Genomic DNA, 53902 nt, shown 5'->3' on the forward strand with positions numbered 1-53902 from the left:
CCCCCGGCCCTACCGCCCACCCGGTCCCCTCGGTGTGCTCAGCCGACGACCTCGATGACGATCTTCCCGCGCGCATGGCCGTCCTCCACGGTGCGCAGCGCCTCCCCGGCCCTGGCCAACGGGAAGGTCCGGGTCACGAAGGGGTTCAACTTGCCGTCGACCACGAGTTGTGCGACCTCGTCGAGGATCGCGGAGTTGCGGGCCCGGGCGACGGGGGCGCCGCCGAGCCGGCCAACGATGTCCTTGCCGCCCGCGGTGATCAACTTCGTGCGGTCGGTGAGGAGTTCGGCCGCGGCTTCGAGGACGTCGCCGCCGATCAGGTCGTAGACGGCGTCCACACCGTCCGGGGCCGCGGCCCGCACGTCCGCCACGAAGTCCGGGCCCGAGGGCACGTGCACGGCCCCGAGCGACTCGACGAAGTCCTTCTTGCCCGCACTGGCCGTGCCGATGACCTTCACCCCGAAGGCGCGCGCGATCTGGACGGCGGCCACCCCCACGCCACCGCCCGCGCCCGTGATCAGCAGGGTCGCACCGGCCGGCAGGTCGAGCTGACGGATTCCGTCGTACGCCGTGGCCGCCGCGACCGGCAGGGCGGCCGCGTCCGTGAAGGAGATCTCCGCGGGCTTGTGCGCGGTGACCGCGACGGGCAGCAGGGAGTACTCGGCGTAGCCGCCGGCGACCGGGTTGCCGAAGACCGCGTCGCCGACCGCGAAGCCGGTGACGTCGTCGCCGACCTTCTCGACCACGCCGGCGGCCTCGTTGCCGAACACGGCGGGCAGTTCGCGCGCGGACTGGCCGGGGCGGGCGTAGCCGCTGCGCTGCTTCCAGTCGACGGGGTTCACACCCGCCGCCCGTACGGCGACCAGGAGTTGACCGGGACCGGGGCTCGGCCTGTCCTGGTCGACGAGGGCCTCGGTCTCCGGACCACCGAACCGCGTGAAGACGTACGCCTTGGGCATGTGCTGCCTCACTCTCCTCAACTGTCGCCATTCGGGGGCCAGCCGGGGCAGCCCGGCTCTAGCCTGCAAGGAAGATCGCCCGGCGGCTATTCCCCGTGCACGCGCCAGGTACCGTGGAACGCGTACGCGACGATCAAGGGCCGCCCTACCGACGGCGTACCGACGGCCTGGAGGCACCACCCGTATGCATGTCACGCGAGGCTTCACCGGACGTCCGCGCGTCCACAACGCCGGGCTGCCGCCCGGCCAGTACGACGCGGGTGACGACTGGCCGGTCCTGTCCGCCGAGGTCACGCCCGAACTGGCGGCCGCTGACTGGACGTTCACCGTCGACGGCCTGGTGGCCGAGCCGCGCACCTGGTCCTGGGACGAGGCGCACGCGCTGCCGGCGTCCGCGTACGAGGGCGACATCCATTGCGTGACGAGCTGGTCCAAGTTCGGAGTGCGCTTCGGGGGCGTGTCGGTGGACGCGTTCCTGGATCTCGTACGCCCCGCTCCGGAGGCGACGCACGCGGTCGCGTACGCGCACACCGGGTACACCACGAACCTGCCGCTGGCCGATCTGACCGGCGGGCGCGCGTGGATCGTCTGGGAGTACGGCGACGAGCCGCTGCCCGCGGAGCACGGTGGTCCGGCGCGGCTGCTCGTGCCGCACCTGTACTTCTGGAAGAGCGCCAAGTGGATCGCGGGCCTCAGGCTCCTCGACCATGACGAGCCGGGCTTCTGGGAGCAGAACGGCTACCACCACCGCGGCAACCCCTGGGAAGAGCAGCGCTACTCCGGTGACTGAGACTCCGCTGACCGACGGCCTTCACATGACCGGGACCTTCACGCCCCCGACCCGGTTCGCCGTGCCCGGCCGGATCGCGGTGGGCAACGACACGGCGACCACCTGGCAGCGCGCCACGCTCACCGAGATCCGCCGTGAGACTCCGCGCGCGGCCACCTTCCGGTTCGCAGTGCCGGGCTGGCGTGGCCATGTGCCCGGCCAGCATCTGATGCTGCGGCTCACGGCGGAGGACGGCTACACCGCCCAGCGGCACTATTCGATCGCGTCGCCGCCCGACGATGCCGGGCACATCGAGCTCACCCTCGACCATGTCGAGGGCGGCGAGGTGTCCGGCTGGTTCCACACGGTTGCCGAGCCCGGCGACGAGGTCGAGGTCCGCGGTCCGAACAGCGGTTTCTTCACCTGGACCGGGGACCGGCCCGCCCTGCTCGTCGGCGCGGGCTCCGGTGTCGTACCGCTGATGTCGATGGTCCGCCACCATCGCGCGCGCGGGCTGTCCGTACCGCTGCGTCTGCTCGTCTCGGCGCGCAGTCCCGAGGAGTTGATCTACGCGCGGGAGTACGGCACCGAGACCGTGCCCGTGTTCACGCGCAGTGCGCCTCCCGGCGTGCCCGTGGGCCGGCTGTCGGCCGCCCATGTGGCGGCGCTCCTCGCCGACCGGCCGGACGGCGGCTGGGAGGCCTATGTGTGCGGCTCCAACGGCTTCGCCGAGCATGCCTCGCGGCTCCTCGTCGACGCGGGTCAGCCGGTGGACCGTATCCGCATCGAGCGCTTCGGCTGACCGTGCTTCGTGCCGCCCTACCAGCCCTGGGTAAGGTTAGGCTAACCTTCGCGGCGTGAAAGCCGGTGAAGAGTCCTCCGCGGTCAGACGTCCCCGCGGGCATGAACTGTCGGCCACGGGTGTCACCGTGGCGTACGAAGACGTCGACGTCGTACACGACGCGTCGTTGACGCTACGGCCCGGCGAAGTGACCGTCCTGGTGGGCCCGAACGGCAGCGGGAAGTCGACGCTGCTGCGCACGATCGCGCGGCTGCAGCGGCCCAGGGCCGCCACGCTCACCATCGACGCCGACACCGACGGCATGGCCCTGACCTCCCGCGACTTCTCACGCCATGTCGCCCTGCTGACCCAAGGGCGCCCCACCCCCAGCGGGCTGACCGTGCGAGACGTCGTCGAGTTCGGCCGCTACCCGTACCGGGGGCGCTGGGGCAGGGCGGACCCGGACGGCACGGCCGCGGTGGACCGCGCGCTGGCCATGACGGGCGTCACGGAACTCGCCGAACGCGGCGCCGAGCACCTCTCCGGAGGGCAGCTCCAGCGCGTCTGGCTCGCCGGCTGCCTCGCTCAGGAGACCGGCGTGCTGCTCCTCGACGAGCCGACGACCTACCTCGACCTGCGGTACCAGGTCGAACTCCTCGACCTCGTCCGTGACTTGGCGGACGACCACGGGATCGCCGTCGGTGCCGTCCTGCACGACCTCGACCAGGCCGCGGCGATCGCCGACCGGATCGTGCTGCTCCGTGCCGGACGGATCACCGCCGACGGCCTCCCCGAGGCCGTACTGACGCCGGAGCGGCTGACCGACACCTACGGCATCCGCATCGAAGTCGACACCGACCCGCTCACAGGCCTGCTGCGCACCCGCGCGATCGGCCGGCATCACACGCGAAGCGAAAGGCTCAGTACCACCTCATGAGACGCCTCCTGATGACCGCGGCGGTCGCCACCGCCGCGGCGCTCACCCTGTCCGCCTGCGGGACGACCGAGCCCGCCGCCGACGCCGCCGACGCGAAGAAGACCTCCGAGCGCATCACCCTCACCGACGCCACGGGCGCGAAGGTCGAGCTCGACGGACCGGCCAAGAAGGTCGTCGCGACCGAATGGAACGAGGTGGAGAGTCTGATCTCGCTGGGCGTCGATCCCGTCGGCGTCGCCGACATCAAGGGCTACAACACCTGGGACACCGCCGTCCCGCTCAAGAACGAGCCCAAGGACATCGGCACGCGCGGCGAGCCGAGCATGGACACCATCGCCGCCCTGTCGCCGGACCTCATCGTCGCCAGCAGCGACCTGAAGCCCGCCGCCGTGAAGCAGCTGCGCAAGATAGCCCCGGTCATGGTGACGCAGTCGGCCGACACCGCCGACCCGATCGGTCGGATGACCGAGAACCTCGACCTGTTCGCGCAGGCAACCGGCACCACGCAGCAGGCCGAGAAGCTCAAGACACAGTTCGACACGAAGCTCGCCGAGGGCAAGAAGGCTCTCGCCGACGCCGGCATGGGCGGCGCGAAGTACGCCTTCGCCGACGGCTACCTCGTCTCCAACCAGGTCTCCATCCGGCCGTTCACCAGCGGCTCGCTCATCGGTGCGGTCAACGAGAAGATCGGCCTGAAGAACGCCTGGACGGTCAAGGGCGACGAGAACTACGGTCTCGGCGCCACCGACGTCGAGGGCCTCACCAAGCTCGGCGACGTGCAGTTCGCCTACATCGGCAACGACGGCGACAAGACGAGCACGCCGTTCAACGGAGTCCTGAAGAAGGACTCCGTGTGGACGTCCCTGCCGTTCGTGAAGAAGGGCAACGTCCACCGGCTGCCCGACGGCATCTGGATGTTCGGCGGTCCCGAGTCGATGGGCACGTACGTCGACGCCGTCGTCGACGCGCTGACGAAGTAACACCATGGCCGTCACCGCAACAACTCCCGCCACCCGTCCGTCGGCGGCCACGTCCCGGACCGGCGCGGTCGCGGTGACGGCGGCTCTGGTGCTCCTCGTCGCGGGCCTCGCGGTCGTCGACATCACGCAGGGCACCGCCGAGGTCGGCGCACCCGAGGTCTGGAAGGCGCTCACCGGCAGGGCCGACCCGGACGACGCGTCCGTCATCATCGCCTCGCGGCTGCCGAGGATGACGGCGGGGCTGCTCGTCGGCGCCGTGCTCGGCATGGCGGGCGCCGCCCTGCAGTCGGTCAGCCGCAACGTGCTCGCCTCGCCCGACACCCTCGCGGTGAACGCCGGCTCCTATCTGGCCCTCGGCCTTGTCGCCGTCACCGGCGTCTCGCTCCCGCTGTTCGCCTCCTCCGGCGTCGCGTTCGCCGGCGGCCTCGCGGCGGCGGCCGTCGTGCTCGGCCTTTCCGGCCTCGGTGCGGGCACCGTCCGGCTCGTTCTCGCCGGCAGTGCCCTCACCCTCGGCCTCCACGCCGTCACCGAGGGCCTGCTCCTGCTGTTCCCCCAGCAGACGGAGGGCCTCTACCAGTGGAACCAGGGCAGCATCTCCCAGAACGGGTTCGACGGCGTGCTGCAGATGGCCCCGATCGGCCTCGCCGGTCTCGTCGGGCTCCTGCTGCTCGCCCGCCGGGTCGACGCCCTGGCGCTCGGTGACGACGCCGCCCGCGGCCTCGGCGTGCCGGTCCGTGGCACCCGGGTAACGGGGGTCGTACTTGCGGCGCTGCTCTCCGCGGCGGCCGTCACACTCGCCGGGCCGATCGGCTTCGTCGGCCTGTGCGCGCCCGCCCTCGTCCGCCCCTTCGCCCGCAGGATCCGCGCGTTCTCACGGACGCGTACCAGCCTTCCGGTCGTGGGTCTTGCCGGTGCGGCGCTGGTACTCGGCTCGGACGTGCTGCTGCGCGCCGTCGTGCCCGCGGACGTCGCCGTCGCCGTTCCGACCGGCGTCGTCACCAGCCTCGTCGGCGCCGTCTTTCTGATCCTGATGGCCACGAGGGTCCGGGACACCGCAGGAGCAGCCGCGCAGGACCGGCTGCGCATCAGGAGCCGGGCCGTCTTCCTCACCACCACGGCCGTCCTGGTGGCCATGCTCGTCGGCGTGACGATCGCCGCCGTGCTGCTGGGCGACAGCAAGCTGTTGCTGGGTGATGTGGCGAACTGGGCACAGGGCCGGGCCGGCCTGACCATCACGTTCGTCCTGGACACCCGGGTGCCCCGGGTCCTCGCGGCGCTCCTCGCGGGTGCGGCCCTCGCGCTGGCCGGGACGCTCGTCCAGGCCGTGACCCGCAACCCACTCGCTGATCCCGGCATCCTGGGCGTTTCCGGCGGCGCCGCGCTCGGTGCCGTGCTCCTGGTGACGACGGTGCCCGCCGTCGGCTCGTGGGGCGTGGCCGGCGGCGCGTTCGCGGGCGCCGCGCTCAGTTCGGTCCTCGTGTTCGGGCTCGCCGCGCGAGGCGGGTTCCAGCAGAACCGGCTCGTCCTGGTCGGATTCGGCGTCGCCACCGGGACCGCCGCGCTGATCAGCCTGCTCATCATTCTCACCGACCCGTTCAACGCGACGATGGCCCTCACCTGGCTCTCCGGGTCCACCTACGGGCGCACCCTGCCGGACGTGGCACCGCTCGCGGCCGTGCTCACCGCGGCCTTGCTCGTCGCGGTCGTGCGGCGCACCGAGCTCGATCTCGTCTCGCTCGACGAGGACACCCCGAGGCTCCTGGGACTCGATCTGGCGCGGGGCCGCCTGGGCTTCCTCGTACTGAGCGTCCTGCTCAGCGCCACCGCCGTGGCAGCGGCGGGCACCATCGGTTTCGTCGGGCTCGTGGCACCCCATGCGGCCCGGGCCCTGGTGGGCCGGCAGCACGCCCGGGTCGTGCCGGTCGCCGTGCTCCTCGGTGCAGTGCTCGTCTGCACCGCCGACCTTGTCGGCCGTACCGTGATCGCGCCGGCTCAGCTCGGCGCCGGTCTGATGACCGCAGCGATCGGCACCCCGTACTTCCTCCATCTGCTCGTGCGCGGCCGCCAACGCCGATAGGACGCGGTTTCAGTCGTGCGGGACCACCGCGACCGGGCACGCGCAGTGGTGGATCACGAAGTGGGCCACACGGCCCAGGCGGGGTCCGGCCGTGTCGCGGCGGCCGATGACCAGCAGCCCGGCCCTGGTCGACGCCTTCAGCAGATGGTGTCCCGCGAAACCGTGCACCACCTGCTCCAGGACGGTCGTCTCCGGGAACTTGTGCCGCCACGGCTGCAGGATCACCGCCAGGGAGCGCCGGCCGACGTCCTCCTGCTCGGCCGTGTCGTCCCGCGTCCGGGCTCCGACGGTGTGGTCGCGCGACGGGGGCGGCGTCCAGGCGTGCACCACGTGCAGGGGTGCCGCGCGGACGGCTGCCGTGTCGAAGGCGTAACCGATGAGGCCGTCGGCGGGGTCCGCCAGGTCCAGGCCGAGGACCACCGGCAGGTACGGGGCTTCCGCCGGCGGTGTCTCCTCGTCGACGGGCACGCGTTCCTCTTCGGGGAGTTCGCCCGCGCGCACCAGAACCGCCGGGCGTGCGGCGCGGGAGGCGACGGCGAGCGCGACCGAGCCGACCAGGAAGCCGGCGAAGTCGCTGAAGCCGCGTGAGCCGAGGGCCAGGGCCTCCGACTCCGCCGCGGCGGCGAGCAGCGCCGGGATCGCGGGGGTCTCGGTGCGGCGGGCGATGATGTCCAGGGCCGGGTGGGCGTACGCGAGTTGGACGGCGACCCGGTCGAGCGTCGTACGGGAGAGCTCGCCGTCCGGGAGCTGTGCGAGCCCGGCGGGGTCGGCGCCCGCGTGCAGGAGGCGCAGCGCGAGGTGGCGGCGGTGAGCCTCGCGGGCCGCCCAGTCGGCGGCGTCCAGGCTGGCGCGGGAACCGTCGATGCCGACGGTGATGGCCCGGGTGTCCTTGCTCATGGCTCGTGCCCTTCCTCGTGCCCTTCCTCGTGCCTATTCGAGCTCATCGCTCCTGCCTCCGCAGATCCGCAGGCTCGGTGGTCAGCCGGCCCAGGCCCACTCGGCGACCTCCGGGAGGTCGGTGCCGTGCTCGCGGATCCAGGCGTGATGGCGGCTGCGGACGTCGGCCATGGCCTGCCGCACCGCCGCGGCGCGCACGGCGAGGCCGGGTACGCGGTCGATGACGTCCATGACGAGGCGGTAGCGGTCGAGGTCGTTGCGGACGACCATGTCGAAGGGCGTCGTGGTGGTGCCCGACTCCGTGTAGCCGCGCACATGGAGGTGGGGATGGCCCGCCCGGCGGTAGGCGAGGCGGTGGATCAGCCATGGGTAGCCGTGGTACGCGAAGATCACCGGTTTGTCGGTGGTGAACAGGGCGTCGTACTCGAAGTCGGCCATGCCGTGCGGGTGTTGGCCTTCGGGCAGCAGTCGCGTCATGTCGACGACGTTCACGACCCGGACGGCCAGCTCGGGCAGATGGGTGCGCAACAGCCCGGCCGCGGCGAGGACTTCCTGGGTAGGCACGTCGCCCGCGCAGGCGAGGACCACGTCCGGTTCACGCGAACCGTTCGCGGTGCCCGCCCACTCCCAGATTCCGGCGCCGCGGGCGCAGTGGGCACGGGCCTGGTCCAACGACAGCCAGTCGAAGCAGGGTTGCTTCCCGGCGACGATCACGTTCACGTAGTCGCGGCTGCTCAGGGCGTGGTCAGCCACGGACAGCAGGGTGTTGGCGTCCGGCGGCAGATAGACGCGTACGACCTCGGGACTCTTGTTGAGAACGTGGTCGACGAAGCCCGGGTCCTGGTGCGAGAAGCCGTTGTGGTCCTGCCGCCATACGTGCGAGGTCAGCAGGTAGTTGAGCGAGGCGATCGGGGCACGCCACGGCAGCTCCCGTGAGGTCTTCAGCCACTTGATGTGCTGGTTGACCATCGAGTCGACGATGTGCACGAACGCCTCGTACGAGGAGAACAGACCGTGCCGTCCGGTGAGCAGATAGCCCTCCAGCCAGCCCTGGCAGAGGTGTTCGGACAGCACCTCCAGTACGCGGCCGTCGCGGGCCAGGTGTTCGTCGGTGCCGGTGACCTCCGCCTGCCAGGCCTTGCCCGTCGCGGAGTAGAGGGCGCCCAGCCGGTTCGACTCGGTCTCGTCGGGCCCGACGACGCGGAAGTCGCGGCGCTCGGCCGTGTCGGCCATGACGCGGGCGAGCAGACCGCCGAGGACCCGGGTCGGCTCGTGCAGACTCGTGCCCGGTTTGTCCACGGGGACGGCGAAGTCCTCCAGGCGGGGCACGGGCAGGGAGCGCAGCAGCAGACCGCCGTTGGCGTGCGGGTTGGTGCCGAGACGGCGGGCGCCCTTGGGCACGCTTTCCAGGACGGGACCGGTGGGGCGGCCGTCGGCGTCAAAGAGCTCTTCAGGACGGTACGAGCGCAGCCAGGCCTCCAACTGCCGCAGGTGATCCGGGTTTTCGCGAACCCCGGCGAGCGGCACCTGGTGCGAGCGCCACGTTCCCTCGACCGGTACCCCGTCGACCTCGGCGGGCCCTGTCCAGCCCTTCGGGGTGCGCAGGACGATCACGGGCCACCGGGGGCGGCCGTTCTCCTTGCCGGTGCGGGCTTCGCGCTGGATGCGGGCGATGCGGTCCAGGGCCTGGTCCATCGCCTTCGCCATGTCCTGGTGGACGCGGCGGGGATCGTCGCCGGTCACGTGCAGCGGCTCGTGGCCGTAGCCGCGCAGGAGTTCGTCGAGCTCGGCCTGCGGGAGCCGGGCGAGCAGCGTGGGATTGGCGATCTTGTAGCCGTTGAGGTGCAGGATCGGCAGGACGGCGCCGTCGTGCACCGGATCGAGGAACTTGTTGGAGTGCCAGGAGGCGGCGAGCGGCCCGGTCTCCGCCTCGCCGTCGCCGATCACGCACGCCACCAGCAGGCCCGGGTTGTCGAAGGCCGCACCGTAGGCGTGCGCGAGCGAGTAACCGAGTTCGCCGCCCTCGTGGAGGGAGCCCGGCGTCTCCGGTGCGACATGGCTCGGCACGCCGCCAGGGAACGAGAACTGCCGGAAGAGCCGCTCCATGCCGGCGACGTCCCGCGTGATGTCCGGATAGGTCTGGGTGTAGCTGCCCTCCAGCCAGGAGTTGGCGAGCACGGCAGGCCCGCCGTGCCCCGGTCCCCAGACGCAGATCGCATCGAGGTCACGGTCCGTGATGACACGGTTGAGGTGGGTGTGCACCAGGTTGAGACCGGGAGCGGTGCCCCAGTGACCGAGGAGCCGCGGTTTGATGTGCTCGGGCGCGAGCGGCTCGGTCAGCAGCGGGTTGGCGAGCAGATAGATCTGGCCGGCGGCCAGGTAGTTGGCGGCGCGCCAGTGGGCGTCGAGCGCTGCTACGCGGTCCTTCGCCATGGGGGCTCCTGTTTCCTGCGGACGCCTTCGAGTGGCCGTTCCGAGTGGACGTTGCCGGCGGGTGTTCCGAGCGGGTGTTGACGTGGCTGTTTCCGTGCCGGTGCTGGTGCTGCGGTTTCTGTGCAGGTGGAACGCGGGTTCCACGCGGGGCGCGGATCAGTCGTGCGCCGACGGATCCAGGGTCGTGGGCCGGGGCGTCCGGCCGCGGGTGGCGCGCCGGGAGAGAGAGTCGCCGGAGTCGTTCGGCGTCGGCTGGGAACTCGGGTGGCGTACGACGGTGACCAGTCCATCCGGGAAAGGCGCCTCCGGGAAAGGTCCCTCCGGGGAACCGGACGGTGTCGGCCCGGACGCGAGTGGTGGGGAGGCGCGGGCATGGGCACGCGGGTGCGCGGCTGGCGGTGGCGGAGCAATCCGCTGCGCCGCCGCTCCGACGTGGTGGAGGCGTGGACGGCCCTGGTCGTCGCCGTCCTGCTGTGCGTCGGCGCCCCGGTGACCGGGCTCGTCACAGGCTGGCGGGCGTACGACGGGGCGCGGGACGCGGCGGTGGAACAGCGGGCGGAACGCCACCGGGTGCGCGCGGAGGTCACCGAGCAGGCGCCCGGCACGGTACCCAGTGCCCAGGGCGGCAAGCAGCCCAGCTACTGGGTCGCCGTGCGCTGGGCCGAGCCGGGCGAGCGGCCCCACACGGGCGAGGCCCGGGTTCCGGCCGGCACACGCCCCGGCGACCGCACCCATGTCTGGCTGGACGACGAGGGCCGGATCGTCGCCGCCCCGGCGGACAGCACCGCGATCTGGCAGCGCACGTTCGCAACGGGAGCCTGCGCCACCGGCGGCGCCGCCTCCGTCGTCCTGATCGCGCACTTCGTGGTACGCCGTGTCGCCCTCCGCCGCCGCTTGGCCGAATGGGAACGCGAGTGGGCCCGTACGGGACCCGAGTGGGGCCGACGCTGGGCCTGATGCTGGGCCTGACGGGGCTCCCTGGGCGGCGGAGAAGGGTCTGGCGGCCCGCCGACGGCACCCGTACGGTGTGATCACCCGCACCCGTGTCCGTGATCCCGTAAAGGCGGTCATTCATGGCCTTGTTCGACCTGCCCCTCGACCAGCTCCGGGGCTACCGCAGCGCGTCCGTCGAGCCCGAGGACTTCGACGCCTTCTGGGCCAAGACGCTTCAGGAGGCACGCGACCACGATCTGGGCGCCTCGTTCGAGCCGGTCGAGACGCACCTGAAGACCGTGAAGGTGTACGACGTCACGTTCGCCGGGTTCGGCGGTCACCCGGTGAAGGGCTGGCTGGTACTGCCCTCCTGGGCGAACACGCCGCTCCCCGCGGTCGTGCAGTTCGTCGGGTACGGCGGCGGGCGCGGTCTTCCGCATACGCATCTGCTGTGGGCGTCGGCGGGCTTCGCACACTTCGTGATGGACACCCGCGGCCAGGGCAGCGCGTGGGGAGGCGGCGAGACACCGGACCCGGTGGGCAGCGCGCCCGCGTATCCCGGTTTCATGACCCGTGGTGTCGAGGACCCCGAAAGCTACTACTACCGGCGGCTGTTCACCGATGCGGTACGGGCCGTGGAGGCGGCCCGCTCGCATCCGCTCGTCGACGCCTCGCGCACCGCGGCGGTCGGCTCGAGCCAGGGCGGCGGCATCACGATCGCGGTCGGCGGTCTCGTACCGGATCTGGCGGCGATCGCCCCGGACGTGCCGTTCCTGTGCGACTTCCCGCGCGCGACGACGCTGACGGACCGCGATCCGTACCGGGAGATCGGCAACTACCTCAAGACGCACCGCGGCCGCACCGAGCAGGTACAGCGCACGCTCTCCTACTTCGACGGCGTGCACTTCGCGGCACGCGGCCGGGCACCCGCCCTGTTCTCGGCGGCCCTGGAGGACCAGACCTGCCCGCCGTCGACGGTGTTCGCCGCCTTCAACGCGTGGCCCCAGGACGACAAGGCGATCGAGGTGTACGACTTCAACGACCACGAGGGCGGCGGCCCGTACCAGGAGGCGGCCCAACTGGCCTGGCTGCCCGGGCGTCTCTGAAGACCGGTCGACCGCTTCGTCTCTGTTCCTCGATCGAGTTGCTCGGAGGGCACATGTCCCAGGTTCAAGGCCACTGCGAGGCGCGCTTCGGGGCGGTGCGCACGGCGTTCGAGGAGAACTTCCGTGACCGGGGTGAACTGGGCGCGGCGGTGACCGTCACGCTCGACGGCGAGACCGTGGTGGACCTGTGGGGCGGCTGGGCGGACGCGGCGCGCACCCGCGCCTGGGAGCGGAACACGCTCGTCAACGTGTGGTCGACGTCGAAGGGTCCGACGGCGCTGTGCGCGCACATCCTGGCCGACCGGGGGCTGCTGGACTTCGACGCGCCGGTGGCCGCGTACTGGCCGGAGTTCGCGGCCGCGGGCAAGGAATCCGTGCTCGTACGGCATCTGCTGTCGCACCGGGCGGGCCTGTCCGGGCCGCGTGAGCCGCACTCGGTCGAGCAGTTCTACGACTGGGAGCTGACCACGAAGCGGCTGGCGGCGATGGAGCCGTGGTGGGAGCCGGGGACGGTGTCCGGGTACCACGCGATAACGTACGGCCACCTGGTCGGTGAAGTGGTGCGGCGTGTCTCGGGGTTGCGGCCGGGCGCGTTTCTGGAGCGGGAGGTGACCGGGCCGCTCGGCATCGACTTCACGATCGGGCTGCCGGAGAAGGAGGCCGGGCGTGCGGCAGAGCTGGTGCGTGCGCCGGCCGCGGCGGCGAGCGAACAGGCCGCGGTCTTCAGCCAGTTGACGCCCGCGGCACTGGCCGCCCTCGCCAATCCCCCGGTCGGCGCGACCGAGGCCAACACCCCGCAGTGGCGGGCCGCCGAGATCCCGGCCGCCAACGGTCACGGCACGGCACGCGCGGTCGCCGCGCTGTACGGGATCTTCGCGGGGCACGGGTCGTACGACTCGCATCGCATCCTTTCGCCGGAAGCCGCCGAGCGGGTCCGCGAGGGTCAGGGCGCCTGCCGGGACCTGGTGCTCGGCGCCGGCTTGGCGAGCGACACGGAGGCCGCGCTCGGCCTCTGGCTCAGCGGGCCGGGCGGCTCGTACGGCCCCAACCCGCGGGCTTTCGGACACGACGGCTTCGGCGGCTCCTGCGGTCTCGCCGATCCGGAGGCGGGCGTCTCCCTGGGCTATGTCATGAACCGCATGGGGCCGCACATCGCCGACGACCCGCGGAAGATGGCGCTCATAGACGCCCTGTACGCCGCCCTCTGAGAAGAAGCTGTGCCAGAACCCATGACGGTCTTTGACATCGAGATCACGGCAGACCTGGTCCACGACCTGCTGCAGGAGCAGCATCCGGACCTCGCCGGGCTGGCCATCCGTGAGGTGGCGGGCGGCTGGGGCAACCAAATGTGGCGCCTCGGGGACGAGTTGGCCGTGCGTATGCAGCGCATGGACCCCACCCCGGAGCTCCAGCTCAAGGAGCGGCGGTGGCTACCCGTGCTGGCCCCGCGCCTGCCGCTCCCGGTGCCGACCCCGGTGCGGTTCGGCGAACCGTCCGAGCGCTTCCCCAAGCACTGGACCGTGATGACGTGGGTGAACGGCGAGCCGCTGGACCACGGCTCGATCAGCCGCGGCGCCCACGCGGCCGACACACTGGCCGGCTTCCTCAGGGCGCTCCATGTGGAGGCGCCCGCCGAGGCGCCGATCAGCTCGGACTTCGGTGCTCACCCCAAGAAGTGCACGGACGGCTTCGACCACTTCTTTGAAGCCGTTGTCCCCGGCGGCATTGCCGACGAGGTCCGGGCCGTCTGGGACGATGCCGTTGCGGCCCCCGAGTGGGAGGGCCCGCCGGTGTGGGTGCACGGTGACCTGCATCCCGCGAACGTCGTCGTCTCGGACGGAACGCTCTCGGGCATCGTCGACTTCGGTGCCCTGTTCGCCGGCGATCCGGCGTGGGACCTTGCCGCCGCATGGGTGCTGCTACCCGCGGGCGCCGCCTCACGGTTCTTCGACATGTACGCGCGCGCGGACGAGGCGGCGATCCGGCGCGCCCGCGGGCTGGCCGCTATGAAGAGCCTCTTCCTGATGCTCATGGGCCAGAACGGAGACCGGGGCCTTCCCGGCGGCAAGCCGAACTGGGGACCCGCAGGCCGGGAAGCCCTCGATCGTGTTCTGAGAGTTGGTGTGCTGTAGATCCCCCTTGCGTGATGGCTCGGGTTAGCTCAGGCGAAATCAGTTGGCGGGCTTGCCGAACCAGCGGGAGAGGTGGTCGTCCAGGTCCTGCTGATCGTCGCCGATCCAGGCGACGTGGCCGTCGGGACGTAGCAGCAGGCACGGAACATCCAGTACCGCAGTGGGATCCGCGAGGTAATCGACCCGGTCCGACCAGCCGCCGACGGTCAGGCGTTCGGTGCGGTCAAGGAGCAGGCCGCGGCCGCGATGCAGCAGACCGTAGAGGTGGCCCTGTTTCACCTCGATGTCGCGCAGGCGGCGGCCGAGCAGGTCGGGGCCTTCGCCGAAGTCGTAGCGGATGCCGATCGCGGTGATCTTCTCGATGAGATAGCGGTTCACCTCGTCGAAGTCCATCAGTTCGGTGAGCAGTCTGCGCACGGCCTGCGGGCCCGGTTCGGTGGAGTGCAGTTCCATCTGGGCGCGGGTGTTGTCCAGTACGTCCTCGGCGACCGGATGGCGTTCGGCCTGGTAGGTGTCCAGCAGTGTTTTCGGCGCCCAGCCGCGGATCTGTGCGGCCAGTTTCCAGCCGAGGTTGAATGCGTCCTGAACGCCCAGGTTGAGGCCCTGTCCGCCGGTGGGCGGATGGATGTGTGCCGCATCGCCGGCCAGCAGCACCCGCCCGACCCGATAACGTTCGGCAAGCCGGGTGGCATCCCCGAAGCGGGACAACCAGCGCGGGGAGTGAACGCCGAAATCGGTTCCGGCGACGGTGCGCAGCTGTTGTTTGAAATCCTCGAGGGTGGGCGCTTCCGCGCTATCGCTGACTCCCGCGGCGGGGACGATGACGCTATAGACCCCTTTGCCGAAGGGCCGGAGCCAGAATCGCTGATGCGTCTCGCGGGTTTCGGTCACCTTGGCGGCGATCTCCTCCTGCGGCACACCCACTTCCATCTCGCCCATCAGCGTCTCGGTACGCGAGGGTTCGCCGGGGAAGCCGACGCCGAGCAGTTTGCGCACCGTACTGCGCCCGCCGTCACAGCCGACGAGATAGCGCGACCGTAGCTGTTGCCCGTCGGCCAGCTCGACGGTCACACCCTCGTCGTCCTGCTCGAAAGCGGCCACCGCACAACCGCGCCGGACCTGCGCACCCAGTTGGATCGCATGCTGTTCGAGCAGGTGAACGATGACCGGCTGCGCGATGCCCAGCAGATAGGCGTACGCGGAATCCAGGCCCTCGGGCGCGGGTTTGGGGATGGCGGCGAAGAATCCGGCGGCCGGACGCTGTCTTCCGTGTTCGAGAATGCGGTCCAGCAGTCCGCGCATGGCCATCAGCTCGAGACTGCGAATATGCAGACCGACAATGCGGACGAACGACACGGGCTCGGTTTCCTTCTCCAGAACGAGTACCCGCACATCGTGCAGCCGTAGTTCGGCGGCCAGCATCGCACCGGTCGGCCCGCACCCGGCAATGATCACGTCGAACATGAGGGGCGCGCGATCGGCGCCGGAGGCCGACGACCGGAGTCCGGGGACGTCGCCCACGGTGAAGCCGGGCTCGACCGTACTGTTCGACGACGGCTCGGCGGTGAACTGCGGAGAGTGCATAGGAGTTGCCTTTCGGGAGTGCCTTGTCGGCAAGGCACTCCCGGCGACACCTACGTCAATCGCCCGACCGTGACGGGAAGGGGAGCACCCACATCGATACAGCGTTCATGGGTCTCACCTCCTCGGGCGGTGTCGCGGTCCGCTGCAAGCTACAAGCCCGGGCATCACCCCGTCCATTTCTTTCCCAGCCACGGGACTCCGTCGCCCGGCCGGCCGTACAGGAGCGGTCAGGCACACCGGTTGGCGTGCCGGATGTCGAGGACGAAGCGCTCCGGTGAGTGCAGCTTGAAGGTGTTGTACACGGGCTTGGTGTGGGAAGCGGCCCCGAAGGTGACCACACCCTCGAAGTCGCCGGTCAGGGCGAGGCCCTTGAGCTTGGGCAGGTGGATCTTCACCAGTCGTGGCCCCCGGTACACCGACTGGCCTGCCTCGTTGTGCGCGGCGGCGGGAGAGAGCTTGATCTCCAGGAAGTGCTTCCCTGCGAGCGGGACCTTCGCCCCGGTGCCGTCGTAACGCAGTTCCCCGACCGGCTTCACGGTGACCGGGGGCATGGTGCCCCGGACGTCGATGACGATCCGGTCGAAGGAGCAGTGCCCGCCCCAGCGGGCGTTGACGACGAGTGCGGTTGCGGGAGCCCGCCGGGATGCCTCGGCCTGCGTGGCAGCGGAGGCGGGAATCGTGGTGCCGACGGCGGCGGTGAGAAGGATGCCTGCGGCGACGGCCGCCCGGCGCGGATGGTGTTGCATGACGCCCCCCGTTTCTCCTGGTAAGGGGAAGTTATCTCATTATGTGAGACATCCGGCCGGGCCATTCGGTTGCAAGAGCTCGTAACACGATCATGTTGTAAGAACCGGCTTGTACCGGACGTTGTCAGAGGCATCAGGCACACTGCGCCGTATGAGCTTGGTGACCGCGCACGACTACGCCTGGATCCGCACCTCGCCGCTGTTCCGCCACATGATGGGCGGATACACCCTGACACTGATACGGGGGCGCAGCCCGCGCGAGGTACTGCGCGCGATGGAGGCGGAACCGCGCGGCGCCGGGGAGGGGACGGCCGGGCTGATCGAGGCGGACGACGCGCACCGCGCCGAGGTGGATGACGACCACTGGGACGAGTCCTACGTCGCGGGCGCCTTCAGCGCTCCGGGCGAGCACGGCGCCTGGACACTCGTCCTCGGCTTCGACGGCGGCCTGGGGATCGCGGCGCCGTGTGTGGAGACGCTGTCGAGGGGCGGCCGGGTCGTGGCGCACTCGACCAACGGCGGCAAGCCCATCCACCTCTTCCACTGGTTCGAGGACGGTGAGCTCCGTACGACGTTCGAGGGCCCCTCGTCGCGCGACGGCACCACCCCCGATGAACTGGTCCCCCTGCTGCGGGAGGTCGGCTTCCCTCTGACCTCCAAGGGAGAGCACGACGAGAGCGCCCCGGAGGTCGACCGGAAGGCGGCGGTCCTCGCTGTGGCCGAGAGACTCACCGGCATACGCGTCACCGAATCCCTCCTCCAGGACGCTACGTACGAGCTGGGACTCGTCCCCGAACAGCCCGCCGAGGACTGGACCAGCGTGGTCATCGACATCACCGATGCCCACGGGGAGCGCCTGCACAGGGAATGGACCTACGAGGAGATCGCGACGGCGTCGGACCGCGCACGGGCGGAGGCAAACGCGCCGGTCGTGATCACCTACAACGAGCCGCCGGCCATGGATCGTCCGGAGCACGAGACAGGTGAGTAGCGAGCGAGCGCGTGGAGGGTGCCCCGGCGTTTTCCGGCCCACGGTGTCCGGTGCCGACCGACCTGGGTGTGGCGGCCAGCACCGAAGCCGGAAGCGCCACGGCGCTCCTCGCGGCAGGGCTGACCCGCGGATCTCTCCCGCCCTTGCCCTGCCGTCCCACTCGCGGTCCGGGCCGTCCGAACATGACGCGCTCATAGAGCGATTGGCCGTGGGCTGCCGTTCCGGCACCCCGACCTCACCAGGGCGGGACCGGGGAGCCGGCGGCATCCAACCCGTAACGCAGCACATCCGTCCAGCCGGTATCGCCATGCCGGAGGCCATTTCCCGCCAACGAGCCAGTTCGGTCAGCGCGTTGACGTCGCCCTTCGCAGCGGCTTCGTGGGCCACTTTCTCGGCCCCTTTCGGCGTCACCGTCGTCCTCGCGCCACCGCAAGGCCGCAGCACCCGCCGCACCGGCCGCCCGAACCATTGTCAGGGCGCACGGCGCCCTGTTCGCCGACTGCTCGGCCCCGGGGGCTCAGCCGGTAAATTCGTTAACGCCGAGGGCGAAGTTCCAGTGGCCAACCCCGTTGCCGGCGAGGCCCACCGTGACCACGCCCATTCCTTCCAGCCAGTGCGCCATTTTGAGGCCGCCGACGTCCAGCGGGCGCAGCCCGAGGCTCTCGATGAATGCCGCCACGCCCGCCTTGGCCTGCGCATTGTCGCCGGCGATGAAGACGTTGGGCCGGCCCTTTTCCAGGACATCACGGAAGATGGTGTTGAAGGCCTTCACCACGCTGGCGCCGGCCGGGGCCACCTTGGCGACTTCCTGCGCGATCGAGGTCTCCTCGCTGTGGGCCAGTCCGTCGAACGTGGCGTTGAAGGGGTTGCTGATGTCGACGATGACCTTGCCCGCGAGGGCGTCTCCGTACTCGGTGACGACCGGAACGACACCGTCGTACAACAGGGCCGTGATGACGATGTCCCCGGCCGGGACGGCGCCCCACTTGCCCGTCGTCGCGCCGCCGCCCAGAGTCTTGGCCAGGTCATCGGCCTTGGACTGATCGCGTCCCATGACCTCGACGGTGTTGCCGCCCGCCACCGCGAGCGTGCCGATGGTACGGGCCATGTTCCCCGTACCGATGAGGGTGATGCTGCCCATGAGGTGTGCTCTCTTCCTGTTCTCGAGGTGTCGCTCTGTCTCGTTCGTGCCGGGTCAGGCGCAGGGCGTCGACCGCGACGTTTCTGGGCCAACTGCCGCGCCTTTCCCGGTACCTCCGGCTCGTCAGCACGCGCATTCGGCGCCCGCGCAACACTTCAGATGGCGGTGGTGCCGCCGTCGGAGACCAGTTCCAGGCCGTTGACGTAACTGGAGTCGTCGGAGGCGAGGAACAGGGCGACGGTGGCGATTTCTTCGGGGCGGCCCATCTTTCCGCGGGGGATGAGGGACTCGAATGCGGCCTTGGTCGCCTCGTCGAACAGTTCTTCCTGCTTGGCGGTGGCGACCTGGCCGGGGGTCAGGACGTTGACCCGGATCTTGCGGTCACGCAGTTCGTTGAGCCAGACGCGGGCCCAGGCCTGCTGGACGGCTTTGCTTCCCGCGTAGAGGCTCCAGCCGGGGAAGGCGCCGAGGGAGGCGTTGGATCCGGTCATGAAGATCGAGCCGTTGTCGTTGATCAGCGGCAGTGCCTTCTGCACGGTGAACAGGGTGCCGCGCGCGTTGAGCCAGAAGGCGCGGTGGAAGTGCTCCTCGGTGATCTCGCCGAGGACGGCGGCTTCGCCCATCCCGGCGCTGGCCCACAGCACGTCGATCGAGCCCTTTTCCCGCTTGACGGTGTCGTACAAACGGTCCAGGTCGTCCAGTTCGGCCGCATCACCCTGGACGGCGGTGACGTTGCGGCCGATCAGCTTGACGGCGTCGTTCAGTGCTTCCTGCCGCCGGGCCTGGATGAAGACGTGCGCTCCTTCCTCGACGAACAGTTTGGCGCCGGCCAGTGCCATGCCGGTGGATCCGCCGGTGATCACCGCTACCTTGCCATCGAGCTTTCCCACGATCACTCCGTTGAATTGATGGGTATCGGAAACACTGTGCGCATTCTGGGCCTGGGCCCTGCTGTCAAGTTCCGATGTCGAATTCTTTGTGCCGAATTCGCTTCGGCCCCAATAGGTACCTATTCAGGCTGCCATTGGCCTGAGTGGGTGTCCAAGACCTCTTTTAGCCGCGGTGATACCCTGAAGGCATCACCGGACTGGGAGACGCCATGGATCTGGACCTGCGCAAATTGCGTTACTTCGCCGCCGTGGCCGACCAGTTGCACTTCGGCCGCGCCGCCGAGGAGCTGCATATCGCGCAGCCGGTGCTCAGCCGGCAGATCCGCGCGCTCGAGCACGATCTCGGCGCCTCACTGTTCACCAGGGACCGCCACGGCGTAGCGCTGACAGACGCGGGCCGACAACTGCTGGCCGACGCCGGTCCGCTGCTCGCCTCCGCGCACGCGGTCCGCCGCCGGGTGTCCGTGGCCGCCCGTGGCAGCCGGCGGCTGATGGTCGGTTTCCGGGCCGGCATCCCGGTCATCCCGGCGGCGCGGGCGTTCGAGGCCCGGCACCCGGACGTGATCGTGGACGTGCAGCGGATCGAAGGGGACGACCAGGCCCCGATGCTGCTCGACGGCCGCATCGACGTCGGCTATGTGCGGCTGCCCATCGACGAGGCCGGCCTGCGCGTCACCCCGCTGTACACCGAGCCGCGGGTGGCGGTGCTGCCCGCCGGCCACCGGTTGGCCGGCAAGGATCAGGTCACCGAGGCCGACCTGGCCGGCGAACGGCTGGTCTGGCATGCCGACCCGGGCACGCAGCCCACCAGGCGCCCGCACCCCAACGCCGGGTACCTGGTGCGCGGGGTGGACGAGACGCTCGAGCATGTCGCGGCCGGCCGGGGCATCTCGTTCCTGGCCCGTTCGGCATCCGTGTTCTACGCACATCCGGACGTCGTCTATGTGCCCATCCCGGATCTGGCGCCCGACCAGGTGTGCCTCGCGGCGGCGGCATCGCGCACCTCGCCGGTGGTCGATGACTTCTTCACCGCGGCTCAGGCGACGGCCGAGATCACGGCAGAATGTGGGAACCATGAAATGTGGCAGCTTGGAAGCGATGCCGTTTCAAAACGCGGTTGAGCAGTCCGACTGACAACACCACGGCCAAAGAGGCACGCGGCCACAGCAATGGCGAAGGCATTGAGCCCGGGGCGGAGGCGATGTTGACGCACAGTGAGAATCGACATCGTCGCGCGGCCGCTTCCAGGATGACGAAAATCACGATCTCGTTGAAGTCGTCAAATCGCCCGTATCAGGATTCAACGCCTTTTCCGACCGTGGCCGCCGCCCGTGTCAGTCGTCCACGGCCAGCTCTGCCGGCGTGGCGATGACGTCCACGAGGGCGTCGCCGCGCAGCGCGGTCAGTGCGAGCGGCTGCCCTATGGCGTCCTCGAGCATCAGCCGCTGCAGCGCCTGCGCGCTGGTCACCGGCTCGTCATGGGCGGTGAGCAGCAGGTCACCGGTCCGCAGCCCGGCGCGGGCGGCGGGCGAGGCGGGCACGACCTCGACGATGCGCAGGCCGGTGCGCTGACCGGTCCGCGCCCGAAGCGGCGGCGGCAGTGGCGCGGGCGTGCCGGCGAGGCCGAGATAGGCGCGGCGGACCCGCCCGTCGGAGAGCAGGGCGGCGACGATCTGCCGGCTGGTGTCGTTCATCGGGATCGCGAGGCCGAGGCCGATCTCGGCGATGGCGGTGTTGATGCCGACGACGCTGCCGTCGGCGGTGGCGAGCGCCCCGCCCGAGCTGCCGGGGTAGAGGGCGGCATCGGTCTGTACGACGTCGTCGATGATGCGGGTCGCGGTGCCGGTGCTGGCCGGCAGCGAACGGCCCAGGGCGCTGACCACGCCCGCGGTGACGCTGCCGGCCAGCCCGAGCGGGTTGCCGACCGCGACCACCAGCTGGCCGACGCGCAGCGCGTTGGCCTCCCCGAGCCGGGCCGGGGGCGGGGTCGGTCCGTCGGCGCGGACCACCGCGAGGTCGGACAGCGGGTCGGCACCGATGACGTGGAAGGGGGTGGTCGTGCCGTCGGCGAAGGACGCCGTGCCGGCGTCGGAGTGCCCGACGACATGGGCGTTGGTGAGCAGGAAGCCGTCGTCGGTGAACACCACCGCGGAGCCGGTACCCATCACGAATCGACCTCTGTAGCGCCGGTGCGCCACGTTCAGGGCCGCCACCTTCGGAGTGAGCTCGGCGGCGACCGAGACGACGATCTGGGAGTACGAGTCGAGCGCGGCCTGCTCCTTGCCGGAGCGGTCGGGCTCGGAGACTGTCTCGGCCACGAGGTCGACCTTCCCGCTTGCCCAAAGCTTGGATTACATGCTTACACCCTTACACCGCCGAGGTGGACCGGACTTCGCTGTGGGCGGAGCCGTCGACGCCCGGTGGTGGGCCAGAACCTGCTCGGCGCGGGCTTCACCCGCCCGGAGAAGCGAACTCCCGCTGACGAACGCCCCGCCCGGGGCGCCGGAAGTACATGCGGACCACGGAGCCCCCGGGCCGGAGATCTTCGGTGACCAGGTCGCTCAGCTGCCGTACCACCCACATCCCGTGTCCGCCCGCGGCACGCAGGTCAGGCGGGAGATGCCCGGGGAACGGGGCAGACGCGGCGGCGGTGTTCACTCCCTCGTCGGCGACCTCGCAGATCACGTAGTGGGCGTCGCCGCGCAGTCGGACGATGCCGCGCCCGCCCCCGTACCGCACGGCGTTGATCACGGCCTCGTGCACCGCCGTCACCAGGTCGTACGTCCGCTGCTCGGACAACCCGAGGCCTCGGGCGTACATGGCGAGGGCGCGGCGGACGGCCACGGACCGGCCGCGTACGAAGGGGATGTCGTCGTGGCCCTCGAGGACGCCGGAAGGCCGTGCCGCGTCACACTCGGCGTAGAAGTCGGCCGGGTCGGCGTAGCGTCCGCTGGGGACCGATTCCCGGGCGCCGAGGGCGAGTTCGGGGTGGGTGCGGGCTGCGGTGCGGACGATGTCGGTGGGAACGGTGCGGGTGTCGTAGGGGCAGAGGATCCAGTGGCCGGTGTCGGCGAAGGCGACGTTGACCAGCGACTCGTAGCGCATCCACTCGCGGGCCTCGAAGTCCGTACGGCCCGACCAGACCGGTTCGCCGATGATGCGGACCCGGCGCGGGCCGCCCGACGGACCGGTCTCGTGCTCGGCGCAGTACGCGCTGTACCGGCCCAGGGTGCGGGAGGGATACCCGTACCAGTCGTCGGCGTCGATGAACTCGACGTCGCGGGAGCGGGGGCCGAGCGCCTCGTCGAGAAGAGTGACGTTGCGGGAGGCGAGGACGGCGAGAACGGCGTCGCCTGCGTCCAGGCCGTCGTGGGCGAAGGCGAGGGTTGCTTCCAGGAACTCGTCGTCGGAGCCGTAGCACAGCGCCCGGTGGACGAACTCGCTGCGTGTCATGGTCCCGCCCCTTCGCCGTCGTCGCTCTTTTCCACACGCAGACCTGGTACGCGGTCCCATCCCGTGACCCGCATCAGTCGCTGTACGTGCGGGGCGACGCCGTACAGCACAAGGGTGCCGCCGGACGCGGACAGGCCGAGAGCCGAGAAGACCAGCAGACGCAGCGCGCCGACATCGACGAAGCGCAGTTCGCGCAGGTCGAGCCGGGTGCGGAGGCCGTTCGCGTGGCGGGCCTGGGCGCGGGCCGTCTCGGCGTGCAGGGCGCGGGCCACGGCGGTGACGTTCGTGTCGTCGATCTCTCCGGCCAGGGCGAGACCGGGTGGGGCGAAGGTGCGGGTGATGGACAGCAGGTCGTCGTGCCAGACGAGGTCGGCGGCGACCCGGCCGTGGTGGAGCCCGTCGAGCGGGGCCAGTTCGTCCTCGTCGAAGACTCGGCGGTCGTACTGGCAGATGCCGAGGACCGGCAGGGACGCGAAGACGGGGTCGAGGAGGAGTTCGCTGTCGTGCAGCGTCTTCAGGCCCGTGCCCGCGTGACCGCGCAGGATCTCCATGCTGACGCGCAGCCCGAGGTAGCCGTCGCCGACCGCGCGGCGCGCCTCGCGGCGGATCACCTCGTCCAGATCCCACAGGCCCTCGGGAGTCGCGAGATGCGGGTCAACGGACAGCCGCCCGGCGGCGAGTTCCTTGTCGACCGGGCAACCGTGCGCCTCCAGGAACGTGAGCGCGAGGTCCGCCGGGATCTCGGCCGGGGTCAGGACCAGACCACGGTGCCCGCTGGCCAGCCCGTCGAGGAGGAACGCGGTGAGTACGGTTTCCCGTTCGTCGTCCGTGTCGTAGCCGAGGAGCAGATGATCTCCGGGGCGCATCTGTCCGACTGCTCTGAGGGCGGGCTCGGATTCCATCCCCGGACCTCCCAAGATCGCAGCTCGGCGTGCCGGGACGCTTCCACGCTACGCCCCGATCGTGCTCGGCGTGAGGGCGTCCGTCCGATTCCCGGGGTCACCCGACCGGGGGTCAGACACACGCCCCCAGGGGAGTTAAGGTGACCGCCATCGGTCGGGTGAGGGGGAACGATGGCGTCCTCAGTGCACAACGGCAGGACCGGCAATCTGCCCGCCGAGGCCAACGCCTTCATCGGCCGCAAGTCCGAACTGGCTGAAATCTCCGGCCTGTTGAGCACCGCACGGCTCGTCACCCTCACCGGCCCCGGGGGCGTCGGCAAGTCACGGCTCGCCCTGCGGGCCGCGCATGCGGCGCGCGACGGGTTCCCGGGCGGGGTGTGGCTGGTGGAGCTCTCGGAGCTGAAGAACCCGGACCTGCTCACGAACGCCCTGGCCGAGGCGATCCGGCTGACCGAGCAGACACTGCGCCCCCTGCTGGACGCGGTCTGCGAGCATCTCACCGTGGGGCCGCTGCTGCTGGTCCTGGACACCTGCGAGCACGTACTGGACGAATGCGCGCGTGTGGTGCAGGAACTTCTGGCGAACGTACCGGAGTTGCGGATTCTGGCCACCAGCCGGCAGTCGCTGGGCGTGCCGGGCGAGCATCTGCTGTCCGTGGCACCGTTGCCGCTCGGTGAACGCGACGACGCGGTGGCGCTGTTCGTGGCGCGGGCAACTGCCGCCGCGCCGTCGTTCGCGCTCACGGATGCCAACCGGGCGAACGTGGCCGCGGTCTGTGCCCGTCTCGACGGCATCCCACTGGCCCTGGAGCTGGCCGCGGTACGGCTGCGCGGCTTTCCCCTCGACCGGCTCCTCGAGGGCCTGGACTCACGGTTCGACCTGCTGGTCTCGCGCGCCCGGCCGCGCCTCGCCCGGCATCAGACGCTGCGTACGGCGATCGGCTGGAGCCATGAGCTGTGCACTCCGCTGGAGCGGCTGCTGTGGGCCCGTCTTTCGGTGTTCGCAGGCGGCTGGGACGTGGAGGCGGCCGAATTCGTGTGCCACGGCGGCCCGTTGGAACCCGAGGAGATCCTGGCGCTGCTCGCCTCCCTCACCGAGAAGTCGATCGTGACCCGCGAGGGCGACGGCGTGGGTGGGCGCTATCGCATGCTCGACACCGTCCGCACCTTCGGTGCCGAGTGGCTCGAGGGCCTGGGCGAACAGGACGCCGTACGACGCCGTCACCGCGACTACTTCCGCTGGATCGCCCGCCAGGGCGAAGCCGAGTGGCTGGGCCCGGGGCAGCGGATGTGGGCCGAGCGGCTGACCTCGGAACACGCCAATCTGCGGCTCGCCCTGGAGGAGTGCCTGGTGGCGCCGGGGCCCGGGACGGCGCTCGAACTCGCGGGCACCCTCTGGTACTTCTGGTTCGCCTGCGGCTTCGCCGAGGAGGGGCGCGGCTATCTGGAGCGGGCGCTGCGGCGGGCGCACGACCCGGGTTCCGAGCACACCCTCGCCATCTGGGCACACCGCCTGGTCACCATCGTCCCGGACGACCTGGACGCCGCGGAGTCCGTGAGCGCCGCGTACGTGTGGCTCGCCCAGGAACGCCGGCTGCCCGTCCCCGCCCTTCCGCTGACCGGCGCGAGTCTCGCCGTGCGGGGCGAGTCCGCGCGGTCCGCCGTGCTGTACGGCAGCGGCTCGACGGAGCCCGGGGGCGGGGGCGGAGCGGAGTTCTTCCAGCTCCTGACGCTCGCGTTGCAGGCGTATCTGCTGGCCGGCCAGGGCGCGTTCGAGCGCTGCGCGACGGTGGCCGAGCGGCTGCGTACGGACTGCGCGAAGCGCGGCGAACTGTGGATGCGGGCCTGGGGCGACTTCTTCGTCGCCCTCGCCGGCATCGGCCTGGGGCGCCCGGACGACGCGCTGCGCTCCGCGCGCGACGCGCTGGCCGCCAAGTGGCGCGTCCACGACCGCCTCGGCGCCGCGGCCGTCGCCGACCTCCTGGTCGCCGCGCAGGCCTCACGGGGCGAGCCCGAGGCCGCAGCCCAGCTCCTGGGCATCGGCACCCGCCTCTGGTACGCGGCCGGGCTCCCCCAGCTCGGCGACCACGAGACGACCGTCTTCCGCAGGGAGTACGCACGCCATCTGCGTGCGGCACTGGGCGACACCTCGTTCGCCGAAGCGGTGCGCACGGGCCACGAGTTGGGGCCCGAGGCGGCGATGCGGCTAGCACTGGGCGGCGTACCGGATGAGATGTCGTAAGCCGGCGTACGTAGCGGGGTGGGACGGGCTGACGTATCGGGGCGGGTCCGATTCGAGAATGCGGTCCTGTGATCGCCACACGCGACTAATGTCATGGCATGCGCGCCGCACGTGGCTTAATGCCTATGTGCGGCGTTTCGTCCGAACGCGTCCTGGTAAGGCCTGCAAAGGCCTCAAAGAAAGGCATGCTCATGGGGACCTTCACGACCACCGACGGCACCGAGATCTTCTACAAGGACTGGGGCAGCGGACGGCCGGTCGTCTTCAGCCATGGCTGGCCGCTCAACGCGGACGCCTGGGACGGGCAGTCGCGTCTGGTCGCCGAGAACGGCTTCCGTGCCATCGCCCATGACAGGCGCGGCCACGGCCGCTCCGGTCAGCCGTGGCAGGGCAACCACATGGACCAGTACGCCGACGACCTGGCCGAACTCATCGAGGCGCTCGACCTCAACGACGTGGTTCTGGTGGGCCATTCGACGGGCGGCGGCGAGATCACCCGCTACATGGGCAGGCACGGTACCGCGCGGGTCGCCAAGGCCGTGCTGCTCGGCGCCGTACCACCGCTGATGCTCAAGACGGAGACGAACCCCGAGGGCACACCGCTCGAGGCCTTCGACGGGATCCGGGCCGGCGTCGCGTCGGACCGCTCGCAGTTCTACTGGGACCTCAGCGAGGCCTTCTACGGCTTCAACCGGCCCGGTGCCACCGAATCGGAGGGCTTGCGGCGCGCCTTCTGGATGTGGAGCATGCAGGTCGGCCTCAAGGGGGCGTACGACTGCATCAAGCAGTTCTCCGAGCAGGACTTCACCGAGGACCTGCGGGGCATCGACGTACCCATGCTGATCGCGCACGGCGACGACGACCAGATCGTGCCGATCGCCGCCGCCGCCCACAAGGCGGCGCAGCTCGTCAAGGACGCCACGCTCAAGGTCTACCCGGGCGCCCCGCACGGCCTGGTCGGCGAGTTCGAGCAGGCCTTCAACGCCGATCTTCTGGACTTCATCAGGAGCTGAGCCCGCTCCTAGGGGCGAGCGTCCCGACTCGGTGCGGTCCCGGCAGCCACGAACATCGGCAGCGCCAGGAAGCTGCGGTCGGCCTCGGCCCGGCTCCTCTGCTCCGCGATCCACAGGTCGGCGCGCTCCCTGCTCACCGCCCTGGACGCGTGGGCCCCTTCGGCCAGCCCGACCAGGGCGGGGAGCATCGTGGCCCCGGTGAAGACCCCGGCGTACACCTCGACGGTGACGTCCGTGAAGTCCGCGTCCAGCAGCAGGTTGCGGTAGCGCCGAGCCGCACGCGGCGACGGGACGGTGTCGGCTCGGCCGTGGACGATGGCGCGAGTGAGTGCGGGGTCGTCGGAGTCGATGACGAAGGTGTCCCAGTCCTGGCCGACCAGCACGATCCGCCCACCCGGCGCGAGCACCCGCCGGGCCTCGGCCAACGCGCGTTCGGGGCGGGCGAGTTCGTGGAAGACCTTGTCCGCCCGGTAGCCGTGCGCCTCGCCGTCCGACAGCGGCAGCGCACCCGCCTCGGCCACCCGGAAGTCCGCCGCAGGCCACCGCTCCCGGGCGGCCTCGATCATCCGCTCGTCGGGGTCGACACCCACGGCCCGTACGCCGCGTTCGGCCAGCTCGGCGACGGCGCGCCCGCCGCCGCAGCCCACGTCCACGACGGTGCTCCCCGGCCCGGCGTCGAGCAACTCGTAGGAACGGGAGCGCAGTTCCGCAGCTCCGGGCAGTTCGTCGACCATGTCGAGGAGGGTCAGCAGGTCGGCTTGGGGCGAGGCTGTTCCTTGCGATTCCTTGTGCATGCACGCAAGGCTGCGACTTAATGCGGACATGAAGTCAAGCGCACACAAGGAACGGACGGGCGACGCGGCCGGAACCATGAGCATCGGCGACCTCGCGCAGCGTTTCGGCCTGGCCACGCACGTCCTGCGCCACTGGGAGTCGGTGGGCCTGCTGCGGCCCGGCCGCGACAGCGCGGGCCGCCGCCGCTACGGCACCGCCGACCTCACCCGCGTCGCCGTCATCCTCCGCGCCAAGGAGGCCGGTCTTTCCTTGGACACGATCCGCTCCCTGGCCGCCACCACCGATCCCTCGGCCCGGCGCGACACGCTCCGACGCGAGGCCGAGGCCCTGCGCTCCCGTATCGCCGCGGCCCAGGCCTCGCTCGACCTCGTCGAATGTGCCCTGGGCTGCGATCACGAGGACTTCACCCAGTGCCCGCACTTTCGCGCGATGGTGGCGGAGCGGATCGGCGCGGACGCCCCCGTCCGCCTCCCGCTCTGAGCGCGCCGGGGGCGGCCAGTGCGGTCGTGCCCCACCGAACCGGCCTACTCCGGGCGCGTGGCCACCACCATCCGGCAGCGCGGGCTGCCGTCGTTCCTGTGCCCGAACTCGGGGAGCGTGTGCAGGTCCACGACGAACCCGGCCCGTACCAGCTCGCGCCGTACCTCGCCTAGGCGGAACGCCCGGTAGTACATGACGAACGGGGGACGCCACACCGCGTTGCGCACGCGCATCGCCGTGTCGAAAGCGAGCAGCGCCCAGTAGCCGGGGGAACCGGGGCGGGCCGGGGCCACGACGGGGAAGGCGAACCGTCCGCCGGGCCGGAGCACCGAGTGCACCTGGGCGAACAGCCCCGGCAGCTCCCGCGGCAGGAAGTGCCCGAACGCCCCGAAGCTCACCACCAGGTCGAAGGCGGACCCGAACGGCAGGGCCCGGGCGTCGCCCCGTACCCAGGCGACCGGCGGCCCACCGGGATCCGTCCGTTCCCGTGCCACGGCAAGCATGCCCGCGCTGATGTCGACGCCGGTGATCCGCTCCCGGCACACCGTGCGCAGCACACCGATGCCCGCGCCGGTGCCACAGCACAGGTCGAGCCCGCTGTCGAACGGGCCGATCCGCTCCAGCGCCCCCGCGACGGAGCGCAGGACCGAGTCCGGCGTACGGAACGGGGTGTGGTCGAACTTCGGCGCGAGCAGGTCGTAGCCGTGCTCGACGGACGACAGCGCCTGGACGGCGAGCTCGCGGAACGTGGGGCCCTGCGGGGTGAACATCGAGATCAGCTTAGCCAGCGAGGAGCCTGTCGTCGTACAGCGGGAGTCTTCCGGAAAGAGACCTTCGCCAGAGCTCTGAGCTCCGAGGTCCTAGCTCTGGCCAAGGCGCGGACTATCGGGATGTCCCCCAGCGCTGTCACCCTCGACAGTGCCGGCGCGGATCACGGGATCTCCGCCGGCTGCGCGTCACATGCCGAAGTGCCCCTCAGGGGGTGCCCCTCAAGGAAAGGCCGCACTGGTCCCATGACCTCTTTCCGTCCCGCACCCGCCTGGCTGGCCGACGCCGTCTTCTACCAGATCTATCCGCAGTCGTTCGCGGACTCGAACGGCGACGGCATCGGCGACTTCAACGGAATCGCCGAGCGCCTCGACCACCTCGCGTGGCTGGGGATCAACACCGTCTGGATCAATCCCTGTTTCGCCTCACCTTTCCGTGACGCCGGATACGACGTCTCCGACTACCTGAGCGTCGCGCCCCGCTACGGCTCCGGCGACGACCTGGCCAAGCTCGTCGATCTCGCGCGACGGCGCGGCATCCGCGTGCTGCTGGACCTCGTCGCCGGGCACACCTCCGACGCGCACCCCTGGTTCACGGCCTCGGCGAACGACCCCGACGACCACCGCTACATCTGGACGTCCGAGGGCCGCCCCGACGGCTTCGTGCCCTCCCCCGGCAGCCGCCCGGGCGCGTACCTGCCGAACTTCTTCGACTCCCAGCCCGCCCTCAACTTCGGCTACGCGCGCGAGAATCCCGCCGAGCCGTGGCGCCGGCCGGTCGACGCCGAGGGCCCGCGCGCGAACCGCGAGGCCCTGCGCGCGATCATGGACCACTGGCTCCGGCTCGGTCTGTCGGGCTTCCGTGTCGACATGGCCGCCTCGCTGGTCAAGGACGACCCGGGCCAGGTCGAGACGAGCAGGCTGTGGACGGAGCTGCGCCACTGGCTGGACCGTACGCACCCGCACGCGGTGCTGCTCTCCGAGTGGGGCGAACCGGAGGTCTCCGTACCGGCGGGCTTCCACACCGACTTCTTCCTCCAGTTCGGCGGCCCCACCGACGGCCTCGCGCTGCGCTCGCTGTGGAGCAACGGCACGGGCACGGTCAACGACGACTGGGACCCGCTGGACTGCTTCTTCGACCCGAGCGGCAAGGGTTCGCCCCGGCCCTTCGTCGAGGCCTGGCAGCAAGCCTCCACCGCCCTGGGCGACAGCGGTTTCGTCTCGCTGCCCACAGCCAACCACGACTTCTCCCGCCTCAACTGCGGCCCGCGCACGGCCGAACAGCTCCCCACCGCCTTCGCCTTCCAGCTCACCTGGCCCACACTTCCGGCGATCTACTACGGCGACGAGATCGGCATGCGCTACCTCCCGGGCCTCCCCGACAAGGAGGGCAGCGTCCTCGGCCCCCACTACAACCGCGCGGGCTCCCGCACCCCCATGCAGTGGGACAACAGCCCGAACGCCGGTTTCTCCACGGCCCCGGCAGACGCGCTCTACCTGCCGGTCGACCCGTCTCCCGACCGCCCCACCGTCGCCGCCCAGCGCGGCGACGAGACCTCGCTGCTCCACCTCGTACGTCGTCTCATCACGCTGCGCACCCGCACACCGGAGCTCGGCCCGGGCGGAACCGTGGAGGTGCTGCATGCCGGGTACCCGTTCGTGTACGTACGAGGCGGGCGCTTCCTCGTGGTCGTCAATCCCCAACGGGAGCAGGTGAGTCATGCACTCGACGGCCCCGATGCCGTCCGGCCCCTGGAAGTCTCGGGCGTCGCGGTCGACGGCGGCACCGTCTCGGCGGACGGGTTCGGGTTCGGGATCTTCGAGCTCGGCTGAAGACCGTCGTCCGACCGTGCCCCCGGACGCCGCTTGGACGGACGGCCCGGCCCCCGCAGCAGAACCAGCGCGCAGGCCAGACCCACGGCCGCGAGGACGACGCACGCGATGAACGCGGCCTGGTAGCCCTCCGTCAGCGCCACGAGCCTGTCCCCGCCCTGGGTGTACGACACGGCGACCGACGAGACGACGGCGACTCCGAAGGCACCTCCGATCTGGAAGGCCGCGGTGTTGATGCCGGACGCGACCCCCGACTCCCGCTCCCCCACTCCGGTCAGCGCCGCGATGGAGCCGGCGACCGCACAGGCGCCGAGGCCGGGCCCGAAGATCAGCAGCCCGGGGAGGAGATCGCGGGCGAAGCCGCCGTCCACCGGCACTCCGGCCAGCAGCAGGCTGCCCGCGCCGACCAGGGTGAGGCCGCCGACCGCGACCGGACGCGGCCCGAGGCGGGTGACGAGAGCCTGGCCGGCGTACGAGCCGATCACGGCGGTCGCGGGCATCACCACGTTGTAGAGGCCGAAGCGCAGCGGCGAGTAGCCGAGCACGCCCTGTCCGTACTGGGAAAGGGTGTACGACATCCCGAAGGCGCAGCTGCCCAGCAGGAACACGACCAGGTTGCCACCGCTGACGGACCGGGCGCGCAGCAGCCGTGGCGGCACCAGGGGCGCCTTGGACCGCGCCTCGACGCGGACGAAGACCAGGGCCAGCGCGGCGGCAGCGGCCAGCAGGCCGACGGTCTGTGCCGACAGCCACCCGGCGCGGGGTGCCTCGACTACGGCGTACACGCACGCGAGGAGGGCGGCGGTGACGGTGAGCACGCCGACCGGGTCGTACGAGCGGCCGCGCGCCGCGGCGCGGCTCTCGCGCAGCAACACCGGGCTCAGGCCGATGAGCAGCGCGGCCACCGGCACGTTCAGGAAGAAGACCAACTCCCAGCCGAGGACGTCGGTGAGCGGTCCGCCGATCAGCAGCGCGGCCGTGGCGCCGAAACCGCCGCTGCCCGACCAGAGAGCGAGGGCCTTGTTGCGTTCGGGGCCCTCGTCGAAGGTGTTCAGGAGGATGGAGAGGGCGGTCGGCGCCATGACGGCGGCCGACACGCCCTGTACGGCGCGCGCCGCCACCAGCACGCCCCCGGTCCAGGCGAACCCGCACAGCAACGAGGACACCCCGAACAGCAGCGTGCCGGCCATGAAGACGCGACGGCGGCCCAGCAGGTCGGCGATCCGGCCGCCGAGGAGCAGCAGCCCACCGAAGCTGAGCAGGTAGGCGCTCATCACCCACTGCGCGCCGCCCGGGGAGAAGCCGAGCCCGTCGGCGATGGACGGCAGCGCGAGGAGCACGATCTGCGAGTCGAGGATCACCATGAATCCGGCCACGCAGAGCAGGGCGAGCGCGCGCCAGCGGCGGGGATCGGGGGCGGTGACGGACATCGCTCCGGATGTGGTGGCGGTCATCGCGCTCAGCTCCCCAGGCGGAGGCCCGCCAGCCAGGCCTCCGGTGTGCCCGGCCCTCGGTCGACGGGAGTGTCGGGTGCGTGGCGCGGCGACGGCTGTCGGCGCAGCTGCGGCAGCCGCAGAATCTTCCTGGTACGGCGGGTGGGAACGGTGGCGGTCATGGGACCCTCCGGTGTCATGTGGGTGCTTTCACCCCACCGACGAACGCCCCTTACGCCGATCGACACTCCACGAGCCGCTTCTGGAGAAAACGCCGCTCCGCGTCGTTCTCCACCAGCTCCAGAGCCTGCGCGTACGCCTCGGCCGCCTCCCCCATGCGCCCCATGCGGCGCAGCAGGTCCGCGCGGGTGGCGGGCAGCAGGTGGTACCCGGCCAGGTCGCCCGCCTTCTCCAGCTCCGCCACCAGGGCAAGGCCCGCCTCCGGCCCCTCGGCCGTGCCGACCGCCACCGCACGGTTCAGCTCCACTACCGCGGAAGGCACAAAGCGCCTCAACTCCCCGTACAGCGCCGCGATATCGGCCCAGTCCGTCTCCTCGGCCGTGGCCGCGGTGGTGTGGCATGCGGCGATGGCGGCCTGGATCTGGTACGGGCCGGGTCGGCCGCGGCGCAGGGTGGTCTCGAGCAGGGCGGCGCCCTCGTCGATCGCGGCGCGGTCCCACGCCGTGCGGTCCTGGTCCTCCAGCGTCACGAGCTCGCCCGCCGCGTCCACCCGTGTGCCGCGCCGGGCGTCGTGCAGGAGCAGCAGCGCGAGCAGGCCGAGCACCTCCGGTTCGTCGGGCATGAGCCGGGCCAGCACGCGCGCGAGGCGAATGGCCTCCGCGCACAGGTTCGTGCGCACCAGGTCGGCGCCGGACGTGGCGGCGTACCCCTCGTTGAACAGCAGGTACACGACGCCGAGTACACCTGTCGTGCGCTCGGGCAGCAGATGTGCGGGTGGGACGCGGTATGGAATTCCGGCGTTACGGATCTTCCGCTTGGCCCGTACCAGGCGTTGCGCCATCGTCGCCTCGGGCACGAGGAAAGCCCGGGCGATCTCTGGCGTGGTCAGCCCCGCGAGCGTGCGCAGGGTGAGTGCCACCCGGGCTTCGATGGGCAGCGCCGGATGGCTGCAGGTGAAGATCAGCCGCAGCCGGTCGTCGTGGACACCGCTGTCGCCGCTCTCGTCTTCATCGTCCGGGTCGTGCGGTCCCACGTTCCGTGCCAGCACCGCCGCCTCCCGCAGTTTCGCTGCTCCCACCGCCTCCCGCCGCAGCACGTCCAGGGCGCGGTTGCGCGCGGTCGTGGTCAGCCAGGCGCCGGGGCGGCGTGGAACTCCGTCGCGCCGCCACCGGTCCAGTGCCTGCGCGAAGGCGTCCTGCGCGCATTCCTCGGCGAGGTCCCAGTCGCCGGTCACCCTGATCAGGGTGGCTACGACCTGGCCCCATTCCTCACGGAAGGCGGCGGCCACCGCCTCCTCGACGTCGTTCACTGTTTCTTCTACTCCCAGACCGGCCGCACCTCGACCGAGCCGCCGCCCAGCGCGGCGGGATGCTTCGAGGCGAGCGCGATGGCCTCGTCGAGGTCGGCGACCTCGATGATGTCGAAGCCCGCGACGTACTCCTTGGACTCCACGAACGGCCCGTCGCTGAGCAGCACTTCGTCACCCTGGACGCGCACGGTGGTGGCGTCGGTGGACGGCCTCAGCCGCGCGCCGCCCTTCACCACACCACTGGAGCGCACCTCGTCGATGTACGAGGTGAAGTCCGGATGCTCGGCGATCTCCTCGGGACTGAGCTCCGGGCCGCCGACGGGGGTGCAGATGAACATCACGTACTTCATGACCGGGTCTCCTCCACGCCTGCGTCGAACGGGACCGACAGGTGCTGGTGGACGATCTGCCAGCGGTCGGCTGCGGCACGGTAGCCGGTGGTCACGCGCACCGTACTGTCCAGCGGCTCACCGGTGGTCAGCGTGGCGCGCATCCGCACGAGCGCGTGGCTGAACGCGACGCTCTCGTCCACCCGGACGCGGAAGTCGACCACGTCACGGCTCACGGGTCCGGTCACGGTGGAGAACCACCACTCCTGGGCCTTGCGGAAGGCGTCGATCCCGCGCTGTTCCAGACCGCTCATGGGGTGGAAGACCTCGACGTCGGGCGCGTAACAGGCCGTCATCCGGTCGATGTCCCGCTCGCGCGTGGCCCGGGTGAGTTCGTCGTCGAGGCGGCGGATCTCGCCTTCCGGGTCCTCGTCCTCCCAGAACCGGCGCACCTCCATGGCCCCGATGGAGGCCACGGGATGCTTCGCGGCCGCCTCGACGGCCTCCTCCATGGTGTCGCACTCGAGGATGTCGTACCCGGCGACGTACTCCTTCGTCTCCGCGAACGGCCCGTCGGTGCGCAGCACTTCACCGCCGCGCACCCGTACGGTGACCGCCTCGGCGGGCAGCCGCAGCCGGTGGCCGTGCAGCCGCACACCGCGGTCGCCGAGCTCCTCGACCCACGGTTCGACGGGTGTCATGCCGGAGGTGTCGGCGGTGTCGTCACCGCAGACCAGCAGCATGTACTTCATGATTCCTCCTGGTGCTCATGAGGTCCTGACACCCCACCGACGAACGGACCGGCGCCGGATCGACACCTCCCCCATGATTGCCCTGCCGGACGGCAGCCACATCCGGAGTCCTTCCCTCCCGGCGCCCGCCCACGGTTGGATACGACCATGACCGACGAGCACCAGCGGATGATGAGGGCCAACCAGGCGAACTGGGACGCCCGCACCCCCGTCCACCTCGCCAGCCGGTTCTACGGCCTGGACACGTCCCTCGACCCGGAGCGCTGGTTCGCCGCGTGGGAGTGGGAGGACCTCGGCGAACTGGCCGGCCGCGACGTGCTCCACCTCCAGTGCCACCTCGGTACCGAGACGATCGCCTTCGCTCAGCGCGGCGCCCGTACGGTGGGCCTCGACATCTCCGAGGCGTCGGTCAAGGCGGCGGCCGACATCGCCCGACGCGCGGGCGCCGACGTCGAGTACGTACAGGCCAATGTGTACGACGCCGTCGACGCCCTCGGCGGGCAGCGGTTCGACGTCGTCTACACCGGCAAGGGTGCTCTGTGCTATCTGCCCGACCTGGACCGCTGGGCGGCGACGGTCGCCCAACTCCTGCGTCCGGAGGGCCGGTTGTACATCGCCGAGTTCCATCCCCTCCTCAACTCCCTCGGCCCCAAGCCCGCCGAGGGCGAAGGTTCCGAACTCCTGCTGCGCCACGACTACTTGGGCCGTGGGACTGCCGTGCACCGGGCAGGCAGGTACACGTACACGGACGGCCCGCCCGTGCAGGGCGCGACCGACAGCTACGAGTGGATGCACGGCCTCGGCGAGGTCGTGGCCGCCCTGGTCGGGGCCGGCCTGCGCATCGAGCGGCTCCGCGAGAGCGACGAACTGCCCTGGCCCCGCTGGCCCGAGATGAACCACACCCCCTCCGGCTGGTGGCGCCTGCCGAAGAGCTCCCCGCGCATCCCGCTGCTGTACGGACTCCTCGCACGCCGCTGAACGAAATCACCCCGTGGTACAGTTGCTGCAGCACTTGTGTACGCCCCTTCTTGGGCGCCGGTGCCAGTCTCATCTCTCACTCAGCTGATCCGCCTGTCTGTTTCTGACGGGGCGCCGCAGCTTCTCAGCACCACCTCTCTTCGCATAGGGCTCACGTACGGCCCCGGGCGTTCCCGCCCGCCGCTCGAGAGGTGATGTCTCCGCCGTACCAGGGTGTGACCATGCCGCCCTCGACTCGGCCTCTCCCCCTTCATGACCTCATGATCTCGTCCGCGAAAGGACCTCAGCCATATGACCACCACACTCGAACGCCCTCCCACTTCGCTCGCGCAGGAGCAGGCCACCGGCGTACTTGACATCACCCCCAACGGGCAGGGCCACCTGCGTGCCGCAAGCTGCCTGCCCGAGTCCACCGACCTCCAGGTCTCCCCCGCGCTGATCCGCCGATACGGCCTGCGCAGGGGCGACCTCGTCGAAGGCGTACGCGGCAAGCAGCGCGCCCTCACCGGGATCGAGCGCGTCAACGGCCGCTCCCCCGAAGAGCTGCGCGGCCGCCCGCACTTCCGTGACCTCACCCCGCTGCACCCGCGCGAGCGGCTGCGGCTCGAACACCCGGCGGGCGGCCTGACGACACGGGTCATCGACCTGGTCGCGCCGATCGGCAAGGGCCAGCGCGGCCTGATCGTCGCCCCGCCCAAGACCGGCAAGACGGTGCTGCTCCAGCAGCTGGCCGCCGCTGTCGCCGGCAACCACCCCGAGTGCCATCTGATGGTGGTACTGCTCGACGAGCGTCCCGAGGAGGTCACCGACATGCGGCGTTCCGTACGCGGTGAGGTGCTGGCCTCGACCTTCGACCAGGGGCCGAAGCAGCACATCGCGCTCGCCGAGCTGGCCGTGGAGCGGGCCAAGCGGCTCGTCGAGGCGGGCCAGGACGTCGTGATCCTCCTGGACTCGCTGACCCGGCTGTGCAGGGCGCACAACAACGCGGCCGCCGCCGGTGGCCGCACCCTCAGCGGCGGTGTCGACGCCGCCGCGCTCCTCGGGCCCAAGCGGCTCTTCGGTGCCGCGCGCCTCACCGAGGAGGGCGGTTCGCTCACCATCCTCGCCACGGCGCTGGTGGAGACCGGCTCGCGTGCCGACGACTACTACTTCGAGGAGCTCAAGAGCACCGGCAACATGGAGCTGCGCCTGGACCGCGAGTTCGCGGCCAGGCGGATCTATCCGGCCGTCGACATCACCCCGTCCGGCACCCGTCGCGAGGAACTCCTCGTCCCGGCAAGCGAGTTGACGGCCCTGCGAGGTCTGCGACGCGCCCTGCACTCCCGCGGGGACACGCGGGCGGGCCTGGAAACTCTGCTGGAGAGGATGCGGCAGACACCCGACAACGCGGCGTTCCTGCGGCAGGTCCAGCCGACGGTGCACGGCGGCCGGTGAACCGCTGCCACATCGCCGTGCCCGCCGCTCGACCTGACGCTGCGGCATCCGGGTGCTCGATGCCGCGGATCGGCCCTGGCAGCCGGGGATGTGACCTGCGCGTTCCTACGTTTGCGGTATGACTATCGGATTCCCCTTCCGCGTCGCCGTCTCTTGCTCGGCCGTCTGCGTGGCCGGCGCAATGGCCTGCACGCCGAGCCCTGCCGTCACTCACACCGGATCCGACGCCTCCGCCGTGCACACCGAAGCGCAGCCGGCGCCGAGCTCCGCGGCCTCGCGGCCGACGGCGCTGCACCGGTCCGGGACGCAGGTACGGCCGGGGGCCGGAGCGCCCAAGGTTCCCAAGAACGTCTCCGCCCGGTCGTGGCTGGTGGCCGACGCGGGCACCGGTGCGGTGCTGGCCGCGCACAACGCGCACCTGAAACTGCCGCCCGCCAGCACCTTGAAGACCCTCTTCGCCGTGACCGTACTGCCGGCACTGCCCGCGACGGTCCGGCACACCGTCACGAAGCGGGACCTGAAGGGGGTCGGCGACGGCAGCAGCCTGGTCGGCGTCAAGCCGGGGCACACCTACCGCGCGTCCGACCTGTGGCGGGGCGTCTTCCTGAACTCCGGCAACGACGCCGTGCGCGTACTGGCCGCGATGAACGGCGGCTGGCGTACGACGGCCGCCCAGATGCAGGCCAAGGCCCGCGCGCTCGGTGCCCGCGACACGCGGGTGATCTCGCCGGACGGCTACGACACGCCGGGCCAGGTGTCGTCGGCGTACGACCTGGCGGTCTTCGGGCGAGCCGGGCTGCGCAACGCGGACTTCGCGCGGTACTGCGCCACCGTCAAGGCCAGATTCCCGGGCAAGGGCTGGTCGTACGACATCCAGAACACGAACCGGCTGCTGACCGGGGCCGACGGAGTCGAGCGCTACCCCGGGCTCGTCGGCGTCAAGAACGGTTACACCTCCAAGGCGGGCAGTACGCTCGTCGCCGCCGCACGACGAGGCGGGCGCACCCTCGTCGTCACGGTGATGAAACCCCGGGCCGGCGGCGCCTTCGCCGTCTACGAGGAAGCACGCTCGCTGCTCGACTGGGGGTTCGAGGCCGCCGGGCGTGTCGAGCCGGTGGGATCGCTCGAGCCCTCGCGTGCCGTACCGCAGGCGGGCCCGGTGGCGTTGCCCGCGGCCACGGCGGTCGACGACGGCTCCTGGTGGGCGGAGGCGGGGGCGACCGCGGGCGCGGCCTGTCTGGGCGCGGGTGTCGTGGCCCTGGTCCTGCGCGGCAGATGGTTCACCCGCGTCTGACCGACGGGGAGTCCGAGCAGCAGGCCGAGGGTGATCCACACGTAGGTGTTGCTGCCGAGGAAGCCGTCGACGCCGGACGCGTCGTCGAACCAGAGCCACACCACACTGCTGCACAGCAACGCGTACGACGCGCCCGCGACCCACAACAGGCGCCTCTTCCGCAGCCCTGCCTCGGCCAGGATCGCGAAGGACGGCAGCAGCCACACGAGATGGTGCACCCAGGTGATCGGGCTGACGAGACAGGCGGCGAGCCCGGTCAGGGCGAAGGCACCCATCAAGTCGTCGGCGGCGATGGCCCGGTGGGCGCGCCAGGCCCAGACGCTCAGGACGGCGAGTGCGGCCAACGCCCAGACGGCGCGGCTCGGTTCGGCGGGATCTGCGAGCCGGGCCAGTACGCCTTGCAGGGACTGGTTGGAGACGTAGGCGAGGCGGCCGATGCGGGTCGTGTCCCAGACGGCCTCGGTCCAGTAGAAGCGGGAGGCGTCCGGTGCGGCCCAGGCCGCGAGGGCGGTGGCGCTCGCGGCGACGGCCGTCGCGAGTCCGGCGGCGCGGGGGCGCCGGGCGAGCAGCAGGAGAACGATGAAGATCGCGGGCGTGAGCTTGATCGCGGCGGCGAGACCGATGCCCACGCCCGCCCAGCGACCGCGCCCGGTCGACAGCAGCCAGGCGTCGCCGAGAACGAGGGCCAGCAGCAGGAGGTTGACCTGGCCGAAGCTGAAGGTGTCCCGCAGCGGTTCGAACAGGGCCAGCACGCAGACGACCACGGCGAAGCCGAACCAGCCGTGCCGTCGCAGCCCGTGCGGGGCGAGAATGCCGAGGATCACGGCTGTCGCCGCGAGGTTGAGGAGCAGTCCGGCGGCGATCGCGAGGTGCAGACCGAGCAGCGCCATCGGCACCATGCTGACCGCCGCGAAGGGCGGGTAGGTGAAGCCGTACGTCGTGCCCGGCACGTGGTAGTCGTAGATACGGCCGCCGTGATGGATCCAGGCGTCCACGGCCCCGTGGTAGACCCGCAGGTCGAACCAGCCCCGCAGGAGCGGCACGGTCGCGGTGAAGAGCGCGACGGCGGTGGCGAGGGCGAGCACGAAGGCGAGCCGCCCCCGATCAGTACGCGGAAGCCTCATGCCGTCCGCTCCAGGACGGGCGCGTTCGACGTCTGGTGGGCCTGCCAGAGCACGACCACCGCGAGCACGCCGCCCGACACGGCCAGGACCAGCTGTTCGACGTCCGGCGGGCCGCCGCTGGGCAGAACGCCGAGCGCGAGCACCCCGGTCACGGCGGCGACCCGGTGGCGTACCGACGTGCTGGGCGCCGCCGCGGCGATCAGGAACAGCCCCCACAGGGCGTACCAGGGCCGGATGGCCGGGCCGAGGACCGCCACCGTCGCCAGGCTGAGGCCGAGTGCGTAGACGGGGCTGAGCCGGGGGCGGCGCAGCCATATGGCGAGTACGGCGACGGCGGTGGCCGCGAGTCCGAGGGCATGCCAGGCGGGCAGGGCGAGGGGCGCGAGGTCGCTGCCCAGATCCTCCAGCAGGGAGCCGGTGGCGCGGCCGAGCAGGCTGGTGGGCGACCAGTTGTGCGGGGAGACGGGCGTCTCGAGGGCACTGATCCAGCCGTATCCCGTACCGGCGACGGCCGTTGCGGCGACGGTGGTGGCGAGCGCGGCGGCCGTGGTCGTCACGGTGGCCTTCAACAGCCCTTGCCCTGCGCGCACTTGGAGTGCCACGACCGCGGCGAGTCCGAGTACGGCAGGGACCTTGACCAGGGCCGCGAGTGTGACGAGCACGGCGCCGAGGACGGGCCAGCGGCCGAGTGCGGCCACCAGTCCGATACCGAGCAGGCCGAGCATGATGGCGTCGTTGTGCGCGCCGGCGACGAGGTGCAGCAGCACGAGCGGGTTGAGCGCGCCGAGCCACAGCGCGGCGGCCGGGTCGGCGCCGCTGTGCCGGGCGAGCCTCGGCAGCGCGGCCGCCATCAGCGCCACGCCGAGCAGTGCGACCACCCGCATCCCGAACAGCCCGGCCGGCACCTCGCCCCGCGTCAGCCCGGAGAGTGCGGAGGCGACGGCGAGGAAGGCGGGACCGTACGGCGTCGCGGTCTGCCGCCACACGGGCGCCACCTCGTCCGCGAGGGGCCCGCCGAGCCGTGCGGGACCGTGCGTGTAGACGTCGATGTGCGCGTCGACCATGGCGCCCTGGGCCAGATAGCTGTACACGTCCCGGCTGAACAGCGGCGGCGCGAGCAGCAACGGCGCGGCCCACACTCCCAGAACCACCAACAGCGCCCGCGCAGTGGGCGGTTCGGGACCCCGGATCACGCGTCCCAGTAAGGCCCAGGCGGCGATCAGCAGCACCACCCCGAAGTACACGCCGACCAGACCGAGCGCCGCCCGCCCCGACGCCGGGGCCAGCAACTCCCGCACCGGCAGGGCCCCGGCCGTCTCACCCCCGGCCGCGAGAAAACCCGAACCCGCGAGCCCGAGGACCTGACAGCGACGAAGATCGACGGAGAAACCCATGGCCAACACTCGGGCAGCGTGTCAACGCCGAGTGGCCGGAAAGCGACACGCGTCTCTCTGATCGGCAGCATCCGTGTGACCGCCGTCTGACCGAACGGCGACCAACCCCTCAAAACCGCCTGAGAACCACCGACTCAGAACCACCGCCTCAGAGCCAGCCGCCTCAGAGCCACCGCCTCAGAACCACCCTCAGAACACGGACAGTCCCGTCAGCGTCGTGAAACGCTCCAGGGCCGCGACGCCCGCCACGGAGTTGCCCCTCTCGTCCAGTCCCGGGCTCCACACGCACAAGGTGCAGCGGCCGGGGACGACGGCGATGATGCCGCCGCCGACGCCGCTCTTGCCGGGCAGGCCGACCCGGTACGCGAACTCACCGGCGGCGTCATAGGTGCCGCAGGTGAGCATGACCGCGTTGACCTGTTTGGCCTGACTGAGGGTCAGCAGTCGGGTGCCGTCGGCTCGTATGCCGTGGCGGGCGAGGAAGCCGGTGGCGAGGGCGAGGTCGGCGCAGGACGCCTCGATGGAGCACTGGTGGAAGTACCGGTCGAGGAGGACCGGGACCGGGTTGCCGATGTTTCCGTACGACGCCATGAAATGGCCGAGCGCGGCGTTGCGGTCGCCGTGGGCGGACTCGGATGCGGCGACGTCCTTGTTGACGGCGAGGTGCGCGTTGCCGCTCTCCGCGCGCAGGAAGTCGAGGAGGGTGCCGACCGCGTCGCCTGTCTGGGTGTGGAGGTGGTCGGTGACGACGAGGGCGCCCGCGTTGATGAAGGGGTTGCGCGGGATGCCGTTCTCGTACTCCAGCTGCACCAGCGAGTTGAAGGGGTTGCCGGAGGGCTCCCTGCCGACGTGCTCCCACAGGGTGTCTCCGCCGTTGGCCAGGGCGAGCGCGAGGGTGAACACCTTGGTGAGGGACTGGGCGGAGAACGGCTGCCGCCAGTCCCCCACGCCGTACACCGTGCCGTCCAACTCCGCGACGGCCATGCCGAACCGACGCGGGTCGCATGCGGCGAGCGCCGGGATGTAGTCGGCGGGGCGGCCACGTTCCGGTGTGTTCTCGATCTCGGCGGCGATGCGGTGGAGGACCGGCTGGAAGGCCGGCGACGACGTGGACAGTTCCATGATCCCCCTTCTTGGCTGCGGGTTCGTTGTGGCTGGTCGCGCAGTTCCCCGCGCCCCTGGGTGAGTGGGGGGTGCGGGGCCGTGGGCCGGTGCGTCAGCCCGTCGCAGGGTGGGCATACGGCCCTGGCCTGGTACAAGGCCCTGGTTCTCCGAGACAAAACCTACGCGACGGGCGTACGACGCACCGGCCCACGACCCCTCCCGCCGGTGGGAGGGAGCGGGTAGTTGGGGGTGCGGGCTTTCCCGGGGTGCGTGCTTTCTTCGGGCCGGTGAGCCGCAGGCTTTTGCTTTTCAGGGGCGCGGGGAACTGCGCGACCAGCCACGACGGACCCGCAGTCGCCCGAGAACCGAACCCACCACCCCCGAAGGCGTCATCTGCCGAAGCGGAGCATCAGCAAGGGAGAGTGGGACGAGGTGGACAAGCGACCGTCCCGGCCGGCAGGCCTACCGTGGGGGTGGTAACGCCACGTCAACGGAAGGGCCGGAAACCCTATGACTTCCACGCATGCCTTCTGGCTCGCCGGCCGCCGGGCCATCGGTGAGGCCACGATCCAGGTCACGTCTCCTTGGGACGGCCGTGTCGTCGGGACGGCGAGCGTGCCGAGTGACGAGCAGGTGGAGGAGGCCGTCGCCGCCGCGTACGCCGTGCGGGACGAGTTCGCCGCCACGCCGGCCCATGTGCGTGCCGCCGCCCTCGATCACGTGTCGCGCCGGCTCGTCGAGCGGACCGAGGAGATCGCTCGGCTGATCTCCGCTGAGAACGGAAAGCCGGTCAAGTGGGCCCGAGGCGAGGTCGGGCGGGCCGTGTCGGTGTTCCGGTTCGCGGCCGAGGAGGCCCGGCGGTTCAACGGGGGAGAGGCTCAGCGACTTGACACTGATCTTGGGGGACAGGGGCGCCTTGCCTTCACTCGTCGCTTCCCCAAGGGTGTCGTGCTGGGGATCGCGCCGTTCAACTTTCCGCTGAACCTGTGCGCCCACAAGATCGCCCCGGCGATTGCGGCCGGGGTGCCGATCATTTTGAAGCCCGCTCCCGCTACACCGTTGTCGGGCTTGATGATCGGTGAGCTGCTGGCCGAGAGTGAGTTGCCGGCCGGGGCGTGGAGCATCCTGCCGGTGTCGAACGACCGGATGCCTGCTCTGGTGCAGGACGAGCGACTGCCGGTCATCTCGTTCACCGGGTCGGAGAAGGTCGGGTTCTCGATCATGGACTCGGTGCCGCGCAAGCACTGCACCCTGGAGCTGGGCGGGAACGGCGCGGCCGTGGTGCTGGCCGACTTCTCCAGTGATGAGGACTTGGACTGGGCCGCGACGCGTATCGCCACGTTCTCCAACTACCAGGGCGGGCAGTCGTGCATCTCGGTGCAGCGGGTGATCGCTGATGCGTCTGTGTACGAGCGGCTGGTGCCTCGTATCGTCGCCGCCGTCGAGGCCCAGGTGACCGGGGATCCGTCCGATGACGCGACCGATGTCGGGCCGTTGGTGAGTGAGGATGCCGCGAGGCGGGTGGAGACGTGGGTGGATGAGGCCGCCGAGGCGGGGGCTCGTGTGCTGACCGGTGGCAAGCGGGACGGGGCCTCGTACGCTCCGACCGTTCTCGCTGATGTGCCGGGCGACGTCACGCTGTCGTGCGAGGAGGTCTTCGGGCCCGTTCTCTCCCTGCAGAAGGTGGAGGGGGAGGCCGCCGCCTTCGCCGCCGTCAACGACTCCAAGTACGGCCTCCAGGCAGGGGTGTTCACGCATGACCTGCAGACCGCCTTCCGTGCGCACCGGGCGCTCGAGGTGGGTGGCGTGATCATCGGGGACGTTCCCTCGTATCGCGCCGACCAGATGCCGTACGGCGGGGTGAAGCAGTCCGGAGTCGGGCGTGAGGGCGTGAAGTTCGCGATGGAGGACTACACCTACGAGCGGGTCATGGTGCTGACCGGGCTCAGCCTCTAGCTTGTGACAATCGTTTTCATGTAGGCTCGGGTCGTATCCCGGGATGAAGGGGCCCGGCGCCGATGCCTTCCGGTGCCGGGCCCCTTCTATGTGCGTCGGTCAGGTCCGGCCCCTCAACCGGAGAGACCGACGCGCGCGAGCCGTACACGGCCGCGCAGTCTGATGTGCAGGTCGTGGACCTCGGTGGCGCGGGCTGCTGGGGTCGTGATGGTGGTGTAGGTGTACGGGCCGGGAGTCGGTGGGATCTCGAAGTCGGCGAGTACCCGGCCGCCTGGCAGGGTCAGTTCGACCGTGCCTTCGCCTGCCGCCTCGACGGTGACGGTTGTCGTGCCGGGGCCGAAGTCGCAGGCGCGGTAGAGCAGTTCCGCCTCGCCGCCGTCCACGGGTGTCACCGCGTCGCCCGACGACTTCGTACGGTCGACGATCTCGGCGTTGCTCTGTTCGTCGAAGTCGGCCGCGTTCAGGCCGTGTTCGAGGACCGGGCGCGGGGTCGTGGGGGTGCCTTCGAGGTCGATCGGCTTGCGCAGGCGGATGTCCTCGCTGGATGCGCCCACGAGTACGTCGTACGTTCCCGGCTCCAGGCACCATCGGCCGTGTGCCACGTCCCAGAACTCGAAGGTGGCGAGCGGTAGTTCGAAGGAGAGCTCGGCCGATGCGCCGGGGGCGAGGTGGACCCGGCGGTGGGCCGCCAGTTCGCGGCGGGGGTGTGGGACCGAGGGGGTTGCCGCGCGTGTGTAGAGCTGGGCGACCTCGTCGGCGGGCACTTCGCCGGTGTTGGTGACGGTGAAGGAGACCTTCAAGCCGTCTTCGCCCGGCTCGACCTGGAGATTTTCGTAGGTGAAGGACGCGTACGACAGGCCGTGGCCGAACGGGAAGAGCGGGGTGCCCTCGAAATAGAGGTACGTCTGGCGGCTGCCGATCACGTCGTAGTCGAGGAGATCGGGGAGGTCCGCGTCGGAGGCGTACCAGGTCTGAGGGAGGCGGCCGGCCGGGGAGACGTCGCCCGCCAGGACGCGGGCCAGGGCGGTGCCGGCCGCCTGGCCGCCATGGGCCGTCCAGAGGACGGTCGGGAGGTCCGCGTGGTCCACCGCGTACGGGTACGCGGAGACGAGGATCAGGGCTGTGTTCGGGTTCGTGGCGCGGGCGGCGCGCAGCAGGCGTTCCTGGTGGCCGGGGAGGCGGAGCGTGGTGCGGTCCTCGGTCTCGCGGCCGTTGATGTGCGGGTCGTTGCCCGCGACCACGAGGACCACGTCCGCGGTGGCGGCGGCCCGGGTCACCGCGTCCTCGCCGCGCTCCGTGACGATCACCTCGAAGACCTCCGCGTCCCGCGGATCGTCCGCGGCAACCTTCGCTCCGTCGGCGGCGACAGAGACGTACCGACCCGTTCCTACGTGCTTCAGGAGGTGGCCGTTCGCGTGGGAAGCATGGGGTTCCAGGCGGAATGTCTCCTGGACTACCCAGCCGCCGGGCTGGTCCGCCGACGCGCGTACGTAACCGTCCTCGGCGACCGAGAGGTAGCGGCCGTCGGGGGCGCGGAGCGTGAGGATGCCCTCGCCCCAGTCGATCAGCGCGAGATCCGTGCCGGTGGTGTCGGTGGTGAGCGGGGGCAGGTCCGTACGGCCCGCGAGGAGGGCCGGGTCCAGCGCGCCCTCCGCGCCCCGGGCCTCGTCCGTCGTGTCGTCGGCGGGCAGGACGCTGAGATACGTACCGGCCGAGGTCTTCAGGCGTACGCGGTCCACGCCCTCGGCGAAGTCGACGCGCTCGGCGCCGAAGCGCTCGTACAGGCCCTCCAGAGGTGTGGAGCGGTGGATGAGCGTGCCGCTGTACCAGTCGAGTTTGCACTCGTCGGCGAGGAGGCCGACCACGGCGATGCGCGGGCTGCCGGTCAGGGGCAGCAGGCCGTCGTTCTTGAGGAGGACGATCGCCTGTTCCGCGGCTTCCTGCGCGAGGGCTCGGTGGGCCGGGGTGTCGAAGTGTTTCGTGTCCGCGTACGGGTCCAGATGCGGGTCGAACTCGCCGAGGCGGAAGCGGATCGCGAGCTGGCGGCGGACCGCCGCGTCGATGTCCGCCTCGGTCAGCAGGCCCTGGTCAAGGGCGCCCCGGACGCGTTCGATGATCTTCGAGCTGTCCGTGCCGTGGTCCGTGAAGCTGTCCACACCGGCGCGCAGCGCGGCGGCCGTCGCCTCCTCGTGCGTGTCGAAGTAGTGCTCGGAGTCCACCAGGTTGGAGGGCGCGCCCGCGTCCGAGCAGACCAGGAGGTCTTGGTCCGTCCAGGTGCGCAGGTGCTCGCGCAGATACGGCGAGACGTGGTTGGGGCGGCCGTTGACCAGGTTGTACGCGGGCATCACGCCGGCCACCGCGCCCGCCTCGACCGTCTCGCGGAAGGCGCGCAGGTCGTACTCGTGCAGGACGCGGGGGCGGACGGACGAGGACGTGATGTCCCTGCCCGTCTCGTTGTTGTGCGCGAGCCAGTGCTTGAGGACGGGGGCCGTGCGCCAGTACGCCGGGTGGTTGCCCCGCAGGCCGCGGGTGTACGCCGTGGCGATCGCCGAGGTCAGCCTGGGGTCCTCGGAGTAGCCCTCCTCGTTGCGGCCCCAGAGGGGGTGGCGCAGGAGGTTGACCGTGGGCGCCCAGACGTTGAGGCCCACTCGGTCGTCGTGGGCGCGCATCGCGCGGACCTCGGTGGAGACCGCCTCGCCCACACGGCGTACGAGATCCTCGTTCCAGCTCGCGCCGAGGCCCACCGCCTGCGGGAACACGGTCGCCGGGCCCATCCAGGCCACGCCGTGCAGTGCCTCCTGGCCGGTGCGGAACGCGGCGACGCCGAGCCGCTCCACCGCCGGCGCGAACTGGTGCAGCAGTGCGATGCGTTCGGCCACGGTCAGCCGCGACAGGAGATCGTCGACGCGCTTCGCGAACGGCAGCTGCGAGTCGCGGAAAGACGGCGTTTGTGCGGTCACGCGGGGAGTCCTTTGTGGAGGAGCGGTGGAGAGCTTTCGAAGCGCTTCGATGCTCATTCGACCGGCGGCGGGTGTCAAGACGTCCCGAGGCAACATCTCCGTATCCTCACCGGCATTTCGTGCCACATATGAGACAGGTCCAGTCCTTCGCATCCCGGAGGAATGTTGGAAACGACTCTTGTGCACCCTCAGGTGTTCACTTAACCTCGCAGCAACATCGAAGCGCTTCGACTCGGTCGAACGTGCCGCTCTGTGCGCACCTTCCTCCGCACCTTCCTCCGAGGTCCGCTTCAGCTCAGCCAGTTCCACTCAAGACACCGCAGCCGACGGCCACACCGCCGGGTGTCCTGCTGTGCGCCATGAAGGGTTGACGCAATGACGCCGAACGCCTCCGCTCCCAGTCGGAGAAGCTTCCTCGCCTCCACGGCGGTCGCCGCCGCCGCGGTGGCCGGAGGCATGCCGCTGCTGTCCGCCTGCGGCGGCTCGCAGGAGGGCCGCAAGGAGGGCACCACGTCCGGGAAGGACGCCGCGAAGCTGCTTCCGGCGTATGTGGCGTCGACTGTGGTGGCGCCCGACATCCCGGCGAAGAACGGCTCGGCGGCCGGTTTCACCAAGGCGATCCCCGCGGCCGAACTGAAGACGTCGGTGGCCAAGAAGATGGGCAGCGGCGGCAAACTCACGATCTTGTCGCCGTTCTACGGCACCCCGCCGAAGACCGGCAACCCGTACTACAAGGCCATGAACGAGGCCATCGGTGTCGAGGTCACCTGGCAGAACCAGGACGGCGTCACCTACGACCAGAAGCTCGGCGCGGTCCTGGCCGGCAGCAACATCCCCGACGTGGTCACCGTGCCCGGCTGGAACCTGATGGGCCGGATACCCAGCGCCATCAACGCCAAGTTCGCGGACCTCGGCCCGTACCTGTCGGGCGACAAGGTCAAGGACTACCCGAACCTCGCGGCTGTCCCCACCGAGGCCTGGCAGCGCGGCATCTTCGGCGGCCAGCTGCGGGCGATCCCGTTCCCCGCCCCGAACGTCACGGACATCGCGCCCATGTACCGCAAGGATCTGTTCAAGGAGAAGGGCTACAGCGTCCCCACGAGCCCGGACGAATTCCTGTCCTGGGCCAAGGAAGCGACCGACGCCAAGTCGAAGCTGTGGGCCTGCGACGACATGAAGTGGTCGGCGTTCCACATCTTCGGATGCCTGTCGGGCAGCGACAAGGCGCTGTGGTGGAACATGGACGGCGGCAAGCTGATCAACCGCGTCGAGACCGAGGAGTACCTCGAAGCCCTGGAGTGGACGCGCAAGCTCTACGCGGCCAAGGTGGTCCACCCGGACGCGGTCAGCGGCAAGGACGGCGGCAACTCGGGCAACCGCTTCACCGCCGGCGAGGTGCTGGTCTACAACAACAACATCTCCGACTGGTGGGGCAAGACCGCCGAACAGGCCACCCAGAACTCGGACTTCGAGATGGGCGCGTTCGACTTCTTCGGCCCGGACGGCGGCGACCCGACGCTGTGGGCGGGCCAGCCCGCCAACATCTTCACCTTCGTCAGCAAGAAGGCGACCGAGGCGCAGATCAAGGACTTCCTGGCCCTCTGCAACTTCTGCGCGGCGCCCTACGGCACCAAGGAGTTCATGCTCACCGCCTACGGCGTCGAGGGCACGGACTACGACATGAAGGACGGCCTGCCGGTCAAGACGACGCAGGGCGTCAACGAGGTCAACGGCGCCTACGACTACACCGGCAACCCCGCCCCGTACGTCGCCTACCCCGACTTCCCCGAGGTCACCAAGGGCATCGTCGAGTGGCAGCAGCGCATGGGCGCTTTCACCAAGAAGTCCTCCTTCTTCGGGCTGACCGTCACCGAGCCCAACCGCTGGTCCAACCTCGCCGACGACTTCGAACAACTCGAGGACGACGTGGTGCGCGGCCGCAAGAAGATCAGCGACGTGCAGCAGGCCGTGTCCGACTGGAAGAAGAAGGGCGGCGACGACCTGCGCGACTGGTACAAGAAGCTGCTCGACGACAACGGGTCGGCGAGCTGATCCGGGGCTGAGGCGAGGAGAAGGCCGTGTCCCACAGCACGGTGCCCCGGTCCAGGGCCGAGGCCAAGACCCCCGCGGAGGATCCGGCGACGTCGGACGGCGCCGGACGCCGCTCCCGGTCTCGTTTTCGGTCCCGGTCCCGGTCGCGGGAGGACAAGCGCCGCGGGAAGCTGAGTGTCCGGCTCCGGTTCAAGCGCGACCGCACGCTGATCCTGATGACCTTGCCGGCGGTGCTGCTGCTCCTGGTCTTCAACTACGTACCGATCCTCGGCAACGTGGTCGCCTTCCAGGACTACGACCCGTACCTCAGCGAGAACGGCTTCGTCGCCATCTTCCAGAGCCCCTGGATCGGCTTCGAGCAGTTCGAGCGGATCTTCGCGGACTCGGCCTTCTGGCATGCGGTGCAGAACACGTTCGTACTGTTCTTCCTGCAACTGATCCTGTTCTTCCCGATCCCGATCCTGCTCGCGCTCCTCATCAACAGCGTGGTCAGGCCCCGGGTCCGGGCGCTCGCGCAGGCGATCATGTACCTGCCGCACTTCTTCTCCTGGGTGCTCGTCGTCACCGTCTTCATGCAGATCTTCGGCGGCGCGGGCATCATCGCGCAGACCCTCCGCCAGCACGGCTACGAGGGCTTCGACCTGATGACCAACCCGGAGACCTTCAAGTACCTGGTCACGCTCGAGATGGTCTGGAAGGACGCGGGCTGGGGCATCATCGTCTTCCTCGCCGCGCTGTCGTCCGTCTCCAACGACCTGTACGAGGCCGCCGCCATGGACGGCGCCAGCCGCTGGCGGCGCATGTGGCACATCACGCTGCCCGCCCTGCGCCCCGTGATCGCTCTGCTTCTGGTGCTGCGCGTCGGCGACGCCCTCACCGTCGGCTTCGAGCAACTGCTGCTCCAACGGCAGGCGGTGGGCGTCGCCGCCTCCGATGTGCTCGACACCTATGTGTGGTGGAACGGCATCCGCAACCAGGACTTCAGCTATGCCGCCGCCGCGGGCCTCATCAAGGGCTTCGTCGGCCTGGCACTGGTGCTGACCGCCAACAAGGTCGCCCATCTCATGGGTGAGCAGGGGGTGTACAAGAAGTGAGCGCTGTCCTCGACAAGCCGGCCGACGAGAAGCCGGTGGCGAAGAAGCCGAGCCTCTGGGCGGCACCGCCCCGCCCCGTGTGGGAGGAGGAGCCGTCCAAGGCCGGAGTGGCGGGCAAGGGTCTCGTCCTGAGCCTCGCCTGCCTGGCGATCCTCTTCCCGCTGTGGATCGTCATCGTCACCAGCCTCCAGACGAAGAAGACCATCGACGAGACCGGCGGTCTGGTGGTGATCCCCAAGAGCATCACCTTCGTCGCCTACCAGGAACTCCTCAGTGGCGGCCAGGTTCAGCGCGCCGCGCTGGTCAGCGTCGGAGTGACCCTGGTCGGCACGCTGTTCAGCATGGCCGTGTCGGTGCTGTGCGCGTACGGCCTCTCGCGCAGCGGCTCGCTCGCCCACCGCGGGATCCTGATGACGCTGCTGGCGACCATGTTCTTCGGCGCGGGCCTGATCCCGACGTATCTGCTGGTGCAGGGGCTCGGACTGACCGACACCTACCTGGCGCTGATCCTCCCCAGCGCGGTGAGCGTCTTCAACATCCTGGTCCTGCGGGCGTTCTTCATGGGCATCTCCCAGGAACTGATCGACAGCGCCCGGATCGACGGTGCCGGCGACTGGCGCATCCTGTGGAAGATCGTGATGCCGCTGTCGCGGGCGGTGCTCGCGGTGATCGCCCTCTTCTACGCGGTGGGCTACTGGAGTGCCTGGTTCAACGCGTCGATCTATCTGACCGACCAGGACATGATGCCGTTGCAGAACGTCATGATCCAGCTGGTGCAGAAGCAGGAACGGCCGGTGGGGCTCTCCGCCCAGGTCAACACGGGTGAGCTGTCCGCTCTGGCGATTCAGATGGCCGTGATGGTGCTGGCCCTCATTCCGGTCGCCGTGCTTTCGCCGTTTGTCCAGCGGCACTTCAAGAAGGGCATGCTGACCGGGGCGGTCAAAGGCTGACTCCGGTCAGCCCGCTTTCCTCCGGCTCCTGAACCCGCCGCGCCGATCCGCGGGGCGAGCCCGGGGCTGCCGAGTCCGTGGTGAACTGCGGGCCGTTCGTGGCTGGTCGCGCAGTTCCCCGCGCCCCTGAAGGGGCGCCATCCCCCCACTCGTTACGGGGCACCGTCCCCCTTCTCGCAGAACGAGGTATGTCATGCGCACGCCCCGCCCGAGCAGACGCGCCGTTCTCGCCGGGACCGCCGCTGCCGCCGCGCTCTCCGCCGTCGGCCCGCTGGCACAGGCAGCCCCCGCCCCATCGCCGGCCGGCGCGACCCGCTACCGCTGGCGCAACGTCGTCATCGGCGGTACCGGGTTCATCACCGGCGTGCTGTTCCACCCGTCCGTACGCGGGCTCGCCTACGCCCGTACCGACATCGGTGGTGCCTACCGGTGGGACGACCGGGCCGCCCGCTGGACCCCGCTCACCGACCACCTCGGCTGGGACGACTGGAATCTCCTCGGTGTGGAGGCGATGGCCGTCGACCCCGCGCACCCGAACCGGCTGTACCTGGCGCTCGGCACGTATGCCCAGGCGTGGGCCGGTAACGGCGCCGTCCTGCGCTCCGAGGACCGCGGCGCCACCTGGACCCGTACCGACCTCACGGCGAAGCTCGGCGCCAACGAGGACGGGCGGGGTACGGGGGAGCGACTCCTCGTCGATCCGCGTGACAGCGACACCCTGTGGCTGGGCACCCGGCACGACGGGCTGCTCAAGTCGACCGATCGAGGCGCCACTTGGGCAGCGGCGACCGGCTTCCCGGCGAAGGCGAACTCCTCCGGGCAGGGCGTAACCTTCCTCGTCGCGGCAGGGCGTACCGTCTACGCCGGCTGGGGCGACGGGGACGGCACCTCCGGCACGGCGAACCTGTACCGCACCGCTGATGGCACGACGTGGGAGGCCGTCCCCGGACAGCCCTCCGGCACCTTGGCCAAGGTCCCGATCCGCGCCGCGTACGACCGGCACACCCGCGAGCTGTACGTGACGTACGCCGACGCGCCCGGACCCAACGGCCAGTCCGACGGCAGCGTGCACAAGCTGCGCACCGCGACCGGCAAGTGGACCGAGGTGACGCCTGTGAAGCCGGGCGGAACCACCGAAGACGGATCGGCGGACACCTTCGGTTACGGCGGCGTCGCCGTCGACGCCCGCCGCGCGGGCACCGTCGTCGTGTCCACCAACAACCGCTGGGCGGCCATCGACACGCTGTTCCGGACCACCGACGGCGGCCGTACCTGGACGTCCCTCAAGGACGCTGCCGTGTTCGACGTATCCGAGACTCCTTTCCTCAACTGGGGTGGTGACAAGCCGAAGTTCGGCTGGTGGATCCAGGCGCTCGCCCTGGACCCGTACGACTCGAAGCACGTCGTGTACGGGACCGGCGCGACCCTCTATGGCACCCGCGACCTCAAGCGCTGGGCGCCGCAGATCCGCGGCCTGGAGGAGACGGCCGTGCGCCAGCTGATCTCGCCCCCGGTCGGGGAGGCGCACCTGCTGAGCGGGCTCGGGGACATCGGCGTGATGTACCACGAGCGGCTCACGGCGTCTCCGTCGCGCGGCATGGCGGCGAACCCCGTGTTCGGGTCGGCGACGGGACTCGCGCAGGCCGCGGCCAAGCCGTCGTACGTCGTCCGGGCGGGCTGGGGCGACAACGGCAACGGTGCGCACTCCAACGACGGCGGACGGACCTGGGCGCCCTTCGCGGCCCAGCCCGACATCGCCAAGAGCGCACCGGGGCCGATCGCCACCAGCGCCGACGGCAGCACGCTGCTGTGGTCCTTCGTGCACTGGGACGGCACGAAGTACGCAGCCCACCGCTCCACCGACAACGGCGCGACCTGGTCCGAGGTCTCCTCCTTTCCGAAGGGCGCCACGCCGGTCGCCGACCCGGCCGACCCGACGCTCTTCTACGCGTACGACACCGACACTGGAACGCTATACGCGAGCACTGACAGTGGCCGTTCCTTCACGGCCCGTGCGGGTGGACTGCCGTCCGGGGACAGCCAGTTCAGGCTGGTGGCGGCACCCGGGCGCAGCGGTGACCTGTGGCTTTCGACGAAGACGAACGGGTTGTACCGGTCCACGGACGGTGGCGTGCGCTTCGAGAAGGTGGCCGGCTGCCGGGCCTCGCACACCCTCGGCTTCGGCAAGGCCGCCAAGGGCGCCGACTACCCCGCGATCTACCAGGTCGGTGCCACGGAGACGGAGACGATCACCGCCGTCTACCGCTCCGACGACGAGGCCAGAACCTGGGTACGCATCAACGACGACGCCCACCAGTGGGGATGGACGGGCGAGGTCATCACCGGTGATCCGCGCGTCCACGGCCGCGTCTACCTGGGCACCAACGGGCGCGGCATCCAGTACGGAGACCCGGTCTGATGCCCGCGCACCAGCGACCGGGGCTCGGCGACGCCACCCGCGGCCGCATCCTCTTCGGCGGCGACTACAACCCCGAGCAGTGGCCCGAGGAGACCTGGCACGAGGACGTACGCCTCATGAAGGACGCCGGCGTCAACTCCGTCACCCTCGGCGTTTTCTCCTGGGCGAAGCTCGAACCGCGGCCCGGGGCAAGGGAGTTCGGCTGGCTGGACCGGCTGATGGACCTCATGCACGAGAACGGCATCGGCGTCGTCCTCGCCACGCCCACCTCCTCACCCCCGCCCTGGATGGGCCGCCTCC

The 53902-nt window shown here is 70.6% G+C and carries 43 protein-coding genes and 2 pseudogenes; 24 read left to right on the forward strand and 21 right to left on the reverse strand.

Annotated features, from left to right (window positions below):
• Positions 1-38 precede the first annotated feature (38 nt).
• A complete protein-coding gene (locus G5C60_RS17990) occupies positions 39-959 on the reverse strand; it encodes an NADP-dependent oxidoreductase (protein ID WP_165260413.1) in 921 nt (306 codons plus the stop codon).
• A gap of 184 nt (positions 960-1143) precedes the next feature.
• Here G5C60_RS17990 and G5C60_RS17995 point away from each other — a divergent pair, with 184 nt between their 5' ends.
• Genes G5C60_RS17995 through G5C60_RS18015 form a run of 5 tightly spaced genes read left to right on the forward strand, consistent with a single transcriptional unit; the run spans position 1144 to position 6503 of the window.
• Positions 1144-1749: a sulfite oxidase-like oxidoreductase gene (locus tag G5C60_RS17995; protein ID WP_165260415.1), complete on the forward strand. Its 606-nt coding sequence runs from the start codon at positions 1144-1146 to the stop codon at positions 1747-1749.
• A 25-nt stretch (positions 1750-1774) separates the two neighbouring features.
• The gene (locus G5C60_RS18000) at positions 1775-2530 is read left to right on the forward strand and encodes a ferredoxin reductase (RefSeq protein WP_165260494.1); all 756 of its coding nucleotides are present in this window, start codon (positions 1775-1777) and stop codon (positions 2528-2530) included.
• Between the two features lie 55 nt (positions 2531-2585).
• Positions 2586-3446, forward strand: a complete 861-nt coding sequence (locus G5C60_RS18005; protein WP_165260417.1) for an ATP-binding cassette domain-containing protein — start codon at positions 2586-2588, stop codon at positions 3444-3446.
• Positions 3443-4426 (forward strand): iron-siderophore ABC transporter substrate-binding protein, encoded by a 984-nt coding sequence (locus G5C60_RS18010; RefSeq protein ID WP_165260419.1) that lies wholly within the window; start codon positions 3443-3445, stop codon positions 4424-4426. Before G5C60_RS18005 ends, G5C60_RS18010 begins: the two co-directional genes overlap by 4 nt.
• A gap of 4 nt (positions 4427-4430) precedes the next feature.
• Complete coding sequence (locus G5C60_RS18015) at positions 4431-6503, forward strand: iron ABC transporter permease (RefSeq protein WP_165260421.1); 2073 nt, start codon at positions 4431-4433, stop codon at positions 6501-6503.
• Positions 6504-6512: 9 nt separating this feature from the next.
• On the opposite strand, the gene G5C60_RS18020 is transcribed toward G5C60_RS18015, so the two are convergent.
• Together G5C60_RS18020 and G5C60_RS18025 are read right to left on the reverse strand one after the other, a co-directional pair.
• Entirely contained in the window at positions 6513-7400 is an 888-nt protein-coding gene (locus tag G5C60_RS18020; protein ID WP_165260423.1) for a universal stress protein, read from the reverse strand.
• Positions 7401-7481: 81 nt separating this feature from the next.
• Positions 7482-9857 (reverse strand): annotated as a pseudogene (locus G5C60_RS18025) (phosphoketolase family protein); the annotation flags it as partial.
• A 348-nt stretch (positions 9858-10205) separates the two neighbouring features.
• On the opposite strand from G5C60_RS18025, the gene G5C60_RS18030 reads away from it, so the two are divergent.
• From G5C60_RS18030 to G5C60_RS18045, 4 genes are all read left to right on the forward strand, one after another.
• Positions 10206-10790 carry an Rv1733c family protein gene (locus G5C60_RS18030; protein ID WP_165260427.1) on the forward strand — a complete coding sequence of 195 codons (585 nt, stop codon included), beginning with the start codon at positions 10206-10208 and terminating at the stop codon, positions 10788-10790.
• A 116-nt stretch (positions 10791-10906) separates the two neighbouring features.
• A complete protein-coding gene (locus G5C60_RS18035; RefSeq protein ID WP_165260429.1) occupies positions 10907-11872 on the forward strand; it encodes an acetylxylan esterase in 966 nt (321 codons plus the stop codon).
• A gap of 53 nt (positions 11873-11925) precedes the next feature.
• Positions 11926-13080: a serine hydrolase domain-containing protein gene (locus G5C60_RS18040; RefSeq protein WP_165260431.1), complete on the forward strand. Its 1155-nt coding sequence runs from the start codon at positions 11926-11928 to the stop codon at positions 13078-13080.
• A 21-nt stretch (positions 13081-13101) separates the two neighbouring features.
• Entirely contained in the window at positions 13102-14004 is a 903-nt protein-coding gene (locus G5C60_RS18045; RefSeq protein ID WP_165260433.1) for an aminoglycoside phosphotransferase family protein, read from the forward strand.
• Positions 14005-14043: 39 nt separating this feature from the next.
• Here G5C60_RS18045 and rox read toward each other — a convergent pair whose 3' ends face one another.
• Positions 14044-15588 carry a rifampin monooxygenase gene (rox, locus tag G5C60_RS18050; protein ID WP_165260435.1) on the reverse strand — a complete coding sequence of 515 codons (1545 nt, stop codon included), beginning with the start codon at positions 15586-15588 and terminating at the stop codon, positions 14044-14046.
• A gap of 227 nt (positions 15589-15815) precedes the next feature.
• The gene (locus tag G5C60_RS18055) at positions 15816-16334 is read right to left on the reverse strand and encodes an AMIN-like domain-containing (lipo)protein (protein WP_165260437.1); all 519 of its coding nucleotides are present in this window, start codon (positions 16332-16334) and stop codon (positions 15816-15818) included.
• Between the two features lie 151 nt (positions 16335-16485).
• Between G5C60_RS18055 and G5C60_RS18060 the strand changes: the two genes are divergently transcribed.
• Complete coding sequence (locus G5C60_RS18060; RefSeq protein WP_165260439.1) at positions 16486-17325, forward strand: DUF6461 domain-containing protein; 840 nt, start codon at positions 16486-16488, stop codon at positions 17323-17325.
• Positions 17326-17842: 517 nt separating this feature from the next.
• Here the strand turns inward: G5C60_RS18060 and G5C60_RS18065 are convergent.
• Together G5C60_RS18065 and G5C60_RS18070 are read right to left on the reverse strand one after the other, a co-directional pair.
• Positions 17843-18466, reverse strand: a complete 624-nt coding sequence (locus tag G5C60_RS18065) for an NADPH-dependent F420 reductase (protein ID WP_165260441.1) — start codon at positions 18464-18466, stop codon at positions 17843-17845.
• A gap of 155 nt (positions 18467-18621) precedes the next feature.
• Positions 18622-19356 carry an SDR family oxidoreductase gene (locus tag G5C60_RS18070; RefSeq protein ID WP_165260443.1) on the reverse strand — a complete coding sequence of 245 codons (735 nt, stop codon included), beginning with the start codon at positions 19354-19356 and terminating at the stop codon, positions 18622-18624.
• Between the two features lie 209 nt (positions 19357-19565).
• On the opposite strand from G5C60_RS18070, the gene G5C60_RS18075 reads away from it, so the two are divergent.
• Positions 19566-20477 (forward strand): LysR family transcriptional regulator, encoded by a 912-nt coding sequence (locus G5C60_RS18075; RefSeq protein WP_165260445.1) that lies wholly within the window; start codon positions 19566-19568, stop codon positions 20475-20477.
• 213 nt (positions 20478-20690) lie between these two features.
• On the opposite strand, the gene G5C60_RS18080 is transcribed toward G5C60_RS18075, so the two are convergent.
• The 3 genes from G5C60_RS18080 to G5C60_RS18090 all read right to left on the reverse strand — a co-directional run bounded on the left by G5C60_RS18080 (position 20691) and on the right by G5C60_RS18090 (position 23711).
• The gene (locus tag G5C60_RS18080; RefSeq protein WP_165260447.1) at positions 20691-21674 is read right to left on the reverse strand and encodes a trypsin-like peptidase domain-containing protein; all 984 of its coding nucleotides are present in this window, start codon (positions 21672-21674) and stop codon (positions 20691-20693) included.
• 133 nt (positions 21675-21807) lie between these two features.
• Complete coding sequence (locus tag G5C60_RS18085) at positions 21808-22809, reverse strand: sensor histidine kinase (RefSeq protein ID WP_165260449.1); 1002 nt, start codon at positions 22807-22809, stop codon at positions 21808-21810.
• Complete coding sequence (locus G5C60_RS18090) at positions 22806-23711, reverse strand: MEDS domain-containing protein (protein ID WP_165260451.1); 906 nt, start codon at positions 23709-23711, stop codon at positions 22806-22808. Before G5C60_RS18090 ends, G5C60_RS18085 begins: the two co-directional genes overlap by 4 nt.
• Before the next feature lie 171 nt (positions 23712-23882).
• Here G5C60_RS18090 and G5C60_RS18095 point away from each other — a divergent pair, with 171 nt between their 5' ends.
• Positions 23883-25952, forward strand: coding sequence for an ATP-binding protein (locus tag G5C60_RS18095; RefSeq protein WP_165260453.1), 2070 nt, complete (start codon positions 23883-23885; stop codon positions 25950-25952).
• Positions 25953-26143: 191 nt separating this feature from the next.
• The gene (locus G5C60_RS18100; protein ID WP_165260455.1) at positions 26144-26965 is read left to right on the forward strand and encodes an alpha/beta fold hydrolase; all 822 of its coding nucleotides are present in this window, start codon (positions 26144-26146) and stop codon (positions 26963-26965) included.
• An 8-nt stretch (positions 26966-26973) separates the two neighbouring features.
• Here the strand turns inward: G5C60_RS18100 and G5C60_RS18105 are convergent, their stop codons facing one another.
• The gene (locus G5C60_RS18105) at positions 26974-27759 is read right to left on the reverse strand and encodes a methyltransferase domain-containing protein (protein ID WP_165260457.1); all 786 of its coding nucleotides are present in this window, start codon (positions 27757-27759) and stop codon (positions 26974-26976) included.
• A gap of 28 nt (positions 27760-27787) precedes the next feature.
• On the opposite strand from G5C60_RS18105, the gene G5C60_RS18110 reads away from it, so the two are divergent.
• Positions 27788-28240, forward strand: coding sequence for a MerR family transcriptional regulator (locus tag G5C60_RS18110; protein WP_241266893.1), 453 nt, complete (start codon positions 27788-27790; stop codon positions 28238-28240).
• A gap of 44 nt (positions 28241-28284) precedes the next feature.
• On the opposite strand, the gene G5C60_RS18115 is transcribed toward G5C60_RS18110, so the two are convergent.
• Positions 28285-29010 carry a class I SAM-dependent methyltransferase gene (locus G5C60_RS18115; RefSeq protein ID WP_165260459.1) on the reverse strand — a complete coding sequence of 242 codons (726 nt, stop codon included), beginning with the start codon at positions 29008-29010 and terminating at the stop codon, positions 28285-28287.
• A 243-nt stretch (positions 29011-29253) separates the two neighbouring features.
• Between G5C60_RS18115 and G5C60_RS18120 the strand changes: the two genes are divergently transcribed.
• A complete protein-coding gene (locus G5C60_RS18120; RefSeq protein ID WP_165260461.1) occupies positions 29254-30840 on the forward strand; it encodes an alpha-amylase family glycosyl hydrolase in 1587 nt (528 codons plus the stop codon).
• Here the strand turns inward: G5C60_RS18120 and G5C60_RS18125 are convergent.
• From G5C60_RS18125 to G5C60_RS18145, 5 genes are read right to left on the reverse strand one after another with little or no spacing between them, the layout of a single operon-like run.
• Positions 30726-32294 carry an MFS transporter gene (locus tag G5C60_RS18125; protein ID WP_241266894.1) on the reverse strand — a complete coding sequence of 523 codons (1569 nt, stop codon included), beginning with the start codon at positions 32292-32294 and terminating at the stop codon, positions 30726-30728. The genes G5C60_RS18120 and G5C60_RS18125 overlap by 115 nt on opposite strands.
• Positions 32295-32299: 5 nt before the next feature.
• A complete protein-coding gene (locus tag G5C60_RS18130) occupies positions 32300-32455 on the reverse strand; it encodes a hypothetical protein (protein WP_165260463.1) in 156 nt (51 codons plus the stop codon).
• A 50-nt stretch (positions 32456-32505) separates the two neighbouring features.
• Entirely contained in the window at positions 32506-33762 is a 1257-nt protein-coding gene (locus G5C60_RS18135; protein WP_165260465.1) for a sigma-70 family RNA polymerase sigma factor, read from the reverse strand.
• An 8-nt stretch (positions 33763-33770) separates the two neighbouring features.
• Positions 33771-34112, reverse strand: a complete 342-nt coding sequence (locus tag G5C60_RS18140; RefSeq protein ID WP_165260467.1) for a YciI family protein — start codon at positions 34110-34112, stop codon at positions 33771-33773.
• Positions 34109-34843 (reverse strand): SgcJ/EcaC family oxidoreductase, encoded by a 735-nt coding sequence (locus G5C60_RS18145; protein WP_165260469.1) that lies wholly within the window; start codon positions 34841-34843, stop codon positions 34109-34111. Before G5C60_RS18145 ends, G5C60_RS18140 begins: the two co-directional genes overlap by 4 nt.
• 147 nt (positions 34844-34990) lie before the next feature.
• Here G5C60_RS18145 and G5C60_RS18150 point away from each other — a divergent pair, with 147 nt between their 5' ends.
• The 3 genes and pseudogenes from G5C60_RS18150 to G5C60_RS18160 all read left to right on the forward strand — a co-directional run.
• Positions 34991-35821: a class I SAM-dependent methyltransferase gene (locus G5C60_RS18150; protein ID WP_165260471.1), complete on the forward strand. Its 831-nt coding sequence runs from the start codon at positions 34991-34993 to the stop codon at positions 35819-35821.
• A 291-nt stretch (positions 35822-36112) separates the two neighbouring features.
• A complete protein-coding gene (rho, locus tag G5C60_RS18155) occupies positions 36113-37255 on the forward strand; it encodes a transcription termination factor Rho (RefSeq protein ID WP_165260474.1) in 1143 nt (380 codons plus the stop codon).
• Positions 37256-37436: 181 nt separating this feature from the next.
• Positions 37437-38222: pseudogene (locus G5C60_RS18160) on the forward strand (D-alanyl-D-alanine carboxypeptidase family protein); the annotation flags it as partial.
• Positions 38223-38308: 86 nt separating this feature from the next.
• Here the strand turns inward: G5C60_RS18160 and G5C60_RS52170 are convergent.
• The 3 genes from G5C60_RS52170 to G5C60_RS18175 all read right to left on the reverse strand — a co-directional run bounded on the left by G5C60_RS52170 (position 38309) and on the right by G5C60_RS18175 (position 42189).
• Positions 38309-39673 (reverse strand): glycosyltransferase 87 family protein, encoded by a 1365-nt coding sequence (locus tag G5C60_RS52170; protein ID WP_165260478.1) that lies wholly within the window; start codon positions 39671-39673, stop codon positions 38309-38311.
• On the reverse strand, positions 39670-41067 hold the full coding sequence (gene mptB / locus G5C60_RS18170) for a polyprenol phosphomannose-dependent alpha 1,6 mannosyltransferase MptB (protein WP_165260500.1): 1398 nt from the start codon (positions 41065-41067) through the stop codon (positions 39670-39672). Before mptB ends, G5C60_RS52170 begins: the two co-directional genes overlap by 4 nt.
• A 189-nt stretch (positions 41068-41256) precedes the next feature.
• Positions 41257-42189 carry a glutaminase gene (locus G5C60_RS18175; protein ID WP_165260480.1) on the reverse strand — a complete coding sequence of 311 codons (933 nt, stop codon included), beginning with the start codon at positions 42187-42189 and terminating at the stop codon, positions 41257-41259.
• Positions 42190-42681: 492 nt separating this feature from the next.
• Here G5C60_RS18175 and G5C60_RS18180 point away from each other — a divergent pair, with 492 nt between their 5' ends.
• Positions 42682-44127, forward strand: a complete 1446-nt coding sequence (locus G5C60_RS18180; RefSeq protein ID WP_165260482.1) for an aldehyde dehydrogenase family protein — start codon at positions 42682-42684, stop codon at positions 44125-44127.
• A gap of 113 nt (positions 44128-44240) precedes the next feature.
• On the opposite strand, the gene G5C60_RS18185 is transcribed toward G5C60_RS18180, so the two are convergent.
• Positions 44241-47087, reverse strand: coding sequence for a glycoside hydrolase family 3 C-terminal domain-containing protein (locus G5C60_RS18185; RefSeq protein WP_165260484.1), 2847 nt, complete (start codon positions 47085-47087; stop codon positions 44241-44243).
• Between the two features lie 375 nt (positions 47088-47462).
• On the opposite strand from G5C60_RS18185, the gene G5C60_RS18190 reads away from it, so the two are divergent.
• The 5 genes from G5C60_RS18190 to G5C60_RS18210 form a co-directional block, all read left to right on the forward strand.
• Positions 47463-49139 carry an extracellular solute-binding protein gene (locus G5C60_RS18190; protein WP_165260486.1) on the forward strand — a complete coding sequence of 559 codons (1677 nt, stop codon included), beginning with the start codon at positions 47463-47465 and terminating at the stop codon, positions 49137-49139.
• A gap of 26 nt (positions 49140-49165) precedes the next feature.
• Positions 49166-50233, forward strand: a complete 1068-nt coding sequence (locus tag G5C60_RS18195; protein ID WP_165260488.1) for an ABC transporter permease subunit — start codon at positions 49166-49168, stop codon at positions 50231-50233.
• A complete protein-coding gene (locus G5C60_RS18200) occupies positions 50230-51183 on the forward strand; it encodes an ABC transporter permease subunit (RefSeq protein ID WP_165260490.1) in 954 nt (317 codons plus the stop codon). The genes G5C60_RS18195 and G5C60_RS18200 overlap by 4 nt, the downstream gene beginning before the upstream one ends.
• A 193-nt stretch (positions 51184-51376) precedes the next feature.
• A complete protein-coding gene (locus G5C60_RS18205; protein ID WP_165260492.1) occupies positions 51377-53602 on the forward strand; it encodes a WD40/YVTN/BNR-like repeat-containing protein in 2226 nt (741 codons plus the stop codon).
• Positions 53602-53902 (forward strand): beta-galactosidase (locus G5C60_RS18210; protein WP_206439670.1); only part of this gene is annotated, 301 nt, incomplete at its 3' end. The genes G5C60_RS18205 and G5C60_RS18210, both read left to right, overlap by 1 nt.

This window comes from Streptomyces scabichelini (genome assembly GCF_011045015.1).
Taxonomy (GTDB): domain Bacteria; phylum Actinomycetota; class Actinomycetes; order Streptomycetales; family Streptomycetaceae; genus Streptomyces; species Streptomyces scabichelini.

Excerpts from the sequence above, each read along its gene's own strand:
- rho (WP_165260474.1), top strand. The coding sequence starts at position 36,113 with ATGACCACCACACTCGAACGCCCTCCCACTTCGCTCGCGCAGGAGCAG.
- G5C60_RS18175 (WP_165260480.1), bottom strand. The coding sequence starts at position 42,189 with ATGGAACTGTCCACGTCGTCGCCGGCCTTCCAGCCGGTCCTCCACCGC.
- G5C60_RS18100 (WP_165260455.1), top strand. The coding sequence starts at position 26,144 with ATGGGGACCTTCACGACCACCGACGGCACCGAGATCTTCTACAAGGAC.
- G5C60_RS17995 (WP_165260415.1), top strand. The coding sequence starts at position 1,144 with ATGCATGTCACGCGAGGCTTCACCGGACGTCCGCGCGTCCACAACGCC.
- G5C60_RS18140 (WP_165260467.1), bottom strand. The coding sequence starts at position 34,112 with ATGAAGTACGTGATGTTCATCTGCACCCCCGTCGGCGGCCCGGAGCTC.
- G5C60_RS18145 (WP_165260469.1), bottom strand. The coding sequence starts at position 34,843 with ATGAAGTACATGCTGCTGGTCTGCGGTGACGACACCGCCGACACCTCC.
- G5C60_RS18190 (WP_165260486.1), top strand. The coding sequence starts at position 47,463 with ATGACGCCGAACGCCTCCGCTCCCAGTCGGAGAAGCTTCCTCGCCTCC.
- G5C60_RS18040 (WP_165260431.1), top strand. The coding sequence starts at position 11,926 with ATGTCCCAGGTTCAAGGCCACTGCGAGGCGCGCTTCGGGGCGGTGCGC.
- G5C60_RS18120 (WP_165260461.1), top strand. The coding sequence starts at position 29,254 with ATGACCTCTTTCCGTCCCGCACCCGCCTGGCTGGCCGACGCCGTCTTC.
- G5C60_RS18020 (WP_165260423.1), bottom strand. The coding sequence starts at position 7,400 with ATGAGCAAGGACACCCGGGCCATCACCGTCGGCATCGACGGTTCCCGC.
- G5C60_RS18125 (WP_241266894.1), bottom strand. The coding sequence starts at position 32,294 with ATGACCGCCACCACATCCGGAGCGATGTCCGTCACCGCCCCCGATCCC.
- mptB (WP_165260500.1), bottom strand. The coding sequence starts at position 41,067 with ATGGGTTTCTCCGTCGATCTTCGTCGCTGTCAGGTCCTCGGGCTCGCG.
- G5C60_RS18090 (WP_165260451.1), bottom strand. The coding sequence starts at position 23,711 with ATGGAATCCGAGCCCGCCCTCAGAGCAGTCGGACAGATGCGCCCCGGA.
- rox (WP_165260435.1), bottom strand. The coding sequence starts at position 15,588 with ATGCACTCTCCGCAGTTCACCGCCGAGCCGTCGTCGAACAGTACGGTC.
- G5C60_RS18150 (WP_165260471.1), top strand. The coding sequence starts at position 34,991 with ATGACCGACGAGCACCAGCGGATGATGAGGGCCAACCAGGCGAACTGG.
- G5C60_RS18075 (WP_165260445.1), top strand. The coding sequence starts at position 19,566 with ATGGATCTGGACCTGCGCAAATTGCGTTACTTCGCCGCCGTGGCCGAC.
- G5C60_RS18205 (WP_165260492.1), top strand. The coding sequence starts at position 51,377 with ATGCGCACGCCCCGCCCGAGCAGACGCGCCGTTCTCGCCGGGACCGCC.
- G5C60_RS18115 (WP_165260459.1), bottom strand. The coding sequence starts at position 29,010 with ATGTTCACCCCGCAGGGCCCCACGTTCCGCGAGCTCGCCGTCCAGGCG.
- G5C60_RS18030 (WP_165260427.1), top strand. The coding sequence starts at position 10,206 with ATGGGCACGCGGGTGCGCGGCTGGCGGTGGCGGAGCAATCCGCTGCGC.
- G5C60_RS18035 (WP_165260429.1), top strand. The coding sequence starts at position 10,907 with ATGGCCTTGTTCGACCTGCCCCTCGACCAGCTCCGGGGCTACCGCAGC.
- G5C60_RS18065 (WP_165260441.1), bottom strand. The coding sequence starts at position 18,466 with ATGGGCAGCATCACCCTCATCGGTACGGGGAACATGGCCCGTACCATC.
- G5C60_RS18085 (WP_165260449.1), bottom strand. The coding sequence starts at position 22,809 with ATGACACGCAGCGAGTTCGTCCACCGGGCGCTGTGCTACGGCTCCGAC.
- G5C60_RS18000 (WP_165260494.1), top strand. The coding sequence starts at position 1,775 with ATGACCGGGACCTTCACGCCCCCGACCCGGTTCGCCGTGCCCGGCCGG.
- G5C60_RS18010 (WP_165260419.1), top strand. The coding sequence starts at position 3,443 with ATGAGACGCCTCCTGATGACCGCGGCGGTCGCCACCGCCGCGGCGCTC.
- G5C60_RS18015 (WP_165260421.1), top strand. The coding sequence starts at position 4,431 with ATGGCCGTCACCGCAACAACTCCCGCCACCCGTCCGTCGGCGGCCACG.
- G5C60_RS18110 (WP_241266893.1), top strand. The coding sequence starts at position 27,788 with ATGAAGTCAAGCGCACACAAGGAACGGACGGGCGACGCGGCCGGAACC.
- G5C60_RS18105 (WP_165260457.1), bottom strand. The coding sequence starts at position 27,759 with ATGCACAAGGAATCGCAAGGAACAGCCTCGCCCCAAGCCGACCTGCTG.
- G5C60_RS18055 (WP_165260437.1), bottom strand. The coding sequence starts at position 16,334 with ATGCAACACCATCCGCGCCGGGCGGCCGTCGCCGCAGGCATCCTTCTC.
- G5C60_RS18060 (WP_165260439.1), top strand. The coding sequence starts at position 16,486 with ATGAGCTTGGTGACCGCGCACGACTACGCCTGGATCCGCACCTCGCCG.
- G5C60_RS18095 (WP_165260453.1), top strand. The coding sequence starts at position 23,883 with ATGGCGTCCTCAGTGCACAACGGCAGGACCGGCAATCTGCCCGCCGAG.
- G5C60_RS17990 (WP_165260413.1), bottom strand. The coding sequence starts at position 959 with ATGCCCAAGGCGTACGTCTTCACGCGGTTCGGTGGTCCGGAGACCGAG.
- G5C60_RS52170 (WP_165260478.1), bottom strand. The coding sequence starts at position 39,673 with ATGAGGCTTCCGCGTACTGATCGGGGGCGGCTCGCCTTCGTGCTCGCC.
- G5C60_RS18180 (WP_165260482.1), top strand. The coding sequence starts at position 42,682 with ATGACTTCCACGCATGCCTTCTGGCTCGCCGGCCGCCGGGCCATCGGT.
- G5C60_RS18045 (WP_165260433.1), top strand. The coding sequence starts at position 13,102 with ATGACGGTCTTTGACATCGAGATCACGGCAGACCTGGTCCACGACCTG.
- G5C60_RS18130 (WP_165260463.1), bottom strand. The coding sequence starts at position 32,455 with ATGACCGCCACCGTTCCCACCCGCCGTACCAGGAAGATTCTGCGGCTG.